Origin of the sequence: Paenibacillus sp. GYB003 (assembly GCF_036577625.1) — a bacterium.
Classification (GTDB): domain Bacteria; phylum Bacillota; class Bacilli; order Paenibacillales; family NBRC-103111; genus Paenibacillus_AB.
In genome coordinates this window covers 57672-115342 of sequence record NZ_JARBDC010000013.1, presented here as the reverse complement: position 1 = coordinate 115342, position 57671 = coordinate 57672, and the positions used below count along the sequence as shown (strand labels likewise).

At 58.8% G+C, this 57671-nt stretch carries 54 protein-coding genes and 2 pseudogenes (2 of these 56 cut by a window edge); 45 read left to right on the top strand and 11 right to left on the bottom strand.

Going from position 1 to position 57671, the window contains the following annotated elements; genetic code table 11:
• The 8 genes from PV407_RS08060 to PV407_RS08025 form a co-directional block, all read left to right on the top strand.
• Positions 1–423, top strand: partial view of an SDR family oxidoreductase gene (locus PV407_RS08060; protein ID WP_332089397.1) — the 3' portion only. It extends 348 nt beyond the left edge of the window; the window shows 423 of its 771 coding nt (coding positions 349–771); the start codon falls outside the window, past its left edge; its stop codon occupies positions 421–423.
• Between the two features lie 13 nt (positions 424–436).
• A complete protein-coding gene (locus tag PV407_RS08055; RefSeq protein ID WP_332089396.1) occupies positions 437–1384 on the top strand; it encodes an aldo/keto reductase in 948 nt (315 codons plus the stop codon).
• A 79-nt stretch (positions 1385–1463) separates the two neighbouring features.
• Positions 1464–3773 (top strand): helix-turn-helix domain-containing protein, encoded by a 2310-nt coding sequence (locus PV407_RS08050; RefSeq protein ID WP_332089395.1) that lies wholly within the window; start codon positions 1464–1466, stop codon positions 3771–3773.
• Positions 3774–3936: 163 nt separating this feature from the next.
• Positions 3937–4818, top strand: coding sequence for a carbohydrate ABC transporter permease (locus tag PV407_RS08045; protein WP_332089394.1), 882 nt, complete (start codon positions 3937–3939; stop codon positions 4816–4818).
• A 13-nt stretch (positions 4819–4831) separates the two neighbouring features.
• Positions 4832–5659: a carbohydrate ABC transporter permease gene (locus tag PV407_RS08040; protein ID WP_332089393.1), complete on the top strand. Its 828-nt coding sequence runs from the start codon at positions 4832–4834 to the stop codon at positions 5657–5659.
• A 46-nt stretch (positions 5660–5705) separates the two neighbouring features.
• Entirely contained in the window at positions 5706–6860 is a 1155-nt protein-coding gene (locus tag PV407_RS08035; RefSeq protein WP_332089392.1) for an N-acetylglucosamine-6-phosphate deacetylase, read from the top strand.
• Between the two features lie 195 nt (positions 6861–7055).
• The gene (locus tag PV407_RS08030) at positions 7056–8498 is read left to right on the top strand and encodes an ABC transporter substrate-binding protein (RefSeq protein ID WP_332089391.1); all 1443 of its coding nucleotides are present in this window, start codon (positions 7056–7058) and stop codon (positions 8496–8498) included.
• Between the two features lie 192 nt (positions 8499–8690).
• Entirely contained in the window at positions 8691–9482 is a 792-nt protein-coding gene (locus PV407_RS08025; RefSeq protein WP_332089390.1) for an IclR family transcriptional regulator, read from the top strand.
• Between the two features lie 105 nt (positions 9483–9587).
• On the opposite strand, the gene mnmA is transcribed toward PV407_RS08025, so the two are convergent.
• Positions 9588–10679, bottom strand: coding sequence for a tRNA 2-thiouridine(34) synthase MnmA (gene mnmA, locus PV407_RS08020; protein ID WP_332089389.1), 1092 nt, complete (start codon positions 10677–10679; stop codon positions 9588–9590).
• A 420-nt stretch (positions 10680–11099) separates the two neighbouring features.
• On the opposite strand from mnmA, the gene cymR reads away from it, so the two are divergent.
• The 5 genes from cymR (at position 11100) to PV407_RS07995 (ending at position 14861) form a co-directional block, all read left to right on the top strand.
• Positions 11100–11519, top strand: coding sequence for a cysteine metabolism transcriptional regulator CymR (gene cymR, locus PV407_RS08015; RefSeq protein WP_332089388.1), 420 nt, complete (start codon positions 11100–11102; stop codon positions 11517–11519).
• Between the two features lie 12 nt (positions 11520–11531).
• Complete coding sequence (locus tag PV407_RS08010) at positions 11532–12683, top strand: cysteine desulfurase family protein (protein ID WP_332089387.1); 1152 nt, start codon at positions 11532–11534, stop codon at positions 12681–12683.
• Positions 12684–12905: 222 nt separating this feature from the next.
• Complete coding sequence (locus PV407_RS08005) at positions 12906–13427, top strand: PRC-barrel domain-containing protein (RefSeq protein ID WP_332089386.1); 522 nt, start codon at positions 12906–12908, stop codon at positions 13425–13427.
• A gap of 5 nt (positions 13428–13432) precedes the next feature.
• Positions 13433–13630, top strand: a complete 198-nt coding sequence (locus PV407_RS08000; protein WP_332089385.1) for a hypothetical protein — start codon at positions 13433–13435, stop codon at positions 13628–13630.
• 160 nt (positions 13631–13790) lie between these two features.
• Entirely contained in the window at positions 13791–14861 is a 1071-nt protein-coding gene (locus PV407_RS07995; protein WP_332089384.1) for an AI-2E family transporter, read from the top strand.
• A 20-nt stretch (positions 14862–14881) separates the two neighbouring features.
• Here the strand turns inward: PV407_RS07995 and PV407_RS07990 are convergent, their stop codons facing one another.
• From PV407_RS07990 to PV407_RS07980, 3 genes are all read right to left on the bottom strand, one after another.
• Positions 14882–15778, bottom strand: a complete 897-nt coding sequence (locus PV407_RS07990) for a carbon-nitrogen hydrolase family protein (protein ID WP_332089383.1) — start codon at positions 15776–15778, stop codon at positions 14882–14884.
• 30 nt (positions 15779–15808) lie between these two features.
• Complete coding sequence (locus PV407_RS07985; protein WP_332089382.1) at positions 15809–16423, bottom strand: GNAT family N-acetyltransferase; 615 nt, start codon at positions 16421–16423, stop codon at positions 15809–15811.
• A gap of 66 nt (positions 16424–16489) precedes the next feature.
• Positions 16490–17110 carry a YdcF family protein gene (locus tag PV407_RS07980; protein WP_332089381.1) on the bottom strand — a complete coding sequence of 207 codons (621 nt, stop codon included), beginning with the start codon at positions 17108–17110 and terminating at the stop codon, positions 16490–16492.
• A gap of 251 nt (positions 17111–17361) precedes the next feature.
• Between PV407_RS07980 and PV407_RS07975 the strand changes: the two genes are divergently transcribed.
• The 4 genes from PV407_RS07975 (at position 17362) to PV407_RS07960 (ending at position 21414) form a co-directional block, all read left to right on the top strand.
• Positions 17362–17916: an NfeD family protein gene (locus PV407_RS07975; RefSeq protein ID WP_332089380.1), complete on the top strand. Its 555-nt coding sequence runs from the start codon at positions 17362–17364 to the stop codon at positions 17914–17916.
• A gap of 14 nt (positions 17917–17930) precedes the next feature.
• On the top strand, positions 17931–19499 hold the full coding sequence (locus PV407_RS07970; RefSeq protein ID WP_332089379.1) for a flotillin family protein: 1569 nt from the start codon (positions 17931–17933) through the stop codon (positions 19497–19499).
• 75 nt (positions 19500–19574) lie between these two features.
• The gene (locus PV407_RS07965; RefSeq protein WP_332089378.1) at positions 19575–19946 is read left to right on the top strand and encodes a hypothetical protein; all 372 of its coding nucleotides are present in this window, start codon (positions 19575–19577) and stop codon (positions 19944–19946) included.
• Positions 19947–20280: 334 nt separating this feature from the next.
• Positions 20281–21414 carry a cytochrome P450 gene (locus PV407_RS07960; protein ID WP_332089376.1) on the top strand — a complete coding sequence of 378 codons (1134 nt, stop codon included), beginning with the start codon at positions 20281–20283 and terminating at the stop codon, positions 21412–21414.
• 4 nt (positions 21415–21418) lie between these two features.
• Here the strand turns inward: PV407_RS07960 and PV407_RS07955 are convergent, their stop codons facing one another.
• Complete coding sequence (locus tag PV407_RS07955) at positions 21419–22306, bottom strand: helix-turn-helix transcriptional regulator (RefSeq protein WP_332089375.1); 888 nt, start codon at positions 22304–22306, stop codon at positions 21419–21421.
• 137 nt (positions 22307–22443) lie between these two features.
• Here PV407_RS07955 and PV407_RS07950 point away from each other — a divergent pair, with 137 nt between their 5' ends.
• The 3 genes from PV407_RS07950 to PV407_RS07940 all read left to right on the top strand — a co-directional run bounded on the left by PV407_RS07950 (position 22444) and on the right by PV407_RS07940 (position 25539).
• The gene (locus tag PV407_RS07950; protein ID WP_332089374.1) at positions 22444–23448 is read left to right on the top strand and encodes a Gfo/Idh/MocA family protein; all 1005 of its coding nucleotides are present in this window, start codon (positions 22444–22446) and stop codon (positions 23446–23448) included.
• Complete coding sequence (locus tag PV407_RS07945) at positions 23445–24440, top strand: Gfo/Idh/MocA family protein (RefSeq protein ID WP_332089373.1); 996 nt, start codon at positions 23445–23447, stop codon at positions 24438–24440. Before PV407_RS07950 ends, PV407_RS07945 begins: the two co-directional genes overlap by 4 nt.
• A gap of 154 nt (positions 24441–24594) precedes the next feature.
• On the top strand, positions 24595–25539 hold the full coding sequence (locus PV407_RS07940; RefSeq protein ID WP_332089372.1) for an ROK family protein: 945 nt from the start codon (positions 24595–24597) through the stop codon (positions 25537–25539).
• A gap of 106 nt (positions 25540–25645) precedes the next feature.
• Here PV407_RS07940 and PV407_RS07935 read toward each other — a convergent pair whose 3' ends face one another.
• Complete coding sequence (locus PV407_RS07935) at positions 25646–25909, bottom strand: YiaA/YiaB family inner membrane protein (RefSeq protein ID WP_332089440.1); 264 nt, start codon at positions 25907–25909, stop codon at positions 25646–25648.
• A pseudogene (locus tag PV407_RS07930) lies at positions 25889–26083 on the bottom strand (YiaA/YiaB family inner membrane protein); the annotation flags it as partial. The gene PV407_RS07935 and the pseudogene PV407_RS07930, both read right to left, overlap by 21 nt.
• Positions 26084–26290: 207 nt before the next feature.
• Here PV407_RS07930 and PV407_RS07925 point away from each other — a divergent pair.
• The 8 genes and pseudogenes from PV407_RS07925 (at position 26291) to PV407_RS07890 (ending at position 34995) form a co-directional block, all read left to right on the top strand.
• The gene (locus tag PV407_RS07925; protein WP_332089371.1) at positions 26291–27058 is read left to right on the top strand and encodes a DeoR/GlpR family DNA-binding transcription regulator; all 768 of its coding nucleotides are present in this window, start codon (positions 26291–26293) and stop codon (positions 27056–27058) included.
• Positions 27059–27941: 883 nt separating this feature from the next.
• Positions 27942–29477: pseudogene (locus PV407_RS07920) on the top strand (spore germination protein).
• On the top strand, positions 29474–30565 hold the full coding sequence (locus PV407_RS07915) for a GerAB/ArcD/ProY family transporter (RefSeq protein WP_332089370.1): 1092 nt from the start codon (positions 29474–29476) through the stop codon (positions 30563–30565). The pseudogene PV407_RS07920 and the gene PV407_RS07915 overlap by 4 nt, the downstream one beginning before the upstream one ends.
• Positions 30562–31800, top strand: coding sequence for a Ger(x)C family spore germination protein (locus tag PV407_RS07910; protein WP_332089369.1), 1239 nt, complete (start codon positions 30562–30564; stop codon positions 31798–31800). The genes PV407_RS07915 and PV407_RS07910 overlap by 4 nt, the downstream gene beginning before the upstream one ends.
• The gene (locus PV407_RS07905; protein WP_332089368.1) at positions 31797–31952 is read left to right on the top strand and encodes a hypothetical protein; all 156 of its coding nucleotides are present in this window, start codon (positions 31797–31799) and stop codon (positions 31950–31952) included. The genes PV407_RS07910 and PV407_RS07905 overlap by 4 nt, the downstream gene beginning before the upstream one ends.
• Positions 31953–32185: 233 nt before the next feature.
• Positions 32186–33052 carry a DMT family transporter gene (locus tag PV407_RS07900; protein WP_332089367.1) on the top strand — a complete coding sequence of 289 codons (867 nt, stop codon included), beginning with the start codon at positions 32186–32188 and terminating at the stop codon, positions 33050–33052.
• Positions 33053–33113: 61 nt separating this feature from the next.
• On the top strand, positions 33114–33680 hold the full coding sequence (locus PV407_RS07895; RefSeq protein ID WP_332089366.1) for a hypothetical protein: 567 nt from the start codon (positions 33114–33116) through the stop codon (positions 33678–33680).
• Positions 33681–34095: 415 nt separating this feature from the next.
• The gene (locus PV407_RS07890) at positions 34096–34995 is read left to right on the top strand and encodes a YitT family protein (RefSeq protein WP_332089365.1); all 900 of its coding nucleotides are present in this window, start codon (positions 34096–34098) and stop codon (positions 34993–34995) included.
• Between the two features lie 353 nt (positions 34996–35348).
• Here PV407_RS07890 and PV407_RS07885 read toward each other — a convergent pair whose 3' ends face one another.
• Positions 35349–35864, bottom strand: a complete 516-nt coding sequence (locus PV407_RS07885) for a hypothetical protein (protein ID WP_332089363.1) — start codon at positions 35862–35864, stop codon at positions 35349–35351.
• A gap of 1312 nt (positions 35865–37176) precedes the next feature.
• Between PV407_RS07885 and alaS the strand changes: the two genes are divergently transcribed.
• The 8 genes from alaS to PV407_RS07845 all read left to right on the top strand — a co-directional run bounded on the left by alaS (position 37177) and on the right by PV407_RS07845 (position 44890).
• Complete coding sequence (alaS, locus tag PV407_RS07880) at positions 37177–39813, top strand: alanine--tRNA ligase (RefSeq protein ID WP_332089362.1); 2637 nt, start codon at positions 37177–37179, stop codon at positions 39811–39813.
• A gap of 113 nt (positions 39814–39926) precedes the next feature.
• The gene (locus PV407_RS07875) at positions 39927–40187 is read left to right on the top strand and encodes an IreB family regulatory phosphoprotein (protein WP_120749027.1); all 261 of its coding nucleotides are present in this window, start codon (positions 39927–39929) and stop codon (positions 40185–40187) included.
• Between the two features lie 88 nt (positions 40188–40275).
• A complete protein-coding gene (gene ruvX / locus PV407_RS07870; RefSeq protein ID WP_332089361.1) occupies positions 40276–40695 on the top strand; it encodes a Holliday junction resolvase RuvX in 420 nt (139 codons plus the stop codon).
• An 8-nt stretch (positions 40696–40703) separates the two neighbouring features.
• The gene (locus PV407_RS07865) at positions 40704–41033 is read left to right on the top strand and encodes a DUF1292 domain-containing protein (protein WP_332089360.1); all 330 of its coding nucleotides are present in this window, start codon (positions 40704–40706) and stop codon (positions 41031–41033) included.
• Complete coding sequence (locus PV407_RS07860) at positions 41030–41347, top strand: DUF1292 domain-containing protein (protein WP_332089359.1); 318 nt, start codon at positions 41030–41032, stop codon at positions 41345–41347. The genes PV407_RS07865 and PV407_RS07860 overlap by 4 nt, the downstream gene beginning before the upstream one ends.
• A 109-nt stretch (positions 41348–41456) precedes the next feature.
• Positions 41457–42509 (top strand): endolytic transglycosylase MltG, encoded by a 1053-nt coding sequence (gene mltG, locus PV407_RS07855; RefSeq protein WP_332089358.1) that lies wholly within the window; start codon positions 41457–41459, stop codon positions 42507–42509.
• 7 nt (positions 42510–42516) lie between these two features.
• Positions 42517–43482 (top strand): peptidase U32 family protein, encoded by a 966-nt coding sequence (locus PV407_RS07850; protein WP_332089357.1) that lies wholly within the window; start codon positions 42517–42519, stop codon positions 43480–43482.
• Positions 43483–43552: 70 nt separating this feature from the next.
• A complete protein-coding gene (locus PV407_RS07845; RefSeq protein WP_332089356.1) occupies positions 43553–44890 on the top strand; it encodes a peptidase U32 family protein in 1338 nt (445 codons plus the stop codon).
• A 72-nt stretch (positions 44891–44962) separates the two neighbouring features.
• On the opposite strand, the gene PV407_RS07840 is transcribed toward PV407_RS07845, so the two are convergent.
• Positions 44963–46129 carry a metallophosphoesterase family protein gene (locus PV407_RS07840; protein WP_332089354.1) on the bottom strand — a complete coding sequence of 389 codons (1167 nt, stop codon included), beginning with the start codon at positions 46127–46129 and terminating at the stop codon, positions 44963–44965.
• A 393-nt stretch (positions 46130–46522) separates the two neighbouring features.
• Here PV407_RS07840 and PV407_RS07835 point away from each other — a divergent pair, with 393 nt between their 5' ends.
• Both PV407_RS07835 and PV407_RS07830 read left to right on the top strand, forming a co-directional pair.
• Positions 46523–48328: a peptidoglycan D,D-transpeptidase FtsI family protein gene (locus PV407_RS07835; protein WP_332089353.1), complete on the top strand. Its 1806-nt coding sequence runs from the start codon at positions 46523–46525 to the stop codon at positions 48326–48328.
• 174 nt (positions 48329–48502) lie between these two features.
• On the top strand, positions 48503–49306 hold the full coding sequence (locus tag PV407_RS07830; protein WP_332089352.1) for a YheC/YheD family protein: 804 nt from the start codon (positions 48503–48505) through the stop codon (positions 49304–49306).
• A 254-nt stretch (positions 49307–49560) separates the two neighbouring features.
• On the opposite strand, the gene PV407_RS07825 is transcribed toward PV407_RS07830, so the two are convergent.
• The gene (locus PV407_RS07825; protein WP_332089351.1) at positions 49561–50622 is read right to left on the bottom strand and encodes a YheC/YheD family endospore coat-associated protein; all 1062 of its coding nucleotides are present in this window, start codon (positions 50620–50622) and stop codon (positions 49561–49563) included.
• Between the two features lie 168 nt (positions 50623–50790).
• Between PV407_RS07825 and PV407_RS07820 the strand changes: the two genes are divergently transcribed.
• Together PV407_RS07820 and PV407_RS07815 are read left to right on the top strand one after the other, a co-directional pair.
• Positions 50791–51345 carry a superoxide dismutase family protein gene (locus tag PV407_RS07820; RefSeq protein ID WP_332089350.1) on the top strand — a complete coding sequence of 185 codons (555 nt, stop codon included), beginning with the start codon at positions 50791–50793 and terminating at the stop codon, positions 51343–51345.
• 337 nt (positions 51346–51682) lie between these two features.
• Complete coding sequence (locus tag PV407_RS07815) at positions 51683–52714, top strand: LacI family DNA-binding transcriptional regulator (protein WP_332089349.1); 1032 nt, start codon at positions 51683–51685, stop codon at positions 52712–52714.
• Between the two features lie 681 nt (positions 52715–53395).
• On the opposite strand, the gene PV407_RS07810 is transcribed toward PV407_RS07815, so the two are convergent.
• The gene (locus PV407_RS07810) at positions 53396–53704 is read right to left on the bottom strand and encodes a substrate-binding domain-containing protein (RefSeq protein ID WP_332089348.1); all 309 of its coding nucleotides are present in this window, start codon (positions 53702–53704) and stop codon (positions 53396–53398) included.
• 49 nt (positions 53705–53753) lie between these two features.
• Here PV407_RS07810 and PV407_RS07805 point away from each other — a divergent pair, with 49 nt between their 5' ends.
• The 5 genes from PV407_RS07805 to PV407_RS07785 form a co-directional block, all read left to right on the top strand.
• A complete protein-coding gene (locus PV407_RS07805; protein ID WP_332089439.1) occupies positions 53754–54203 on the top strand; it encodes a carbohydrate ABC transporter permease in 450 nt (149 codons plus the stop codon).
• A 466-nt stretch (positions 54204–54669) separates the two neighbouring features.
• On the top strand, positions 54670–55896 hold the full coding sequence (locus tag PV407_RS07800; protein WP_332089347.1) for a Gfo/Idh/MocA family protein: 1227 nt from the start codon (positions 54670–54672) through the stop codon (positions 55894–55896).
• Positions 55897–55925: 29 nt separating this feature from the next.
• Complete coding sequence (locus PV407_RS07795; protein WP_332089346.1) at positions 55926–56675, top strand: glucosamine-6-phosphate deaminase; 750 nt, start codon at positions 55926–55928, stop codon at positions 56673–56675.
• Positions 56676–56833: 158 nt separating this feature from the next.
• Positions 56834–57496 (top strand): SGNH/GDSL hydrolase family protein, encoded by a 663-nt coding sequence (locus tag PV407_RS07790; protein ID WP_332089345.1) that lies wholly within the window; start codon positions 56834–56836, stop codon positions 57494–57496.
• Between the two features lie 106 nt (positions 57497–57602).
• Positions 57603–57671, top strand: the 5' end (the start) of a protein-coding gene (locus PV407_RS07785; protein WP_332089344.1) for a hypothetical protein. 459 nt of this gene lie beyond the right edge of the window; the window shows 69 of its 528 coding nt (coding positions 1–69); the start codon lies at positions 57603–57605; its stop codon lies off the right edge, out of view.

Below are 57671 nucleotides of genomic sequence, written 5' to 3'. Positions count from 1 at the left end.
GTTTTCCGGTGCACAAGGGAAGCGGTGCCTTATTTGGAGGCGGCGGGCGGCGGCAGCATCGTCAACTTCGCTTCCATGTACGGCATCGTTTCGCCCGATCCGTCCATATACGGAGACAGCGGCGCGAACAACCCGGCCAATTACGGCGCCGGCAAAGCCGCCGTCCTTCAACTGACCCGCTACTGCGCGGCTCATTTGGCGGCGAAGCGGATTCGCGTCAACAGCGTGACGCCGGGGCCGTTTCCGAATCCGCATACGCAGCAAAACGAACCGTTTCTGGAAAAGCTGGGTCGAAAAACGATGCTCGGCAGGCCCGGCAAAGCGGAAGAAATCGCCGGCGCGGTCGTTTTTCTCGCATCCGATGCGTCCAGCTACATGACAGGCTCGAATATCGTCGTCGACGGCGGCTGGACGGCCTGGTAAAAGGAGAATGCATATGCAAACGCATCATCAAGACGGCACCGCCGTTCCGTCCAAACTGACGCTCGGCACGGTCCAGCTCGGCATGCCGTACGGCATCCATAACCGGTCCGGCATGCCGTCGGAGGAGAGCAGCTTCGAGCTGCTGCGGCTCGCCGTGGAAGGCGGGATCGCGTCGTTCGACACGGCGGCCGCATACGGGCAATCCGAATCGATATTGGGGCGTTTTTTTCAGGGCGCCGGTCCCGCAAGCCCGATCATTACGACGAAAGTACATCTGAAGCCGGAGCCGGGCGCAAGCCGCGAACGGATCGAGCGGCAAATGCGGGAATGCGTCGAAGGGTCGCTGGAGCGGCTGCGGATGACGAAAATTCCGATTTTGATGCTGCACAATACGGACGTGATGGAGGCGTTCGGTCCGCACGTCACCGACGCGTTTCGATCGCTGCTGAAGGAAGGGCTGATCGGGCGAGCGGGCATCTCGGTTTCGCATAACGTTCCGGACGAATACCGGATATTGTGGCCGTATTTGCAGGACGACACGTACGAGGCGGTGCAAATTCCGCTGAACGTGCTCGACCACCGGCCGCTGAACAACGGCTGTCTCGACATGCTGGCGAGACGGGGAACGACCGTGTTCGTCCGCAGCGTCTTTTTGCAAGGATTGCTGTACATGAGCGACGAGGAGCTTCCGCCCAAGCTGGCGTCGGCGGCCGGGCTTCTGAACAGGCTGCGCCGCATCGCGGATTCGTACGCGGTTCCGCTCGCCCAGCTCGCCGTCTCGTTCGTCCGCGACCTGGAAGGCGTCGACAGCCTCGTCATCGGCGCGGAGACGAAGGAGCAGGTGCGGGACAACATCGCGCTCGCGGAAGGACCGCCGATTCCGGAGACGATGCGGGAGGAGCTGCGGACCGCGTTCCGCGACGTGCCGGAGACGATCGTGACCCCGAGCAGGTGGAAATAAGGAAGGGCCGATTCCGGCGAATCCGGGCGCTTCCTCCAAGCAGTAGGCTCAGCGAACGAACCGAGAGGGGGAATGCCCGATGAACGCGTCTCGCAACCCGATTCGCCGTTTTCACGATTTGACGCTCGCGAAAAAAATGTGGATTTCCGTCGCCATCGTCTCGCTGCTGACGTTGAGCACGTTCGCCGTCCTGTCGTCGACCCAGATCAAGATGCTCATCGCGGGGCGGGAAGGAAACGTCATGGTGCAGCAGATCGGCTATTATACGAGCAGCATCGACCATTATTTCCAAAACATTCAAAAGTCGGCGCAAGGACTGCTGTACAGCCCGGACATCCAGAAACGATTCGCCGGCGACATATCCCGGCTGACCGGCGAGGAGCGCATTCGCGCGTACAACGAGGTGTACGACCAGCTTCACCGGATGTGGGACAATGTGTACGGCATCGACGCGATCTATTTGATCGACCGGCATCAAAACGTGTTCAACATCAGCGTTCTGGACGCGAACATGCCGTCCTTCCTGACGGGCGAGGAGTTCGCGAAGCAGGGCTGGTACGACCGGCTCGGCATATCGGACGGCTCTACCTATTGGTCGTTCGTCAAGTGGAGCGAGCGGAAAGCGTCGATCATGATGTTCAGCGCCATGTACGACAAGACCGACTTGTCGCTGCTCGGCCATCTCGTCGTCTCGATTTCGCCGGGCGTGTTCGACGGCTTTCTGTCGACCGTCGGCCTCGGAGAAGGGACGAACAGCATCGTCGATTCGGCGGGAATCGCCTACACGTCCGGGGTCGGGATCGGGGCCGGTTCCCCCGTCGACGTATCCGCCTTGACCGGCAGCAAAGGCCACACGCTCGTCCAGCGGAACGGCGAGCCCTATATGGTCGCCTACGTCAAGCAGGAGCTGACCGGCTGGACGTTCGTGCATTCGGTGCCGCGGCGCATCGTGCTCAAAGAGCTGAACGAGGTCAATTCGCTGTGGCTGTTTTTCCTGTTCGTATCCATTTTGCTCATGACGGTCGTCTCCGGCTTCCTGCTGCGGACGATTACGACGCCGCTGCGCCGGATGGTGAAGCTCGTCCGGGAAGTCGAGCGCGGCAAGCTGACCGGCCGGTTCCACGTGCGGCACCAGGATGAGCTCGGCACCCTCGGACATGCGTTCAATTTGATGCTCGACAAGCTGCAGGAAGGGATTCCGCTCATTCGCGAAAAATGGATCCGCCTGCTGCTCGAGGGCGGCGTCGGCGAGGAGGAGCAGCGCGAGTACGAGCGCAAGCTCGGCATTCGTTTCGACGGACCGGCGTTCCAGGTCGTCCTGCTTTACGTGCGGGACGAGACGGATGAAAGCGGGCTGAGGGCGGCCGAAACGGCCGTTCGCGAGCTGGAGCTTGCGGGAGGCGTCATAACGGATACGCTGGCGGCGAACCAGTTTTGCCTGATTTTCAACCGTCCCCAGGAGGAGGCGCTCGCTCTGCTGGAGACGCTGACGGACGGGCTGCGCGACGAGCGGGGCGTCGCCTCGTACGCCTTCGTCGGGAACAGCTACGACGACATCCATTTCGTCAAAAATTCGTTCGAGGAAGCGAAGACGCTGCTCAAATACCGGGTCGGCGAACGGATGGACGACGAGCCGCTCGTCTGTTTCACCGGCGGTTCGTGGGAGCGGCAATATCCGGAATCGTACGAGAAGCGGATGATGTACTATATGGACGAAGCCGATTTCGACATGTGCGCGAACGTGATGGAGGAACTGATCGCCGAAACGCGAACGAAGCCGATCGCCCCGCATGTCATGCATACGTTCCTCGCATCGCTGTACAATCATCTGAACAAGCAGCTCATCCGATTCGGCGAGGACGGCTTGGACGCGGATTGGCTCGGAAAATTGAACAGCAGGCTGTCGCTCGAGCCGTTCGAGAAAAACGGGCGCGATTGGATCGCCCTGCTGCGCAAGCGGCTCGCGCCGCTCGTCCGCAATCGGGTCGTGCTGAGCCCCCATATCGCCAAGGCGGTGCAAACGATCCGGGAGCAGTACGACAACCCGAATCTCGGCGTCGATTACGCGGCGCGGCAGCTCGGCTTGAATACGAACTATTTCAGCCAGCTGTTCAAAAAAGAAGTCGGAATCGGCTTCGCCGAATATGTAAGCGGTTTACGCATGGAGCACGCGCAGCGGCTGCTGATCGAAACGCCGCTCAAAATCAAAGAGGTGGCCGAAAAAACCGGCTTCGGCGATCCCCACTACTTCGGCGTCTGGTTCAAGGACAATACCGGACTGACGCCCTCGCAATTCCGCAAAAGCGGCGGCCGCGGCGACGACCGGACGGTCCGCTCGCCGTTCACGTCCGAACGACTGCCTTTCGGCGCCGGCGAAACGGCCGATTGACGGCGCCGTTTGCGGCGACGGTCCAATCCGCCCTCCCGGCCGCCCGATATGAGGAATCCCACTCATTTCTGACGATTTTCACCTACCGCCCTTCCGGCCGGCATGCTACGTTGATAAGGCGACGGACGTTCGTCGCAAGCGATTGCCAAACGGGAGGGCGAACATGGAAAAACAATGGAGCTTGAAGCTTCGGCGCGAACTGAGCGGCTGGCTGTTCGTTTTGCCGATGCTGCTATTTTTCGTCGCATTTGTCGTATATCCGATTTTGTCGTCGGTCTGGAGCAGCCTGTACGCGTTCGATTACGCCGGCTATACGTTCGCGGGACTGGACAATTACAAGCAGCTGCTGGGCGATTCGCTGTTTTGGAAGGCGGTATGGAACACCCTCGTCTTCGTCCTGTATCTCGTGCCGTCGATTACGGTAATCGCGCTGCTGCTTGCGGCCGTCATACACCGGTATCCGCGCAGCATGCAGTCGTTTTTCAAGGCCGCCTTTTACATTCCGGGCGTCACGTCGATCGTCAGTCTGGCGATGGTATGGGAGTACATGTACAACAACCAGTTCGGGCTCGGCAACTATTTGCTGAAAACGCTCGGGCTGCAGCCCGTCAATTTTCTCGGCACCGGTCTCGCCTATTCGTCGCTGTCGCTCATCCTGGTCACGATCTCGCTCGGCGCTTCGCTCGTCGTCTTCTCCGCGGCGCTCGGCGGCATTCCCCGCGATTTGTACGAATCGGCGTCTTTGGACGGAGCCGCGCCCGTCCGGCAGTTTTGGAGCATCACGCTTCCGATGCTGAAGCCGTCGATATTGTACGTCGTCGTTACTTCGACGATCGGCGCGTTTCAGGTGTTCGCGATCATTTTGCTCATGACCGGGGGAGGACCGGCGTACAAAACGACGACGATTTTGATGCTCATTTACCGGGAAGCGTTCATCAACATGAATTTCGGCATCGCGAACGCCATGGGGATGCTGCTGTGCCTGCTCATTTGCACGATCGCGTTCCTTCAGTTCAAGCTGCTGAAATCCGACGTGGAATATTGAGGGGGACGGGCGCATGCTGAAAAAAATACCGACGATCGTCGGAAACGTCGCGTTATGGGCGGGGACGCTCTTTTTTCTGTGGCCGATTTACTGGATGCTGACCGGATCGTTCAAGCAGCTCAAGGTCGCGCTGCAAATTCCGCCGGAATGGTTTCCGCGGCAGCCGACGCTGGAAAACTTCCGCATTCTCGCCTTCGATTTTCCGCTGTTCCGCTGGCTGTACAACAGCATGTTCATTTCGGTCACGGCGACCGTGCTCGTCATCGCGGTCAGCTCGCTGGCGGCTTACGCGTTCGCCAAAGTGCCGTTCAAAGGGTCGCGGCCGCTGTTCGCGCTGATGATCGCGTCGATGTCGATTCCGCATACGGTGCTGCTTATTCCGCTGTTCCAGATGATGAACAAGCTGGGCTTGAACAATACGCTGTGGGGCGTGCTGCTGCCGCTCGTCGGCTGGCCGTTCGGGGTGTTTTTGCTGAGGCAGTTCATGTCGACGCTGCCGGGGGCGCTCATCGAAGCTGCCAAAATCGACGGCTGCGGCGAATGGCAGACGTTTTTCCGGATCATGCTGCCGCTGGCCAAGCCGGGCATCGCCGTTCTCGGCATATTCACGTTCGTCAATTCGTGGAACGATTACGTCTGGCAGGTCGTCATGCTGAAGGACAAGTTGACGTATACGCTGCCCGTCGGGGTGAAAATCGCCCGGCAGGTGCAGGAGGTCGACATCAATTACGGCGTGGCGATGGCCGGCGCGCTGTGCGCCACGTTGCCCGTGCTTCTCGTCTTTTTGCTGTTTCAGCGCTTTTTCACGCAAGGCATTACGTTCGGGGCGTTGAAAGGTTAAGTCTCCGTATCGTTTCACTGAATTACGAATCGAGGAGGTACGCCGGATGAGCGAAAGCCGGTTTCAAGCGATAGTAAACGCGAAGCTGATTACCCCGCGCGCGATCGTGGACGACGGCATCGTCGTGATCGAGGGCGAACGAATCGCCGACTGCGGGCCGAAGCGGACGGTGGCGATTCCCGAAGGCGCGGCGATCATCGACGCCGGGGGCCGATACGTCGGTCCGGGCTTTATCGACATCCATTGCCACGGCGGCGGCGGCCACTGGTCGTGGGAAGAGCCGAACGCGTTCGCGCTCGCCCATCTCCGGCACGGAACGACGGGCATTTTGCCGACGCTCGTCTACAATCAGAGCCGCGAGGAGATGCTGGCCGGGGTGCGGACCGTTTTGGAGGCGCGAGACGGACCGTACGGCCCGGCGATGCTCGGCATCCATATGGAAGGTCCCTTCATCAACGGAAAATACGGCGCGGTCACATCGCCCATCCGGCCGGTCGACCCCGACGAATACGGGGAGCTGCTCGCGCTCGCCGGCGATTTTATCAAAGTATGGACGTTCGCCCCGGAGCTGCCGGGACAAGCCGAATTCGCCGAAGCCGTCTCCAAGTACGGCATCGCCTTGTCCGTCGGCCATTCCGAAGCCGACGCGGAGACGATTTTTTCGTTCGTCCGACAGGGTCTGCGGATCGGCTGCCACTGCACGAACGCCTCGGGAACGACGCCGTCGCCTTCGCGATACGGCGGAACGAGGGAGGTCGGCGTCGACGAAGCGGTGCTCGTCCACGACGACATTTACGCGGAAGTGATTCCGGACGCGCTCGGCATCCACGTTCGGCCGCTGATGTGCAGGCTGATCCACAAGACGAAAGGGACGGACAAAGTCATTATTATAACCGACGCGATCGACGAAGCCGGGCTGCCCGCCGTTCCCGGCGACCCGTACGAAGACGTGCGGTTTATCGAAGGAGTCGGCTTGTCCGGCAGCAAGCTGACGATGGATCGGGCCGTCCGCAACATGATGCGGCACGCCGGCGTCGGCATCGTCGACGCCTTCGCGATGGCTTCGCTGAACCCGGCCAAAGCGCTGAACCTGGACCGCGAAATGGGAAGCCTCGAAAAAGGCAAGCTGGCCAACCTCGTCGTCGTGAACGAGTCGATCGAGGTCGAACGCGTGCTGCTGCGAGGCGAGCCGGTCGACTGAACCGCCGGTCGATATGCACGGCTTTCGGTTCATTTCGTCGGATCGGGGACCGTTCCGACCGATTCAACCGAAACCTTACGAATTTCACCTACCTGGCCGCAGCCATGTCGTGGTACTTTGGCATCAGTTCCCGAAGCACCTTGCAGCGAAACGGCGCAATAGGGAAACGACGAATACACAGGAAGGGGTTTGCGGATGACAATCAGGATGAAAAGCGGCATGCGGAACGGGTTTCATTGGAAGCGCTCGCTCGTCCTGCCGCTCGCGCTCGCGATGTCCGTATTCGCGTACGGATGCGGCTCCGGTTCGGGAAGCGGCTCGGCGACGGACGGCAAGGAGCCGGCACCCAGCGGACAAGGGCAGACGGTGAGCGAGAAGGACGAGAAGGCGGAGCTGACGCTGTGGATGACGCAAACCGGCACGCTCAAAGCGGGGCAAAAGCCGGGAGAATGGGTCAAGGAAGATTTGGTGCCCGAATGGAACAAGCTGTATCCGAACATCAAGATTAACGTCGAAATCATTCCGTTCGACGGCATCAACGAAAAAATTACGACGGCGATCGCTTCCGGCACGGCGCCGAACCTGCTGTTCGATACGCCGGTCCGTACGCTCGCCTACGCGCAGATGGGAGCGCTCGCAACGCTGAACGACGTCATCCCGGCCCCGGATTTGGAGCAGATCAAAAAAAATCCGGACGTCATGAAAATGGTATCCGTAGGCGGCAATATCGTCACGATGCCGTACTCGGCTACCGTCTCGGCGCTTATTTTGAACAAATCGCTGTGGAAGGAAGCCGGCGCAGAACATTTGCTGCCGAAGGACGAGTACCGTACGTGGACGCCGGACGAATTCAAGGCCGCGCTGAAGGCGGTTGCAAACAAAGACAAGGGCGTCTACGGCATGACCTTGTTCGCGCTGAACGAACAGGGCGACCAGCTGTACAACAATACGATGGTCGCTTTCGGGGCGAAACTGTTCAACGACGATTATTCCAAATATACGGCGGGCGACAGCCCGGCCGCCGAGCAAGCGCTGGCATTCTACAATTCGCTCGCCGCCGAAGGGCTCGTCCATCCGCATCCGGAGACGATCTCCGCCGTCAACGCGCTCGATTACTGGAAGCAGCGCAAAAACGGCATGATCGTGGCGGGAACGTCGCATGCGGATTTGGTCAAAAACGGGCTGAAGGACGGCTCCGTCACAGGACCGCACGAGTATATGTACGTCAACTATCCGTCTCCGACGAAAGGCCGGTCGGCGCTCAAAATGGAATTCGGCTTCGGCGTCGTATTCAAAAACAAAGACGCCTTGAAAGAAAAATGGGCGAAAAAGTTTTTGTACTGGTCGCAAACGCAAAACCAAATCTATTCGGAGGCGACGAAGGCGTTCAACCCGTTCGGCAACGCGCCGGGCTGGACGAAGGACGACCCGGAGCTGCAATTTTTGTTCAAGCTGACGACAAAAGCGAAAGATTGGCCGGTCGTCGATCCGGGCTGGGGCATTAAAGGCTATCCGGAAATGCGCGCCGCCATGTTCCCGGAAATGCAGCGCATGTTCATCAAGGAAGCGACTCCGAAGCAAACGATCGACAACATCTCGAAAAAGTTCAACGACATTATCAAGAAGTACAACAAGTAAACGTTGTCCTTAGCGGAAGCGAAGCGGATCGACCGCCTGTCTGAACGGACTCGCGGATCGGTCCGTTTTACGCGATAAAGCGCTTTTCGATTGCACTGTTCTTTTGCGGCTTTTGTTTGTATAATAAAACGTAACACGATAAGAGACCGCGGATTTGATAGACGACCGTTAAGCCGAGGAGATTCGATTCCGATGGAACAAACGAAAAAAACGAAAGATTCGCCTTACTTCATGATTCAGTCCGTGGACCGGACGCTGATGATTTTGCAATGCTTTATCGACGAGCGCCGGCCGCTCGGCGTCAGCGAGGTGGCCCGCAAGCTGAAGCTGAACAAAAGCGTCGTGCACCGGCTGATGCTGACGCTGCTTTCCCACGGCTACCTCGAGCAGATGAAAAATACCGACAAATATATGGTCGGCCCGAAGGCGTTCGAGCTCGGCTCCGTCTTCACCAATTCGACCAACCTGGTGGACGAAGGCAAAAAAATATTGATCGAGCTCGTCGACCGGATCGGCTTTACGGCGCATCTGGCCATTTTGGAGAAAGACTCGGTGCTGTACCTCGTCAACATCGAGCCCGATCACCTGAAATATTTGTTCGGCGCCGTCGGACAGCGGCGACCGGTGTACAACACGGCGCTCGGCAAATGCCTCACCGCCTGGCTGCCGGAAGACGAAGTGCGAACCGTTATGGCGAACTGTACGTTCGAGAAAATGACGGACAATACGATCGCGTCGCTCGAGGCGTTTCTCGAGGAGCTGGCGCAAGTGCGCCAGGTCGGCTTCGCCGTCGACAACGAAGAGAGCAGCTTCGGCGTCCGCTGCTTCGCCGCGCCGATTCGCAACAAGGACGGCGACGTCGTCGCCGCGATCAGCGTCAGCGGGTACGGCGTCGCGGCGGAGAAGATGAACGAATTGGGCATTACGGTCAAAAGCCTCGCTTCGCAATTGTCGCGCCGAATCGGCTACTTCGCCAATCCTTGAACCCGCGACCGTCCGCTTCCGGCTTTACGGAAGCCCGTTTACGCGAAAAAAACGCGAACGATCCTTGGTGTCCAGGCGCCGTCAGGAGGCGTTCGCGTTTTCGGTTCAAAACGTCTTGTCGATGATCGCTCCGCCGAGGCATGTTTCCCCGTTATAGAACACGACCGCTTGACCCGGCGTCACCGCTTTTTGCGGCTTGTCGAAGACGACCTCGCAGCGGCCTTCGCCCATGAATCGGACCGTAACTCCTTGATCGGGCTGACGGTAGCGGAATTTGGCCGTGCAGACGAGCGGCTCCTCCGGCAGCGCAGGGGCGATCCAGTTCAGATCGGTCGCCAGCAAGCCGGAAGAATAAAGGCGCGGATCGGTTTCGCCCTGTACGACGTACAGGATGTTGCGATCCAAATCTTTGCCGGCGACGAACCACGGCTCCCCGGTGCCCGAGCCTCCGATGCCGAGCCCTTGGCGCTGCCCGAGCGTGTAGTACATAAGGCCGTCGTGACGCCCCTTCAGCTCGCCCTCGTACGTCCGTATGTCCCCGGGCTTCGCCGGCAAATATTGGCCGAGAAATTCCTTGAAATTCCGTTCGCCGATAAAGCAGACGCCGGTGCTGTCTTTTTTGGTCGCCGTGGCGAGTCCGGCTTCGAGGGCGATTTTGCGCACCTCCGACTTCGGCAGGTGGCCGATCGGGAACATCGCCTTGGACAGCTGCTCCTGATTCAGCGCATTCAGGAAATACGTCTGATCCTTATTCGGATCGACGCCGCGCAGCAGCTCGAAAGCGCCGTTTCGGCGTTCGACTCTCGCGTAATGGCCCGTGGCCAAGTAGTCGGCGCCGAGCGCGAGCGCCTTTTGCAGAAATTCCCCGAACTTGATTTCCCGGTTGCACATGACGTCCGGATTCGGCGTCCGGCCTTTCCGGTACTCGTCCAAAAAATATTGAAACACCTTCTCGGAATATTCCTTCTCGAAATTGACGGTATAAAACGGAATATCGAGCTGGGCGCAAACCCGGCGCACGTCTTCGGCGTCCTCTTCGGCGGTGCAATGGCCGAATTCGTCGGTGTCGTCCCAGTTTTTCATGAAGATGCCGATCACGTCGAACCCTTGCCGCTTGAGCAGCAGCGCGGTGACGGACGAATCTACGCCGCCGGACATGCCGACGACGACTCGCGTATTGGCGTTGTTCGCAGCCATGATGCTGACCTCTTTCGTCTATATAATGGATTTGCATATCGTCGCAAACGGATCGGCGGCGGTCAAACGTTACATGGGGCCGAAAATCGGATATAACGGCGACCCTTGTCCACTTATTTTACCATAAACGGAACAAAACCGCTTTTTCCAGCGAATTGTATACAAAAACGATCGAAATTCAAAACTTTTCATGAAGATGCCACGGTTTACGGATACCATAACCGGACTTTATATGTTAACATATAAATGATATTTGCAACAATATTCAATATTTTTCCAAATATCCGCCTGCGGGCACGTAAACATAGCCGGTCAACTGGCAAAGATAGTAACGAACGAATCAAAAATGGAATTCAGTTTCAACGATCGGCCGATCCGGTCCGGGCCGACGTTTTTCGAAGCTGCGAATGAGGTGTAACGTTGAAAATATCGACCAAAGGCCGTTACGGGCTTACGATCATGATGGAACTGGCCTCGAAGTTCGGTGAAGGGCCTACGTCTTTGAAAAGCATCGCCGAGAAGCATCAGCTTTCCGAGCATTACTTGGAGCAATTGATCGCGCCGCTGCGCAACGCCGGCCTCGTCAAAAGCATCCGGGGCGCTTACGGCGGCTACGTGCTGTCGCGCCAGCCCGAAGACATTACGTCCGGCGACATCATCCGCGTTCTCGAAGGGCCGATCAGTCCGGTCGACTTCACGGACGAGGACGATCCCGCCAAGAGAGACCTGTGGATTCGCATCAAGAACAGTATTGCCGAAGTTCTCGATTCGACTACGCTGGCGGACCTGATTACGTATCAGGACGAAGGCAAAAATGAAAATTACATGTTTTACATTTAACGGGTGCTTCCGATGACCGCGATTTATTTCGATCACGCGGCGACGACGCCGCTGCGGCCGGAAGTGCTGGAAGCGATGCTTCCTTATTTTACGGAACGTTTCGGCAATCCGTCCAGTCTGCACGCCTTCGGCAGAGAAACGCGCATCGCCCTGAGCGGCGCTCGCGACCGGCTGGCCTCGCTGCTCGACTGCACGCCCGGTGAGCTGCTGTTCACGGGCGGCGGTACGGAGAGCGACAATGCGGCTCTGTTCGGGGCGGCGGCGAAGTACGGAGGTTCCAAGAAACATCTCATCACGACGCAGATCGAGCATCATGCCGTGCTGCACGCATGCGAACGGCTCGAACGCGAAGGCTGCGACGTTACGTATTTGCCGGTGGACGAAACGGGCCTCGTCCGGATCGAGGACGTAGAGGCGGCGATACGCGACGACACGTTTCTGATCAGCGTCATGTACGGCAACAACGAGGTCGGCACGATTCAGCCGATCGAGCGGATCGGCGAACTGGCGAGAGAGAGAGGCATCGTCTTTCACGTCGACGCGGTTCAGGCGCTCGGCTTGGAGCCGCTGAGCCTGCGTTCGCTTCCCGTCGATTTGATGAGCTTTTCCGCCCACAAAATATACGGCCCGAAAGGCGTCGGAGCTTTGTACGTTTCGAAGCGAATCGCGATCGATCCCCTTCTCGTCGGCGGCAACCAGGAGCGTAAGCGCCGGGCGGGCACCGAAAACGTGCCGGGCATCGTCGGCTTCGCGAAAGCGGCCGAGCTGGCGATCGAAGCGATGGGCGATAACCGGCGTCACGTCCGGATGCTGCGCGATCTAATGATTCAAGCTTTGACCCGGGAAATCGGGACCGCCGCTTTTACGGTGAATGGTCATCCCTCCGACGTCTTGCCGCACATCTTAAACGTCAGCTTCCCCGGCATCGATACCGAGACTATGCTTATGAGCCTCGATTTGGAAGGAATCGCCGCCGCAAGCGGATCGGCGTGCACGTCCGGCTCCCTGGAATTGTCCCACGTGCTTCAGGCGATGCGTCTGCCCGAAGACCGGATGCGTTCCGCAGTCCGGTTCAGCTTCGGCTTTTCGCAGCCCGTCGAACAAATTCAAGCCGCAGCCGAAAAAATTGCAACCATTTCGCGGCGAATTCGTAATAGAACATAATAGGCATCCGGCTCCAAGTTAGCCGGCTGGGAGGTGGGCTTATCGTAAAAGCGACGAACTTGTTTCCTTAGAGAAGAAATAGCACCTACGATCGAAACGAACGAACGCACTATGCCAAGGATATCCGTCGCCGGAGCGCGAAACAGGAATAATATTCCGTCCGGCGAGCAATCATATAGATGAACGCTTACGATTACGAAGCAACCGTTTAGGAGGAAACCCTTGCGCAAGGCACAACACATCATCGGACTTCCCGTCATCGCCATCGAGACGGGCAAGCAGGCGGGAACGGCGAAAGACGTTGTGATCGGCCGCGATTGGAACGTACTGGGCGTACTGATCGACTCGAAGCATTGGTTTTCGTCCTCCCGTTACATCGCATGGGACGACATCGTCTCCATCGGCGCGGACGCCGTTACGATATCGGACGAGCAGGTCGTCCGGCCGTGGAACGACGATCATGCCGACTTCGTCTATTTGCTGGACGGCGGCTTCAAATTGAAGGGGCTGCCGGTCATTACCGCGAACGGCGATCAGCTCGGCTTCGTGGAAGACGTTTATTTCGGAACGCAAATGGATAAAAAGATACTAGGATACGAGTTGTCCGGAGGATTGATATCCGACCTTACGGAAGGCCGCAAATGGCTCCCGTCGCCGAACGAAGCGACGCTCGGAGAGGACGCCGTCGTCGTCCCGGTCCATTGCGCCTTGCAAGACGCACCATCATACGAAGAAATAGGGTGATTATCATGCTCAGATGTCCGAACTGCAATTCGAAGGATATCGGAAAAATCGGCTCCCACCAATTTTATTGCTGGAGCTGTTTCATCGAATTGACCGTGAACGGCGACAAAATGTCCGTTTACCAAGTGGAAGAAGACGGCACGCTCAGCTCGCTCGACGATCTGTTTTTCGAGGACGAAATGCCGGAAGTGCACGCGAACTGAAAATTGGAAAAAAGAGACCCGGCGCCGGCTATGGCGCCGGTCTTTTTGCGTTTCCGGAACCGACCGCGAGCGGGCGCATACGCCGCCCGAACCGTTTTTCGGTTGAATGAACCGGACCGGGTTGTACATATACTGTAAGGGGAAGGAGGGAGGCGGAGAAATGGACAAATTTTTGAAAAGCAAGCTGTTCGTTACGCTCGTATACGTGCTGCTCGGTCTCGCCGTCCTGTACATGCTGCTGCAGATCAAACCGATTATTGCCGCCGCCTACGGATTTTTGAAGGCGGTGCTCGCTCCGTTTCTGATCGCCCTCATCATCTCCTACGTCCTCAACCCGATCGTCCGCCTGCTGAACGAACGCAAAGTGCCGCGGACGGCGGCGGTGCTGCTCATATACGCGGTATTCGTCACTTCGTTCACCGTCATCGTCATGAACTTGACGCCGATATTCATCAAGCAGATCGGGGAATTGAACGAGCATATGCCGGAGCTGACGATGCGCGCGCAAAGCTTGTTCGACGGCTTGAACGACAACCGGCTTCCGCTCAGCGTGCGCAGCGGCATTAACGACGCCCTTCAAAAGGCGGAAGACGGACTGTCGAAATTCATCTCCAATTTCGTGGACGGCATCGGCAGCACGCTCAATATGCTGATGGTCGCGTTCATTATCCCGTTTCTCGCTTTCTATATTTTGAAAGATTACCAGCTGATCGAGAAAACGGTGCTCGCCACGGTACCCCGCGCCCATCGGCACAGCGCGATCAAGCTCGTCATCGACATCGACACCGCGCTCGGCAACTACATTCGCGGCCAGTTTATCGTCTGTCTGCTCGTCGGCCTGCTCGCCTATGTCGGCTATTGGCTGATCGGCATGCCGTACGCGCTGCTTCTGGCCAGCATCGTGGCGATTTTTAACATTATCCCTTATTTGGGGCCGTTTTTCGGAGCCGCGCCGGCGATCGTCATGGCTTCGACCGTATCGCTCAAAATGGTGCTGCTCGTCGTCTTCGTCAATTTTACCGTACAAATATTGGAAGGAAACGTCATTTCCCCGCAAGTCGTCGGCAGGACGCTGCACATGCATCCGCTGCTGATCATATTCGCGCTGCTCGTCGGAGGCGAGCTTGCCGGCATCATCGGCCTTATATTGGCGGTGCCGCTGTTCGCCGTGCTGAAAGTGATCGTTCAGCATATTTACATCTACTACGTACATCGCCGGCCGACAACGTAGGAACCGAGGTTCGCGCGAGTTTAACGTTTCGGGATGTCCGAATGCGACTGGGCCGCATACAGCTCCGGACGGCGGTCGTAAAAAGGAGCGACGCCGCCATGCTCGCGATTGTACGCCAGCATGTCCAAGTCCGCCGACGCGCAAACGATCGCATTCCGGTTTACCGGGCCGACCGCGACGATGCCGTTGTCGGGAAACGGCTTGTCGCACGGCGCGAATATGCCGGCCTGGCAGTAACCGGCGTCGACCTGCTCGACGTCCGGCATTTGCCCGACGAGGCCGCTGAGCGCGACGTACAGCTGGTTTTCGATCGCCCGCGCCTGGCTGCAGTGACGGACGCGCCAATAACCGGCCGCGGTATCGGTATACGAAGGGCACAGGATGATGTCCGCGCCCATGTCGGCGACGATGCGCGAGCTTTCCGGAAATTCGATGTCGTAGCAAATTTGGACGGCGATCCGGCCGACCTCCGTATCGTGCACTTTATAGCGGTCCCCGGCCAGCAGCGGCCAGGCTCGCCGCTCCTCGGGCGTCAAATGGATCTTTTTGTACCCTTCGATGCGCCCGTCGGGGAAAAACAGAAACGACTCGTTATAATAGCCCTCGGCTTCGGCCGGAACGTCTTCGCGGTGAATGTGCGTGCCGGCGAGCAGGATCATGCCCGTTTCGCGGCTCATTTTCGTAAAGCGCGACTTGTATTCGTCGGTAAAACGGTGCAAATATTCGCACGCCTCGGCATTGTTCATCGGAGATGCGAGCGAAAGCAGATGTCCGGTCAAATATTCGGGAAACACGATCAGTTTGGCCCCTTCGGATTGCGCCTTGGCGATATGGCGGCGGATCCGGTTCCAGAACTCGTTTTCGGAGCGCAAGGGTCCGATTCCGTATTGGACGGCGGCGATAGCATTCGTTTTCATGTCAGTTCTCTCCCTCCCGGAAATGAATCGTTAGTTGTCAGGCTCCCATTCGACCAATACCGCTTTGTTCAGCGACTCCTCGTCTTCCAAATAGCCGTCCAGCACCTGGATCGGCTTCATCCCTTGCTTCAGCATAAACGACAGCACCAAGTCTTTGAATTCGCCTTTGACGACGCCTTCCACGTACCGCTCGGCGCTCATCCGGTCCGCGTACCGGCAATACCCCGGAATTCGGCAGCCGGCCAAAAAACGCTTCAAGCCGGAGCGGACGACGAGCCGTTTGCGGGCTTCGTACAGCGCCGCGGCGACGCCCCGGGACCGGTACGCCGGCCGGACGCACAGATCGATGCCGTACAAGCTGTCTCCGTCCGGGTCGTGGGAGCCGCGGATGTATCCGTTATCCGCCGCTTCGGCCCACGTATGGGGCTTGCCCGTGAACGTGACGAGCAGCGAAGTCGCGGAGCCGACGATAACGCCGTCCGCTACGGCGACCATGGCGCCTTGCGGGTACACTTCGGCGTGCGCTTCGATTTGCTCCTTTTTCCACCAAAGCTCTTCGGGAAACGGAGGCGGGAACGCCTCGCGCTGCACGTTCAGCAACTCCTCGTAATCGTCGGCCGTGTAAGAACGGATTTGGATGGACATGGCGCATCGCTCCTTTGCGTTTCCGGTTTAAAACTGATTCGAAAGAAGGACCCGTATATAGGTCGGTTACCATAAAGCCCGAACGAAAAGCAGCGGATTCGAGGCGAACAAGTAAGCGATGCCCCCGCATTCCCGCAGCGTGTAATACGCGAGCCGCAGCGGCTTCAGCTGTACCGGCTCGACCGTGGCGTCGATCCCGAGCATGTTCGCCATCAGGCGGGCACGGAGGGCGTGATAGCCGTGCGTGACGAGGACGGCGCTCTTCATTCCGTATTGCTCCATCAAGGCGCGGCTGTTTTGCAAGTTTTCGTACGTGGATCGGGACTTGTCCTCCACGATGATGCGATCGGGCGGCACTCCGCCTTCGACGAGCGCTTTTTTGATCACGGCCGCTTCCGACGGCTCCCCCGGCAGGCCGATGCCGCCCGTGGCGATGATGCGGGGGGCGAGCTTCCGGTCCCACGCCCGGAGGGCGATGTCGATCCGCTCCCGGAGCGCCGGACTCGGCTTGCCGTTCCAGACGGCCGCTCCGAGGACGATGATGCCGTCGCTCGGCTTGCCGCTCGACGTTTTCCACGTGTGCATAATATACGAGCTCATCCCTCCGACATAGACGCATGCCGCGATGACGAGATAGGAAAAAATGCGAAAAAAAAGTCGGATCGGATGACGTTTTCGTTTGTTCATGTGCGAATCTCCGGAGGTGGCTGTAAGTATGTTTCATTATACATGGATTCGCCGCCGAGCTAAAGCGATTATCGGTTTATGTCGCGAAAGCGGTGCTCCTTGTCGGCTGCAAGTCGAACGGCGGAAAAGGCCGCCTGCAAATTTGTCGAAATTGTGAAACGTAACATCGATTCGTGCGTATTACATAATGAATAGCAAGGTTGAACAAATATTGGAAAAGAAATGGGCGAAGGAAGCGGGGTGATTCGGGCATGGAGCAGCTGTTTTGGGCTTGCTTGATCGGAGGCGTTCTGTTTGCCGTCGTCACGGTCATATTCGGCGATTTGCTCAGCAACGCGCTGGACGGCGTCCTCGATTTTTTGTCCGTCGATGCGCTGCGCAAGCTGCGGCCGATGGTCATCGTCAGCGGCATAACGGCTTTCGGGGGAGCGGGGCTGCTTCTGCTGCATTACACGCCGCTCGGCCCGCTGCCGGCCGCCGTCGTCGCGCTGCTCGGCGCGATCGCGATCGGGGCGCTCGTGTACGTCGTTTACGTCAGGCCGATGGAAAACAGCGAAAATTCCACGGGCTTTTCGATCCGCGAGCTGACCGGCCGCATCGGCGAAGTAACCGTTCCGGTTCCGCCGAGAGGCTACGGCGAAGTGATGGTCAAAATCGGGCACGGGCACACGAACCAGATCGCCGCGAGCTTCGACGGCGAGACGCTGGCGGCGGGCGAACGCGTCGTCGTCGTGGACGTACGCGACGACACGCTGTTCGTCAGCCGTCTGGACGACGAAGCGTCGCCCGGACGGCCTAAAGACTAGGGAGGAGAGATCGGATGAATGTTTCGGAGGCACTCGTAATTCCGGGTATCGTTATCGGGGTCATCGTCGTACTGGGATTGGCGTTTTGGGCGAGGTACAAAACGGTCAGCCCGGACGAAGCGATGATCGTGACGGGATCGTTTTTGGGCAATAAAAATACGCTGGTCGACGATTCGGGAAGGCGGATCAAAATCGTCCGCGGCGGCGGCGCGTTCATTTTGCCGATATTCCAGAAGGCCGAATTTTTGTCGCTGCTGTCCCACAAGCTGGACGTATCGACGCCAGAAGTGTATACCGAGCAGGGCGTGCCGGTCATGACGGACGCCGTGGCGATCATCAAAATCGGAGGCTCCGTGGAAGACGTCGCGACGGCGGCGGAGCAGTTCATGGGCAAGCCGACGGAGGCGCTGAAGAGCGAGGCGCAGGAGGTGCTCGAAGGGCATCTGCGCTCGATTCTCGGCTCGATGACGGTCGAGGAAGTGTACCGCAATCGCGACAAGTTCGCGCAGGAAGTGCAGGGTGTCGCCGCGAAAGATTTGAAGAAGATGGGGCTGCAAATCGTCTCGTTCACGATCAAGGACGTGCGCGACAAGCACGGCTATCTCGATTCGCTCGGCAAGCCGCGTATCGCGGCCGTCAAGCGCGACGCCGATATCGCCGAAGCCGAGGCGCTCCGCGACTCGCGTATTCAGAAGGCGAAGGCGGAGGAGGAAGGGATGAAAGCCGAGCTGCTGCGCGATACGAACATCGCCGAGGCGGCTAAAGAGAAAGAGCTGAAGACGGCGGCGTTCAAGAAGGAGCAGGATATGGCCAAGGCGGAAGCCGATCAGGCGTATCATATTCAGGAAGCGCGCTCGAAGCAAAGCGTCGTCGAGGAGCAGATGAAGGTCGAGCTCGTTCGGCGGGAGCGCGAAATCGACCTCGAGGCGAAAGAAATTTTGCGCCGCGAGAAGCAGTACGACGCGGAAGTGAAGAAGAAGGCGGACGCCGAACGGTACGCGGTCGTCCAGGCGGCGGAAGCGGAGAAGGCGCGGCGGCTGCTCGAAGCCGAGGCGATGCAGTATAAAATCGAGGCCGAAGCGAAGGCGAACGCCGAGCAGAAGCGGCTCGAAGGTCTCGCGATCGCCGAAGCGGAGCGGGCGAAAGGGGCGGCCGACGCCGAAGTCATCCGGCTGCGCGGTCTCGCCGAGGCGGAAGCGAAGCAGAAGCTGGCGGAGGCGTTCGAGAAATTCGGCGAAGCGGCCATCCTCGACATTATCGTAAAAATGCTGCCGGAGCTTGCCGGCAAAGTGGCGGCGCCGATCGGCTCGATCGACAAGCTGACCGTCGTCGACACCGGCCATGGCGAAGGAGCGGCACGCGTGAGCAATTACGTGACGTCGCTTATGGCGACGGCGCCGGAAATGCTCAAAAGCGTATCGGGCATCGACGTCGACCGTCTCGTCAAAGGGTTGACCGCGAAGCTCGGCGGAATCGCTCCTTCCGCCGCACCGGGGCCAGTTTCGGCCGGCGTCGCGGCGAACAAGCCGGATGCGGCGCCTGCGCAGCTTGCCGAGCCGGGAACGGCGGCCGATAAAGGCTGACGCGACGGCTTTCGGCCGAATAGCCCCCTCCTTGTCAGGGAACCCTAATCCCAAACAAGGAGGGGGTTTGTTGTTATGTACCGTCAAATCGGAATCGGCTGCTTGGCCGCGGCGCTTGCCTGGTCGACGGCGGGCTGCGGCGGACAATCGAAGGCGGATGCGGAAAAAGCGAAGGCGCAGCAGCAACAGCAGCAGCAGCAAAATAAATCCGTTATCGACCAGGAGCTGAAGCGGCAGTACCAGATGTACCGGGAAATGAGGCAGTATCAGCTGCAGCAGCAAAACGAGGCGGAGCAGGAAGCGAAAAAGAAGGAGCAGGAAGCGAAGAAGAAGGAGCAGCAGGCCGCCAAAGAAACCCAAAAAGAAAACGAGAAAAAAAGCGGCGGTCAAAACAAAAAAGGCGAAGAGAAAAAGAACGGCGGCGAAGGCAAAGACGAGGGGCAATAGCCGCATCCGGTTCGGGTGCGGCTGCTCCTTTTGTCGTTTAACGGGATCATATCAGAGTCCGTAAAGACCGTTATCCTCGTTTCGTTGCGACTAAAGATCGATTAGCGAACCTCAAAGTCTCTTCATTTTTTCCAATATCATGTAAGCGTTATCCAAATCGCTGACATGCAGGCGACTATGCGGTCACCGCCGCCGGCACGCAGCTCGGCGGAAGCCTTTACAAAAATAGACATGGAATCCTATAATTGATTCACATGTACAAAGCGAGCCGCCGCGCGGCAATCGAACCGCGCCGGTCAAGCCGCCGGTCCGATAGGAAAGCGAGGAATCGACCATGAATGCGATCATCCCCGAGCATTTGATCCCGCTGCAAAAATTCCGCCATTTGAGAACGGTTTCACCGGTTCGTTTCGACAAGGACAGCAACCAATGGAGTGTCTATAAATACGAAGACGTCAAGACGGTATTCGCCGATTACGAACGGTTCTCTTCGAAAATGCGCGAGCCGACGCCCGAGGAGCCGATCGACGCGAGCATACTCCGGAAAGATCCGCCCGATCACCGGAAGCTTCGCGCGCTCGTATCGCAAGCGTTTACTCCGAAAGCCGTAGAAGCGCTGGCTCCGCTTGTCCGATCGGTTACGGACCGACTGCTGGACGAGGCGGAGGCGAAAGGCGAAATCGACGCGCTTCGCGATTTCGCGGGTCCGCTGCCGGTTCTCATCATCGCCGAAATGCTCGGAATTCCGAAGCCGCATATCGAAACGTTCAAACGGTGGTCCGACGAGCTCGTCTCCCCACATGCGGACTCTTATTTTCGCAGCCAAAAAGAGATGAGCGCTTATTTCGCCGATATCGCGGAAACCCGGCGCAAAGCGCCCCAAGACGATCTGATCAGCCGTCTTGTCGCGGCGTCGGTCGAAAACGAACGGTTGAGCGGGCTGGAGCTGATCGGGTTTTGCATATTGCTGCTGGTCGCCGGGAACGAGACGACGACCAACTTGATTTCGTCGGCGATTTTATGTCTGGACGGCTCCGAGGACGCCCGCGGGAAATTGATCGGCAATCCGGCGGCGGTCGCCGGCGCGGTCGAAGAAACGCTTCGCTATTGCTCGCCGGTGCAGCATATGATCCGCAGGGTCGTCCGGGATACGGAATTGCGCGGACAGCATCTGAGCGCGGGACAAATCGTCCAGCTGTGGATCGGCTCGGCGAATCACGACGAGGAAGCGTTCGACGGTCCGGAGACGTTCGACATCGACCGCGGCCCGAACCCTCATTTGGCTTTCGGCCACGGCATCCATTTTTGCCTCGGCTCGCAGCTGGCCCGACTGGAAGCGGACATCGCGATTCGCGCGCTGCTGGAGCGGTTCCCGAACTTCGCCCGCGACCGTTCGCACGAGCTGGAGCGGATGGACAGCACGATCGTGTTCGGCGTCAAACGGCTGCCGGTAAAGCTGCGCCCGTAACGGCTCAATGCGCCGCGGCGTCGATTTTGCTCAAATATTGCTTCGGCGTGCAGCCGTTGAACCGTTTGAACAGCTCGTAAAAATGAGCCATATTTTCAATGCCGACCGATCTGGCGATGTCGCCGACGTTTTGTCCGCTCGTCACGAGAAGCCGCTCCGCCTTGGCGATCCGCTTCCGGTTGACGTAGTCGGTAAACGAGGCGCCCATCGCTTTTTTGAAATATTTCGAGAAATAAAAATAGCTCATGCCCGCGATCTGACTCACCTGCTCCATCTCGATCTTCTCCGCCAAATGGCTGTCCACGTATTCCAATATCGGCTTCATCACGCCGGGATCGACGGAATCGTGCGCCTGCAGCAGCCCCCGGGTGTCTCCGCGGAGCAGCGTCAGCAGCAAATGCTTGATGTGCATGCTTGCGGCGATTTCGTAGCCGGCCTGCTTGCCCATAATTTCGTCGTGAATCCGCTCGATGATGCGGCCGACTTCGGCGCGGACGCCCGCATTTTCCCGAAACATGTAGTTCAGCTCCTCGAGCGGCTGGTGCACCTCCGAGAAATGGCGGTAATACCGCATCATCGCCGGATCGAAGTACGGCTCCAGGTCGACGTGGAGCACGATATAAACCAGCTTGTCGCCGCCGACGACGCGCGCGCGGTGCAGCTGCGACGAGCCGATGACGACGACGTCACCGGCGTGCAGCATGTACGCATGGCCCGGGGTGTGCACCTCGTGGGAGCCGTGGCGCACGAGAATGAATTCGACTTCCTTGTGATAATGCCAGCGGACGTTTTGGATCGGCCCGGACTGGACCGCTTTCTGCGCCTCGAACTGCCATACTTTGATGCACAGCACGGGGTTCTGGTAATGGATCGGTTCTTTGTAGATTTCCACGGCCTGTGACACCTGCGCTTTCGATCATGACAAAATTGGATACAAAACCGACAAATGACGGCATATACGCGGCAAGGGCAAAGGTTGTATCGTTGGCCTTGAGGATATTATACAACGAAACGAAGAGAGGGACAGCCATGAAAGTAGCCATCGTCGGTTGCGGCGGCCTCGGCAACGTACACGCGGGCAGCTATGCCAAAATTCCCGGCGTGACGATCGTCGGCGTGTGCGACATCGATCCGAACCATTTGCGGAAAATGGCCGAGCGCACGGGCGCGACGCCGTACGAGTCGTTCGACGACATGCTGGAGCAATCGGGCTGCGACGTCGTCAGCGTGACGCTGCCGAGCCATCTGCACAAGCCTTTTTCGATCAAAGCGGCCGAGGCGGGCAAGCATGTCATTTGCGAGAAGCCGATCGCCTTGAATTTGCAGGACGCCGCGGAAATGATCCGCGTCTGCGAGCAAAACGGCGTTCGCCTGTTTATCGGACACGTCGTTCGCTTCTTCCCCGAATACGTGCAAATGAAAAATAAAATCGCGCAAGGCGCGCTCGGACGCATCGGCGTCGCTCACTTGAAGCGGATCGGCGGCCATCCGGGCGATCGTCGTCCGTGGTTCAAGGACGAAGACAAAAGCGGCGGCGTCGTGCTCGACTTGATGGTGCACGATCTCGACTTCCTGCGCTGGTCGCTCGGCGAAGTCCGTTCGGTGTACGGCCTGCGCAAGCTGGAAGGCAACGTGGACTATGCATCGGCCACGCTGATTTTCGAAAGCGGCGCGGTCGCCAACGTCGAGGCGCACTGGGGGTACCCGGGGCCGTTTACGACGGCGGCGGAAATCGCCGGCAGCGGCGGACTCATTCGCAGCGACAGCTCGAAATCGGTTTCGCTGCAGGTGCGCAAAGCGGCGGCCGACAAAGCGGCCGGTCCTTTCGTCGAAGTGCCGCAAAGCCCGGGCTATCATAGTCCGTTCGAGCTGGAAATCAAACATTTCATCGACTGCATCCGGGAAAACCGGCAGCCGATCGTGACGGCCCAGGACGCTTACAAGGCGCTCGAAATCGGCCTCGCGGTCGTCGAATCGTCGCGCACCGGCCAAGCCGTTTTGTTCGATAACAGCGTACGGGAGGGATCGCGATGAACAAGCTGAAAGTCGGCATGATCAGCTTCGCCCACGGCCATGCCCATTCTTATTTGCATGCGCTGCTGTCGCTTCCGCAGGTCGAGGTCGTCGGCATCGCCGACGAGGTGAAGAGCCGCGTCGAGAAAGTCATCGAGAAAAACGGTCTCGCCTATTACGAAGACTACCGCGATTTGCTCGCGCGCCCGGACGTCGACGCCGTCGTCATTTGTTCCGAGAATGCGTTCCACGCCCAGCATACGATCGATTCGGCGAAGGCGAAAAAGCACGTCATTTGCGAAAAGCCGCTCGGCATTTCCGTCGCCGAGATGGAGCGGATGATCGCGGTCTGCGAAGAAAACGGGGTTCAGCTGTTCACCGCGTTCCCGTGCCGCTATTTGGCGGCCGTCGTCAGCGCGAAAGCGGCGGTCGACCGCGGCGATATCGGCGACATTTTGGCGATCAAAGGAACGAACCGCGGCACGATGCCGGGCAACTGGTTCGTCGAGCCGGAGCTGTCCGGCGGCGGCGCGCTGCTCGATCATACGGTACACGTCATGGACTTGATGAACTGGTTCACCGGCTCGAAGGTGACGGAAGTGTACGCGTATGCGGCGACGCTGTTCCACGAGGACCTGAAAGTCGACGACGCCGGCATGATTCACGTGAAGTTCGAGAACGGCACCGTCGGCGTGCTCGACACGAGCTGGTCGCGGCCGAAGGCGTTCCCGACGTGGGGCGACGTCACGATGGAAATCGTCGGCACGAAAGGGACGATCTCGGTCGACAGCTTCGCCCAGAAGACGGAATTGTTCAGCAACGAAGCCGGCAAAGGCCAATATTTGTCGTGGGCCGACTCGATGGACCATTACATGGTCGAATCGTTCGTGAACGCGCTGCTCGAAGGCAAGCCGGCCCCGGTTTCGGGCGTCGACGGCCTCCGCTCGGCGGAAGTCGCTTTGGCCGGCTACGAGTCGGTGAAGACGGGGCAGCCCGTCAAGCTGCAAAGGTAAATCGGGGATAAAAAAAGGAGCGCACCGGCGAAAGAAGGTGCGCTCCTTTTTTTGCAGTTTCACGGATTTCCTCGGCCGTCGTTTTTTTGGACAACATGGCGCAATCCAACTATACTTGGGGATGACGCATTGCGAAAGGGGAATTTGCTGCATCATGGATCGTTATGCCATCGTATTCGACGTCGGCGGAACGTCGATCAAAGCGGCCGTCGTTCGGGAGAACGGGAATATCGTGGAAGGGCTGACCGAAACGTTTCCTTCCCGCGGGAAAGAAAGCAAAGAGACGCTGCTGGACCATTTTTACGGGCTGATCGCCGGTCGCGCGGCGGCGCTGGAACGGTTGTCCGGCGGCCGTCCGTACGAGCTGATCGGCATCGGCTACGCGTTTCCGTCGCCGTTCGATTACGAAAACGGAATATGCTACATTCGCGGACAGCAAAAATACGACGCGCTGTACGGGACGAACCTGCGCGCGGCGATGGAGGAGCGCATCGCGGCCGATCCGGCCGTTCGCGGCGCGATGGCGGCGGACGCGCCGATCGTGTTCGACAACGACGCGGCGCTGTTCGCGGCCGGGCAGCTGCATTACGGCCATGCGAAACGGTACCGCCGCAGCATCTGCATCACGATCGGCACGGGGACCGGATCGTCGTTCATCGGCGAAAACGGCATCGTGAAAGGCCGGGAGCTGTGGAACGATCCGTTCCGGGACAGCAACGTGGACGATTACATTTCCCAGCGGGGCGTACTGAGGCTGGCCGAAGCATTCGGGCTCGGGGGCGGCGGCGAGGTGAAGCCGATCGCGGACGCCGCGCGCGCCGGCAGTGCGAATGCACGGGCGATCTTCGCGGAGTTCGGACGGTTGTTCGGCGAAATGCTCGCCCCGTACGTCGCCGAGTTTAAGCCGGAGGCGATTATCGTAGGGGGCAACATCGCCAGGAGCGCCGATCTGTTTCTCGGAGAGACAAAGGCGGCGCTGGCCGAAAGCGGAACCGCCGGAACGTCCGTACCCGCCTTCGAAACGGCGGAGGATACGTCGGCCAGCGCCTTTGCCGGGGCGCTCGCCCTGGTGCAGGAGCACCGTCGCCGACGGAAGTAGCCGGCAGCATGGCAAAACGCCCGGGCAGCGGGCAGCGAGAGTCGGCATCCGCCTTTTCTCCGCCGCCGCGACGCTCCGGGCGTTACGTTTATTTCGATGCGAACGGTCATTCCTGCGCTTCGCCGCGCGGTCCGTACAGCTCGTCGTCCTCCTTGTTGTCCCGCACCGTCTTCTGCAGGACGAACGACGACATCGTCAGAAACAAGGCGCATACGGCGTAGTAGCCTTGCACGGACAGCGGCTGGTTCAAGTTGTAGATGCCGATGAACACGGCGATCAGCGCGGTGGCGAACGCCGCCCAGGAGAGAAACGTGAAGGCGCCGGTGTTCCGTTTTTTGCCGGTATGCGCGTCATCCTGGTTGTCGCGAATCGTTTTTTGCAGCACGAATGCGGACATCGTCAAGTACAGCGCGGCCACGGCGTAATAGCCTTTGACCGATAGAGGTTCCTGAAGCGTGTAAATGCCGATGAACATCGCAGCGAACGCGCAGGCGAACGAAGCCCATGCCATAAACGAAAATGCCGTCGTATTTCTTCTTCTCATCATGACCGATCCACCTCATCGTATAAGTTTGATGCCGATCGGAAGCGGAGCGAACGGTCCGTTCCGCGCCGATTAGCGCTTTGTCTTAGTACCTGATCCTATAATAAGCTCGCATGGCGATGCCGAACAGTACTAACTTTTCGTAGTACCGGCCGTATGGTACACTTTGAACGTGAGACAAGCCGCGTTTCGGAAGGAGGAAGCCGTTTGTTCGCACAGCAAAGGCATGAAGCGATCGTACGGAAGCTGGAGCGGGACAAATCGATCAAAGCATCGGAGCTGATGGAGCTGTTCGGCGTCTCGTTCGAGACGATCCGGCGCGATCTGGAATATTTGGAAGGCGAAGGGCTGCTGAAGCGCGTCCACGGCGGCGCGATCTCGAACCGGCTCGATTACAGCCGGGAAATCCCGCTTACCGTCAGGGAGTCGGCCTACCGCAAGCAAAAAGCCGAGCTGGCGGAAATCGCCTGCCGGTACGTGACCGAAGGGCAGTCGATCGCGCTCGACGTCAGCACGACGAACACCGAATTCGCCCATGCGCTCAAAGCGAAATTCGAGAGGCTGACGATCATTACGAATTCGCTGCCGATTGCGAATGCGCTGGTCACGATGCCCCACTATACGATCGTGCTGATCGGGGGCGTGATCCATAATGCCGAGCAGAGCGTGATCGGCGATTTGGCCGAGCAGTTCGCGCAGCGGTTTCATCCCGACCTGTTTTTCATGAGCATGAGCGGCGTTACGCTGGCCGAAGGGATAACCGATTACGGCATCGGCGAAATTCAAGTGAAGAAGACGATGCTTCGGTGCGCGAAACGAACGATCGCGCTGGCCGACAGCAGCAAGTTCGACTGCGTCTCGCTGACGAAAATTTGCGGCTGCGGCGACGTGGAGCGGTTCGTGACCGATTCGGGCATCGATCGCGGGCTGGTGGAGCGGTATGCTCGCAGCGGCATCGAAATCGTCTACGAATAAGCGGCTGTCGGCAGCATGGCGCGACCTGCGCTGAAGTCCAAGCCTCAAACGTATAGGTTTTGTATGCCAGTGGACCGTCCGGACGTTTTTTCCCGGACGGTTTTTCATTAATTTTCGGGTTCTTCTCCTTCTCCTGCCGGGCCGCTGGATTCGAACGAACGGGAAAACCTCCTGTTCACTCGCTCTCGAATAGGCATCGTTTCGAAATACCGGGAGAAGCTCCCGATAAAATGGCGCCGAATCGGCGAAAAGCGCGGTTTGGACGAATGTAGCGGGATGTTTTCCCGTTGTCTTGCCCGGAAACGGGAAACGACCGAAAATAACGGGAGCATTTCCATCTCGCTTCCCGCTCCGCTGCCGGTTCGGCATAACCAAACAGGGGCAGTTTGCACGGAAAAGACCGTCCTGTCCCGACCTTCGCTTAAGCGTCAAAGCTGCAGCGGGTGTTTCCTGCTGCCGGCGGCGGGACACGGCGATACCGGCTCGGATGACCTGCGTTGCGTCGTCGGGAGTTGGAGCGGGGGGCGAGCATGGGGGCGGCGGGACGGGCCCCAAGTTCCAAGTGTGTAACGGACATAGCGGCCGCTATGAGCCTCCTTTCGGCTTTTTATTTTTCCAACGGACACAGGCGCGGCTATTTGGCGAAAAACCCCCTTTTGGACGGCGGTTCGGAGCAAATAAGCGCAGTGGTGTCCGTTACGATTGGAAAACGGCCGATTTTCGCGAAATAAGCGCCGTGGCGTCCGTTACGTTTCGGAAGCCAAATATTTTCGCTCAACCCGGACGTTTTTCATTATCAACCGGTTAAGCATGGCTAGCCGTATTGCGATCTCCGCATTTGGTTAAAATAGGGCATAACGTTTCGAGCAAGATGGAGTGAACGATGACAGCCATGGAAACGACGGAGAATGCATTGGACGGGCTTGGCCCATTGTTCCGGGAATTGGATGCGAACATCGGTCAAATCAAGACCGTATTCGCCTACCCCGAAAATATCGCCTTACTGCTGCGGGACGTACATATTCCGTATTTGAACAAGGACGGAATCGTCCTATTTCTGGAAGGCGCAACCGATATCCAGGCGGTGGAGGAGCATATCCTCAAACCGCTGCTGTCGATGACCGGCGGAACGCCGGAGCCCGATTGCGCGGACATGCTGTCGGCATTGGCCAAAAACGTGCTGTCCGCCGCCGGGGTTAACAAAGTGGATCATTTCCGAAACGTCGTGCATGAACTGCTGTACGGCAGTACGATCCTGCTCGTCGATGGCGAAGCCGTAGCGCTGTCGATCCAAACGCCCGGTTTCGAGGCTCGGAATATTTCCGAGCCCGATAACGAAAATGTGCTGAAAGGCCCGAAGGAAGCGTTTATCGAATCGGCGGCGTCCAATCGGTCCCTGATCCGCAAACAACTGAAGGATCACCGACTGATGACCGAGTCCGTCTTGATCGGGGATCAGAGCCAAAAAGAAGTGTACGTGCTGTACCTCAAGCAAGTTGCCGATCCGGAGCTGGTCAACCGGGTCAAGCGTAAAATCGAGAGCGTCAACAGCGATTTGGTTCAGAGCTTGTCGATATTGGAGCAATTTATCGAGGAGCGCTCCTATTCGCTCATTCCCAGCGCTCTATTGACCGAGCGTCCGGACCGGGCATGCTCGTTTTTGCACGAAGGACATGTCGTATTGCTGATGGACAACTCGCCCATAGCTCTTATTACGCCCGTCACGTTCTGGTCCTTGTTTCACACGTCCGAGGATACCCACCTTCGATGGGCTTACGGCAACTTCATTCGGATCATTCGAATGCTGGCCGTATTCGTCGCTCTGATGACCCCGTCGATCTATTTGGCCATCAGCACCTACCACGAAGAGATGCTGCCGACCGACCTGCTGCTGGCCATTGCCGCGACAAGAGAGCGGGTCCCGTTTCCCGCCTTCGTCGAGGTTTTGATCATGGAAGCTACCTTTGAATTGGTCAGGGAGGCCGGAATCCGCATACCGAAGGCGATCGGTCCGACGATCGGCATCGTCGGTGCGCTTATTCTCGGGCAAGCGGCCGTCGAAGCGAATATTATCAGTCCGATTTTGGTCATTATCGTGGCGTTGACCGGCTTGTCCTCGTTCGCGGTTCCGGAGATCAGCATGAACTTCGCGGTGTGAATTTTGCGTTTTTTTATGCTGCTCAGCGCCAATATAATGGGGTTTTTCGGTGTCGCCCTCGTTCTGACGTGCGTGCTGGCTTATATGGTTTCGTTCGAATCGTTCGGCGTCCCCTTCATGTCGCCGCTGTCGCCCCATTACCGCTCTTCCAAAGATTTGATCGTCCGCCCCCCCGTGTGGAAGCAATGGCTTCGCCCTACGAATATACGTCCGAAGGACCGGGTCAGGAGTCGAAGAAAGGGGGGACAGGCCAAGCGATGATCAAACTGTCGGACGGGAAGATCGGCTTTCGGGAGTTCTTTTCCCTGATTGTTTTTACGATTGGGCTGAAATTGACCGATACGACGCCCACCTTTCTGTTTTTGTCGGGAGGCAACGCCGGTTGGCTGATGCCGGTTATTTCCTGCCTGTTCCTGTCGATCGTCCTGGTGGTCATGTTTTCCATCCTCAAAAATAATCCGGGCAAAGGGCTGCTGGATTTGACCTTTGAGTTGACGGGCTCGGCTGGCGGTTTCTTGATCGGTTTTTTGTTCTTTGTCATTCTATTGACGGCCACCGTGCTGAACAGCCGCAGCTATGTGAGCATCGTCAACACGATGGTGTACCAGAGAACGCCGGTCCCCGTTTTGCTCCTGCTCCTGCTGGCGGCGGCATGTTTTATAGCCAGTCGCGGCCTGGAAACGATCGGTCGCGTCGCATGGCTTATTTTTCCGTATGCGTACGCGATCTTTTTCGTTTTGTTTTTCCTCGTGTGGGATTTTATCGACTGGCTGCATCTGTTTCCGATCGCCGGACCCGGGATCATTCCGCTCGTGAAGGAAAGCGTGTTCCACACCTCCGTATACGGAGAAGTGATTTATTTGTTGGCATTGGTACCGTACGTACGGACGTTCGCCGATTTCCGGAAAGCATCGTTCATCGGATTCGGCCTGTCCATCTTCAACATCGTGCTGGCGATGGCAGTATTTATAGCGGTTTTCGATTACCCGGCCGTGCGCGATATGGAATATCCGTTCCAGCAATTGACCCGTACCGCTCAGGTGGGGCAAGTCATCTCCCACGTCGAATCGATTTTTTTGTTTTTTTGGCTCATGTGCTCGGTCGTTCACTTCGCCGTCTATTTGCACCTGATCGCCTTTTTGTTCGCCCGGACTTTGCGAATCAAAGCGTTCAAGCCGTTCGTGCTGCCGTTCTCGGGGCTCGTTCTTTTATTGGGCTTGCTGCCGGAAAATGAGATTGTCGCAAGCCTGTACCGCGACGACTTGATTGAATCCACTTCGATTTTTTATATCGTGCTGCCTTTCATACTGTGGGCGCTGGATAAACGGAAACGGGGGCGCGTCCGGTGAAACGTCTCAAGCTGCTGCTGCCGTTGCTGCTTGCATTTGCGCTATCCGGCTGCTGGGACAAACTCGAGCTGGAGGAGCAGGCGTATACGGTCGTTTTGGGCGTCGACAAAGGAGAGGGCGATCTGATACAGGCGACGTTTCAAATATCCAACCCCCAAGTCGGCTCGAGCGATACGGGAAGCGCGGAAAACGAGCCGCCGAGCGACACGATTACGATTAGCGCGCCGGACATCTTATCGGCCAAAGAGCTTGCGAACAGCGTGATCACCAGAAAGATCAGCTTTTCCCATCTAAGAACGATGATCGTCAGCGAGGAATTTGCGAAAAGCAAGTTTTTTCTGAGAATCATCAGCTCCTCGATGAGGGACCCGGAAATGCGCCGGGAAGTGAATCTGATCGTTTCCAAAGAAAAGGCAAGCGAGTTCATCGACCGAAATAAGCCTAATCTGGAGACGCGTCCGCATAAATATTTCGCCTTTATGCAGGAACGGTGGAGAGATACGGGCAACGTTCCGTACTCTACCCTGAACCGCTATTTCACGCGTCTTACGGAAGATTCGGTATTTTTGGCGATCTATGCGACTACGGAACGAACTCCGGCAGCACCGCGAAAAAACGAAGACAGCTACAAGGCCGGTCAAATTCCGCAAAAAAACGGCGACCCCGTGCAGCTGATGGGCTCCGCCATATTCAAGGAAGGAAAGATGATCGGCACGCTGACGGGCGAGGAAACGAGATATGTGCTGCTCCTCCGGCGCAAATCGTTGGCGCATTCCTTTATCTCGACGTTTCCCGACCCGTATGACGAGCGCTACCAAGTCACGCTGCGGATGATCAAGGTCGGCAATACGGATATTTCCGTGCGCGTCCGAAATCACGGTACGACGATCCATGTCAAGGTTCCGCTCAAATTACAGCTGCTGTCCATTCCGAGTTTCACCGATTACGCTCTCGATACGAAAAAACAGGAGGTGCTCAAGAAAACGATCCAATCCATCCTTGCCCGGGATTCGAAACGGCTGGTGGAAAAGATGCAGCAGGACGTGAAGGGCGATCCTTTCCTGTGGAATTTATCCGCGAGAACCCAATTTATCTCGAGGGAGACATTCGAAACGTTTAATTGGGCGAACCGGTTTCCGCAAGCCGATGTCCGGATCGATTTCGACCTGACGCTCGAAAGTTTCGGCAAGCAGTTGAATCCGCCCGTACCGCAAAAGGGAGATGAATCGGATTGAACGTCTTGTTAATCGGAATATCGCTGTATTTGACGTATTACACGTTCCTGTTGGCGCTGCGAACTTGGCGGGGCGGTCAAAAATGGGCCGGACTATTCGTATTCGGTTTGGCCGGCTGCTTCATTCCGCTGTCGATGCTGATCCTGCAATGAGAGCGGATCGCGCGATCCGCTAAACGATTGCCGGGCACGTTAGCCGTATAAGTTTGTATACAAAGGACCGTTCGGGTTTTTCCCGGACGGTTTTTCGTATATTGACGGGATATGCGGGCAGCGTCCCGCATATTTGTGATGTGTATTTGTGTTTATTATATTGCAAATATATGTGTTTTCGTGTTACTTTGTGGATGAGAGAGGTTGGAAGTTTGGCATAGGGGGGAGTCCGGTTGGATTTGCCTGTCGTTTCGCTCGCGCTCGTCATGTGCTCGGGACTGGCGCACGCGGTTTGGAACTTGTTTGCGAAGAAGAGCGAAAATAAGGCCGTTTTTTTGTGGGCGATGTATATCCCGTCGACGATCGCGCTCCTGCCGGTCCTGGCGATCGAAGCGGCGAACGTGCCGCCGAAGCCCGAAGCCTGGCTCAGCATCGCGCTGTCGCTTGCGCTTAACAGCGTATATGCGCTGCTGCTCGCCATGACGTACAAGCGAAGCGATTTGTCCCAAGCGTATCCGGTTATGCGGGGAACGCCCACGCTGCTCGTGCCGGTGCTCGGCGTCGCGTTTTTGCACGAGTCGCTCCCGCCGGGGGGCTGGGTCGGCATCGGCTGCCTTGTCGCGGGCTTCGCCGTCATGAGCGGATGGCTGCCGGGACGCGGCGGGACGGGAGCGTCGCTATCCGCAGGGCCGTTCCTGCTGGCGCTGTCCGTCGGCCTGTGCTCGACGGCCTATACGTTCGTCGACAAGCTGAACCTGGCCTACTTGTCCCCGATCGCGCTGCTCGTCGTCACGAATCTCGGGTTCATTCTCGGCCTTACGCCGTCGGCGCTCGCATCGGGCTCGATCCGCGCCGTCATCGGACGCCGGTGGAAATCGTTTCTCGTCGGCGCGCTGCTGTCGCCCGGGTCGTATTTGCTGTTTTTGTTCGCCATGTCGCGGGCTCCGATGGCGTACATCGCGCCTCTGCGCGAAATCGGCATCGTATTCGGGGTGCTGCTCGGACTGCTCGTGCTGAAGGAGAAGCACGGCGCAAGCCGTTTGGCCGCCTCCGCCGCGGTCGTGGCGGGCATTTTTATGATCGCCGTTTCCGGAAATTGACCGGAGCGTCTTAGCAATGGCCGGGCCGTTGCGCCGTCGGCCGTACGAAAGGGGTAATCGTATGAACCATGCCGGCGAACAAACGCCGCGGAATCCGGGGAAGCCGTTTCCCGACTATTTGGCGGCCGAAACGGAGCGGGTGCTGAACCGGTGCCGAACGGTGCAAAGCGAGGGGACGGCCAGCTTTGTTTTCATCACCGCCGTATTGTTTTCCCACGTCTCCGTCGGACAGGAGGGCGTATTCGGCGCCGATCACCCGGTCGAAAACGAGGGGGCGATGTGGGGCATTATCGCCGCATACCGCCACGGACGGGCGTTTCGGGCCGAAGCGACGGACGGACCGTTCGGGCAAGCGGCGTCCGCGGACTTTGCGGCAAGAGGTCCGGGGCGGATCGCCGGCTGCTTTTTCGGACACGTCCATTTCGATCAGACGTTGGAAAAGGACGGGATTCCGCTCGTTTCCACGCTGAACGCGACGACAAACCGCGATTTCGAAGGGGCGCCGGAACGAATCGCCGGGTCGCGGACGGAAACGGCGTTCGACGTCGTGACGATCGATCCGCGGCGGCGAACGATCCATTTGACGCGTTTCGGAGCGGGGGAAGACCGCATCGTGCGGTACGGCTGAGCGCGGATGGCTGCGGGGGGCAGGCGTGACGGCGAAGACGATGACAAGGCGTAAGGCGTCAGGCGGGCGGAGGCTGGGCGGCAGGCGGGAGGTGGAAGGCGGGAGGCGGGAGGCGAGAGGCGGGAGGTGGAAGGCGAGAGGCGAGAGGCGTCAGGCGGGAGACGAGAGGCGGGAGGCGAGAGGCGGGAGACGAGAGGCGGGAGGCGAGAGGCGGGAGGCGAGAGGCGGGAGACGAGAGGCGGGAGGTGGAAGGCGGGAGAACGAAGGCCGGAGGGAACGCTTGTAGCGAGCAGGAAAAGGCGAGCGGGTAAACGGACAGCAGGCGGCGGGGGCGTCATTTTCTTTCGGACCGGATCGGGGGTATAATGGACCATGTTACGTTTCGCGACTCGGGGTCCGACGAAAGGGGTTGCTCATGACTACGTTCCAACAGCCTTTGCCCGCCGAAGCGGCCCGGCAGCACAAACGCAGCTCGAAGCTGCAAATCTTGCGCAAGGCGCTGTTCATTTTTTTGGGCGCCGCGCTCGTATCCGTCGCTTTGGAAATTTTTCTCGTACCGAACCAAATTATCGACGGCGGCGTCACCGGAGTTTCGATTATCGCGCAGCATTTGTCCGGCTTGCCGCTCGGCGTGTTTTTGACGCTGATCAATTTGCCCTTCCTGTTTCTCGGCTATAAGCAAATCGGCAAAACGTTCGCCGTCTCCACGCTGTACGGGGTCATCATCATGTCCGTCGGCACGGCGCTGCTTCACCCTGTCGAGCCGCTCACGCTGGATCCGCTGCTCGCCGCCGTATTCGGTGGCATCATTCTCGGCGTCGGCGTCGGCATCGTCATCCGGGCGGGCGGCTCGCTCGACGGCACGGAAATCGTGGCGATTTTGGTGAACAAAAAGTCGCCGTTTTCCGTCGGGGAAATCGTCCTGTTCATCAACGTGTTCATTCTCGGCAGCGCCGGCTTCGTCTTCGGCTGGGATCACGCGATGTACTCGCTGATCGCCTACTATATCGCCTTTAAAATGATCGACGTCACGATCGAAGGGTTCGACGAATCGAAGTCGGTATGGATCATCAGCGAAAATTCCAAAACGATCGGCGACGCCCTTTTGCAGCGGCTCGGCCGGGGCGTCACGTATTTGAACGGCGAGGGCGGCTATTCCGGCGACGACAAACAGGTTATTTTTTGCGTCGTGACGCGGCTGGAGCAGGCGAAGCTGAAGTCGATCGTGGAGGAGCTCGATCCGGGGGCGTTTCTGGCGATCGGCAACATTCATGACGTCAAGGGCGGCCGCTTCAAGAAAAAGGACATTCACTAGTTCGGAAACGGCGGAACAAACCGGAAAACCTCACGTTAATTTTGTCCGCTGCCCCGCCGCAGTAGCATCTAACGGGAATTCCTCCCGGTAAACCTTGCTCGGACCGCATTTTTTGCGATGCAGAGCCGATTTAGCGGGGCTTTTTCCAGTTATTTCGAACCGTTACCCGGCTAGAGACGGATGAACGGGAGGAATTCCAGCAGCATTCGGGCGGAACGGCCTTGGTTTGGATTATACCGAACACGGGAATGAATGATGATTTTTCCGAAATAGCTAATAGCGGTTGCTCCAGAGTCGCTCAGGACGGCGTTAGACAAACGAGGCGTTCGACAACCGTTCGAGGACGCAAGCGATCAAGCGAGCAAGCATGGCGTTCGACGCCAGCATTTGACCAAACGTGCGTACGACCGAAATATGCGGTACGAATCAACAAATGTACGACCAACAAATGTACGACCAACAAATGCGGTTCGACCAACAAATGCAGTACGACCAACAAATGCAGTACGACCAACATATGCAGTACGACCAACAAATGCAGTACGACCAACAAATGCAGTACGACCAACAAATGCAGTACGACCAACAAATGCAGTACGACCAACAAATGCAGTACGACCAACAAATGCAGTACGACCAACAAATGCAGTACGACCGACAAAAGCAACACGACCAACAAAAGCAGCACGACCAACAAATGCAGTACGACCGACAAAAGCAACACGACCAACAAATGCAGCACGACCAACAAATGCAGTACGACCGACAAATGCGGTACGACCAACAAATGCGGTTTGACCAACAAATGCAGTATGACCAACAAATGCAGTATGACCAACAAATGCGGCTCGACACAAATGGTCGGCCACAAACCGTTATCTGCAGACTTTCGACCGGCAATGACCAAACATTGACAAACCGATGGCGCGGATATAAAATAATGGGATGAATAAGCTTTGCATCAGCATATCCCTAACGCCTTGACGAAACGAGTAAGTCGCAGCCCTCCGTCCAGAGAGAAGGCTCCGGCGCCTGCGAAGCGGGCTTGATGCCGTGCTGGAAGAGCCTTTATGAAGAAGTGCGACCGAAGCTGCTTCGGAGCGTGGACGAAACTCCACCGGTACGGAACCGTTATTTTCCGGCAAAGGCGATTGCGGGCATTAGCCCACGCATGCCGCACGGATTGCGGCGTTCCCGACCGGGGGCGCTACATAAGGCGGGCATACGCGGGAAAGGCGCGCAGTAACCAGGGTGGTACCGCGAGAACAACGTCTCGTCCCTGAATATTCAGGGACTTTTTTGTTTTTACAGCGGTTATCCCGAAGCCTGCGCCGATCGTTCGCCGAAAGGTCGGACCGTTTAGCCGCCATAATCCGGGTGGAGCGCAATAGCGAACCGAATTCGCTTAATAGTGAACTTCGCTATTCTAATTATGCCGGAACGGCTGAATTTTCGGCTATAGCGAACCACGGTTCGTAATTAGCGGTCGCAAGTTCACAAATAGGAGAACAAGGTTCACTATTGCTTCGAACGTGCGAATAAAGCAGCGAAATAGCGAAATAAAGTTCGTAATTTGTGTAATACGGTTCACTGATGCCACGAACCTACCGAAGACGGCGTTAGAGCGAATTACAGCTTGGAATTAGTGTAACACGGTTCGCTATAAGCGAATCGGCATTATCCGAACCGTTTGTAACCGACGGTATATGTATCAACAATATGCGATCAGCAATTTCCGTATCTGCAATATGCCAATCAGCAAGATCCGAAACAGCAAAATCCGAAACAGCAAGATCCGAAACAACAAGTTCGAAACAGCAAGATCCGAAACTGCAAGATCCGAAACAACAAGATCCGAAACAGCAAGATCCGAAACAGCAAAATCCGAAACAGCAAGATCCGAAACAGTAAGATCCGAAACAACAGTATCCGTATCAGCAGTATCCGTATCAGCAATATCCGAAACAACAGTATCCGTATCTACAATATCCGAATCGGCACGATCCGCTACGTCCTAAACGGCCGCGGCCAAAGCCGCTACAGTCCGGCCGCAAGCCGGGGCCGATCGGGCGGCGCCTAAAACGGCAAAGCCTTGCCGGCTCGCGCCGCATCAGCACCCATATTCGCGCGGCATCATGGCTGCATCCATAACCCAATCACCTTATCGACGGAGGAGTTACTATGAAGGCAAGTGAAATTCGCCGGAAATGGCTGGAATTTTTCGCGGAGAAAGGACACAAAATCGAGCCGAGCGCATCGCTCGTGCCGCATAACGATCCGTCCCTCCTTTGGATCAACGCCGGCATGGCCCCGCTCAAGCCGTATTTCGACGGCCGCGTCGTGCCGGAAAATCCGCGCATCGCCAACTCGCAAAAGTGCATCCGCACGAACGACATCGAAAACGTCGGCAAAACCCGCCGTCACCATACGATGTTCGAGATGCTCGGCAACTTTTCGATCGGCGACTATTTCAAGGAAGAGACGATTACATGGGCATGGGAGTTTTTGACGAGCCCGAAATGGATCGGCTTCGATCCCGACCGGCTGTCCGTCACCGTTTATCCGGAGGACGAAGAAGCGTTCGAGCTTTGGAACAAGAAGATCGGCATTCCGGAAAACCGGATTTACAAGCTGCAGGACAATTTCTGGGACATCGGCGAAGGCCCTTGCGGCCCGTGTACGGAAATTTTTTACGACCGCGGCGACAAATACGGCGACCTGAACGATCCGGAATGCTGGCCGGGCGGCGAAAACGAGCGGTTCCTCGAAGTGTGGAACCTCGTCTTCTCGCAGTTCAACCATAACAAGGACGGCAGCTACACGCCGCTGCCGAACAAAAATATCGATACGGGCGCGGGTCTCGAACGGTTCGCCTCCATTTTGCAGGACGTCGATTCCAACTTCGACACCGACCTGTTCCAGCCGATCATCCAGGAAACGTGCAAAATCGCCGGCGTGACGTACCATGCGAACGCGGATCACGACGTGGCGCTCAAAGTGGTCGCCGACCATATCCGCACGGTCGTCTTCGCCGTCGGCGACGGCGTTCTTCCTTCGAACGAAGGCCGCGGCTACATCATTCGCCGCCTGCTGCGCCGCGCCGTGCGCTACGGCAAATCGCTCGGCATCGAGAAGCCGTTCATGTACAAGCTGACCGGAATCGTCGGCGAGATTATGGGCTCGTATTACCCGGAAGTGGTCGAGAAGCGCGAGTTTATCGAGAAGGTGATCCGGACCGAGGAGGAGCGGTTCCACGAGACGCTGTCGGACGGGCTCGACATGCTCGCCTCGATCATCGCCGGCCTGAAAAAGGAAGGGAGCTCCGTCGTCAGCGGACAGGACGCGTTCCGCCTGTACGATACGTACGGCTTCCCGCTCGATCTGACCGAGGATTACGCCGCGGAGAACGGCTTTACGGTCGACAGCGCCGGCTTCGAGCAGGAAATGGAAGCGCAGCGCAGCCGCGCCCGCTCGGCCCGTCAAGAGACGGACAGCATGAAGGTGCAGGGCGGCCCGTTCGCCGATTTCACGGTTAAAACCGAATTTGTTGGATATACTGAACTGGTAACAAGTGCTAAAATCGTCGCCATCGTGCACGGCGACGCGTTCGTCGATTTGATCGGCGCGGGCGAAACGTGTCAGGTCGTGCTCGACCGGACGCCGTTTTACGCCGAGAGCGGCGGGCAAGTGAGCGACGGCGGGACGATTGCGGGCGGCTCGGCGCAAGCGACCGTCGAGAGCGTATGGAAGGCGCCGCACGGCCAAACGGTCCAAACCGTCCGCATCGAGCGGGGCACGCTGCGCGTCGGCGACGTCGTGCAGGCAGCAGTGAACGCGGCGAGCCGCGACGATATCGTCAAAAACCATACGGCGACGCATTTGCTCCACAAGGCGCTGAAGCAAACGCTCGGCGAACACGTCAACCAGGCCGGTTCGCTCGTCGAGCCGGACCGGCTGCGCTTCGACTTCTCGCATTTCGGCTCGGTCAGCGCGGACGAGCTTGCGCAAATCGAGCGGCGGGTCAACGAGCAAATTTGGAAGCGGACGGGCGTGACGATCGAGCAGAAGCCGATCGCGGAAGCGAAGGCGATGGGCGCGATGGCGCTGTTCGGCGAAAAGTACGGCGACATCGTGCGCGTCGTGCAGGTCGGCGATTACAGCATCGAGCTGTGCGGCGGCTGCCACGTAAGCAACACGGCGGAAATCGGTTTGTTTAAAATCGTCAGCGAGAGCGGCATCGGCTCCGGCGTCCGCCGCATCGAAGCGGTCACCGGTCGGAACGCTTACCTGTATATGGACGGCCAGCTTCAACTGCTGCGCGAGGCGGCGGCGATGCTGAAGGCGAACGTCTCCGACATGCCGAAACGGCTCGAGGCGACGCTGGCCCAGCTGCGGGAGCTCGGCCGCGAGAACGAATCGCTGCGCGGCAAGCTGAGCGCGGTCGAAGCGGGCTCGCTGACGGATCGGGCGAAGACGGTCGGCGGCGTCACGCTGCTGGCGGAGAAGGTGAGCGCGGGCGACATGGACTCGCTGCGCAGCATCGTCGACCAGATGAAGGCGAAGCTCGGCTCCGCCGTCATCGTCCTAGGAGCCGCCGCGGGCGACAAAGTGAACCTCGTCGCGGCGGTTACGCCGGACCTGGTGCAGCGGGGCTTCCACGCCGGCAAGCTGGTGAAGGAAGCGGCCGCGCGCTGCGGCGGCGGAGGCGGCGGCCGGCCCGATATGGCGCAAGCCGGAGGGAAAGAGCCAGCGAAGCTCGCCGAGGCGCTGCAGGCGGTCGAAGCGCTCGTCGCCGGCCAGGCGAATGAACGGTCCTAAGCGGTTTCGATCCGATTTGTGAATTTTTACAAGCTCCGACAGGAATTTTACGGAGACTCGCGAATAAATAATGGTAAACAATGGCGTTTCAGCATTCGGGGGGTGTTCAGGTAATGAATCCGATGGACAAAACGATGAAATTCGACGTCAAGGCCGACGGCGTGGAAACTTCGCCGAAGGAGGTTTTGCTGGCGGTATACGACGCGTTGCAGGAGAAAGGGTACAATCCGATCAACCAAATCGTCGGCTATTTGTTATCCGGCGACCCTGCGTTCATACCCCGCCATAACAATGCCAGAAGCCTGATCCGCAAAAGGGAACGGGACGAATTGATCGAAGAACTGGTCCGTTTCTATTTGCAGCATCATAAATGACCGACGGCCGGTGGATCGTTCCATCGGCTTCCGTGCTTAACCGCCTGGAAGCGCGAACGGTAACGGCCGGCCGCGAAAAGGAGAAGCGATGGGCCGAACGATGGGATTGGACTACGGGGACAAGACGATCGGCGTCGCGATCAGCGACGAGCTCGGCTGGACGGCGCAAGGCGTCGAAGTCATCAGACGGCGCAAGCCCGAGGACGACATGGAACGGCTGCGTCAATTGTCCGCCGAATACGGCGTCACGAATATCGTGGTCGGATTGCCGAAAAATATGAACAATACGGTCGGGCCTCGCGGCGAGCTGTGCATCGCCTTTTCCGAATCGCTCCGGGAGTCGCTCCGATTGCCGGTGTCGATGTGGGACGAACGGCTGTCGACCGTATCGGCGCAGCGGACGCTGCTGGAAGCGGACGTCAGCCGTAAAAAAAGGAAGCAGGTCGTCGACAAGATGGCGGCCGCCATCATTTTGCAAAACTATTTGGATTCCAATTCGAAAAGGTGAGGTGTGTTATGTCTAACGAAGAGATGAATGCGGACGAACCGGAAATCATTTATATTCCGGACGAGGAAGGCAACGAAGAGGAATTTGAGGTCATCATGAAGTTCGAGGTCGAATCCGGCCAATTCCAGGGCAACAAGTACATGATGGTCGTGCCGGTCGAGGCCGGCGAGGAAGACGAAGAAACGGACGAAGTGTACGCTTTCCGGTACGAGGAAGACGGAGACGACCTGCAGCTGTACACGATCGACAACGAGGACGAGTGGAACGAAGTGGAAGAGACGTTCAACACGCTCGTCGCCGAGTTCGAAGAAGAAGAAGAGGAAGAGGAAACCAAGTGAGCGCGCAATCGGAATGGGGCGTTGCGGAACCGGTCCGGACGCTCCGCGACCGGTACGGAGACGAGATCGAACTGACGGACGAGCAGGACGAGTCGATCGTTCACCGCATTTTGGCCGAATTCCGCCACGGCGGAAACGTCTATGCGGTGCTTCAGTCGAAGGAGCTTGCGAAGGAGAAGGAGGTCGCCATTTTTAAAGTGTCCGCGTCCGCGGACGGCGAACCGATGCTCGAGACGATCGATGACGACGACGAATGGGAAACCGTATCGGAGCTGTACGACGAGATGTCGTTTCCCGGTCCGGATCGCCCCTGATTCCGGGCGCTCCGGAGACGCCGTCTCGCATGCTTGACGGTGGGCGGCCGACAAACCGCCCTTTTTTTTCGTACGGAAAGCGCGAACGATATATTGGGAGAGGACTAGGTTGAAACGAATCGCATTCATTACGCTTTGGTGCGTGCTGCTCGCTCTGGTGCTCGCCGGGGTCGGGACCGCGGCCTACGTGGCGTACGCGCTTAAACCGACCGACGCCGGGGGCGGCGAAGTGACCGTTCAAATTCCGGCCGGTTACGGCTCGGGGCAAATCTCCAAGCTGCTGGAGCAAAACGGGCTTATCCGCGACGCCAAAGTATTCCGCTATTATTTGGTTTACAAAAAAGAAGGCGGCCGTTTTCAGGCCGGGCAATACGTGTTCAAGCCGGGCATGGAGCTGGACGACATTATCGCGAAGCTGAACGACGGCGACACGGTGCGGGAGGAGACGCTCCGCTTTACGATTCCCGAAGGGTACACGGTGCTGCAGGTGGCGGACAAGCTGGAAGGGCAGCCGGGCTTCGACCGGCAAACGTATCTCGGATTGGCGAACGCCAAAGCCGAATTCGCCTCGGTCCGCTGGGTGTCGGACATTCCCGACGATCCGAAGATAAAATTCCGGCTGGAAGGCTACTTGTTCCCGGAAACGTACGAGTTGAAAAAAGACAGCACGACGAAGGACATGGTGCTGCGCATGGCGTCCGAGCTGGACAAAAAGCTGGCCGGCTTGCCGACCGATTGGCCGGAGAAGCTGAAGCAGCGCGGCCTGACGTTTCATCAGCTGATGACCGTCGCCTCGATGATCGAGCGCGAAGTCGTCGACGACGAAGAGCGGCCGCTCGTCGCCGGCGTCATTTATAACCGGATGAAGATCGGCATGAAGCTGCAAATCGACGCGACGGTGCAGTACGCGCTGGACAAGCCGAAGGACCGGCTGTTCGAGAAAGATTTGCTGATCGACAGCCCGTACAACACGTACAAAATCGCCGGCCTGCCGCCCGGGCCGATCGCGAGTCCGAGTCTCAAGTCGATCGAAGCCGCGCTGTACCCGGCGGAGTCGAACTATTTGTTTTACGTGACGAAAGGCGACGGAACGCAGAAGCACGTCTTTGCGGAGACGTACGACCAGCATTTGAAAAATATCGCGGACAGCAAGAAGAGGTGACGAACGGATGACGAGCGATAACGCGAGCCGGAGCGAAACCGGCTTTCGCAAGCCGGAGCTGCTGATCGGCGCCGGCTCGATCGAGCAGATCGAAGCGTTTGCGGACGCGGGGGCCGACGCGTTTACGATCGGCGACGGACGCTTCGGCATGAGGCTGATGGGGAGCATCCCCGAGGACCGGATCGCCGAGGCGATTCGTGCGGCCCATCGGAAAGGGGCGAAGGCGTACGTCGTTTGCAACGGCATTTTGCATAACGACGCATTGCCCGCGCTGCCCGATTATTTGAAGCGGATCGCCGAGGCGGGAGCGGACGCCGTCGTGTTCGGCGACCCGGCGGTGCTCATCTCGATGCGGCAGGCCGGCGTCAAGCTGCCGCTACATTGGAACGCCGAAATGACGTCGACCAATTATATGGCGGCGTCGTACTGGGCGAGCAAGGGCGCGACGCGCGTGTTTCTCGCCCGCGAGCTCAATATGGACGAGGTTCTCGAAGTGAAGCGCAGCGTCGCCGCCGAGGTGCAGGTGCAGGTGCACGGCATGACGAACATTTACCATTCGAAACGGACGCTGCTGACGAACTATTTCGAGCATCAAGGGCGTTCCGCGTCCGGCGAGCGGCTGGATGCGGAGCGGAAGCTGTTTCTCGTCGAGGAGGAGCGGAAGGACGAGAAATATCCCGTGTACGAAGACGAAAGCGGCACGCATATTATGAGCGGCGACGATATGTGCATGCTGGAAAGCTTGCACGAGCTTATGGAGGCCGGCATCGACAGCTTCCGGATCGAAGGGCTGCTCAAATCGGACGAATACAACGAAACGGTCGTCCGCTGCTATCGCCGGGCGATCGACGCCTATGCCGCCGATCCCGCCGGCTATTCGTTCGACGAATCGTGGCTCGAGCCGATTCGCGCCCTGCAGGATCCGGGGCGGGAACTGTCGTTCGGATTTTTTTACAAGGAGCAGGTGTATTGAGGGGTTCCGGCGGACAGGCACTTGACGTCGCGGGCCGCAACCGGCACGATAGAAGCAGAGGTGGAAAACGATGAACAAAGTGCTGGAACGAAACGTTCATACGAAGCTGAAACCGGGGCAAAAGCCGGAGCTGCTCGCCCCCGGAGGCAGCCTGGAAAAATTGAAATTCGCGATCCATTACGGCGCGGACGCCGTTTATATAGGCGGGCAAAAATACGGCCTGCGCTCGAACGCCGACAACTTCACGTTCGACGAAATGCGCGAGGCGGTCGAATTCGCGAACCGGTACGGCGCGAAGGTGTTCGTCGCCGCCAACATATACGCGCATAACGAAGATATCGCCGGCATCGAGGACTATTTGCGCCGGCTGGAGGACGTCGGCATCGCCGCGATCATCGTCGCCGACCCGGCCATTATCGAGACGTGCAAACGGGCGGCGCCGAAGCTGGAAATTCATCTCAGCACCCAGCAGTCGACCGTCAACTGGCAGGCGGTGCAGTTTTGGAAGGAGGAAGGCGTCCACCGCGTCGTGCTCGGTCGGGAAACGACGATGGATGAAATTGCCGAAATCAAACGGAACGTCGACATCGAGATCGAGACGTTCATCCACGGCGCGATGTGCAGCTCGTACTCCGGACGGTGCGTCCTGTCCAACCATTTCACCGACCGCGATTCGAACCGGGGCGGCTGCTGCCAGTCGTGCCGCTGGAAATACGACTTGTTCGAGGAAAGCGACGACGAAATCGGCCGGCTCGTGCCGGAGGACATGCTCTCGACCGGCGCGGGCAAAGCGTACAAGGAAGGGATGACCGGGACGCCGCTGTTTCCCGGCGAAGATCCGTTCATGATGAGCGCCAAAGATTTGTGCATGATCGAGCATATTCCGGAAATGATCAAGTCCGGGGTCGAAAGCTTCAAAATCGAAGGCCGGATGAAAAGCATCCATTACGTGGCGACGGTCGTGAACGCGTATCGCCAGGCGATCGACGCCTATTACGACGATCCGGAAGGCTACGAGCTGAAGCGGGAGTGGCTGGACGAAATTTACAAGGCGGCGAACCGCCCGCTCAATACCGGCTTTTTCCTGGACGTGCCGGGACATGAGGACCATATATTCGGTCCGGAGCCGAAACGGATCGATTACGACTTCGCCGGATTGGTCGCCGCGTACGACGAGACTACGGGGATCGCGACCGTCCAGCAGCGCAATCATTTCAAGCCGGGGCAGGACGTCGAGTTTTTCGGGCCGGGCGGCACGTTTTTCAAGCAGCGCGTCGGCGAGCTGACCGATGCCGAAGGCGTCGCGTTGGATGCGGCGCGCCATCCGCTGCAGCTGGTGAAATTCAAAGTCGAGCGGCCGGTAAAGCCGATGGACATGATGCGCAAAGCGGTCGGCAAACGGAAATAACGGCAGCTATCATCTAGGGGCAGGTCAGGGAGGACGCAGGCGCGTCCTCCTTTTTGTCGTTTCCGCGAAGGGCTACCGAAACGTTTTGCCTCCGTCCGCGGCTTTGCGGATTTGCAGCGTGTCGAACAGCCGTCCTTCGACGTCGATCGCTCTCAGCTCCAACCGGTCGGAGACGACCGAAACCTGCACGAAATGCGGCACGGCGAGCGACTGCGACGTATGCCATTCCCGTTTCGGCAGCAGCCAGTCCGGCATCGCCCCCGCGCCTCCCGCCACGACGTACACGATTCCGTTCTCCATATCGACTCGTCCGTCGCGGAGCGGGTGGCTCCGTTCGTAGACGATCGTATGCGAGTTGAACACCAAATCGACCCCATGGCGCTCCAGGACGGGGCAAAGCTGCCGCAAATCCTCCACCTGGTATCCGCCCGAAACGTACGGCGGGTAATGGAAGTAAACGATGTTCCATTTGGCCGATGCGGCCTGCAGATCGCGCACCAAAAAATCGTACTGCGGATTCCCTTCGCATATCGTGCCGGCGGCGTTCGGATAATGCTCCCGCTTGACGAAATCGGTGCTGTCCAGGCAGACGAAATGAACGTCGCCGTAATCGAACGAGTAGTAGTTTTTCGGGGGATCGTAAGCGAAAAAGTCATAGTACCACGAAGCGTTGCATTCGTGGTTGCCGAGACAGGAGTAAAACGGCGTGTTCCATAACAGCCCCCGGCCCGGATTGAACAAATAGGCGGACCAGTCGTCGTATTGGCGCCCGTCGTTCACCATATCGCCGATAAACAGCGCGAGGTCGGGGCGGTAGTTTTGCATTTGCCCGAACAGGTTTCGGTTTATAATGCCGTTCGTTTGGTCGAAGCCGCTGTACCCGCCCGTTTCGCTCGTGACGGCGAAGCAAAACGGCTCACCCTTGCGCACGGCCGTCTTGAACGGATGGGGGCCCGATTCCGTCTTCCCACGAGCGTTTTCCGAGATTACCGTATAGAAATAAGCCGTAGCGGGTTCGAGGCCGTCCATATCGATTCGATGGATCGTGCGATCATCGTCGCTGCCCGCGGTTCGTACGAGCCGCTCCGGCGTTTTGTAATTCCCCTGGTGTCCGCTATGGATGCGTTCGGCCGCGAACACGTTCACCCTCGAAGAAGCCGGCTCGGACGTTTCCCACATGAACGTCATGCCGGTTTCGGCCGGCCGCTGCAAATAAGGTCCTTTTACGATGGACAGCATTCCGTTTCCCCTTTCCGCGCGTCTCGCCGTTTCCGGCTCGCGTCAATCGGCTATCGCCTTGCGCTTGTCCGGGCAAGCTCCACACTTCGATTACGTTGCCGTCCGGATCGTGAAACGAAAACGACTTCCCTTGGTAATCGGATCGCCATAGGAAACGACCCCTTTCGTAGCAATCATTGGAAAGCCGGTTTCGACGCCGGTACGCATAGAACGTATGTTCTTGTATTATATTCCAATTGGTGCCGGGCGCGCAACATCCCGGTCAAGCGCAGCACCCTTTTCCTCCCATTCGATCGCCCGGCTTCCCGGGGCGTTTGCCGCGCGTGTTGTTTGCCCGCCTCCCGCTTTGTCGATACTGGTCTATAAAAGCGAACGTAAAAAAGGATGGGCATGATGAGACAGCGCAGAATATGGTTCGGTTTGTTGGCTATGGTCGTATCGATCGGACTGCTGCTCGGCCGCTTGGCCTGGATTCAGGTGATCGACACGGGCAGCTTTTCCCGCAGGGAGATCGACCTGGTCGGAAATTCGGTATCGCAGCGGGAGCTCGGAGCGCTGCTCGACAGCGGCAGGGGACATTTTTACGATCGGAACGGGCGGCCGATGACGGGAGAAACGGTGAAGGCGCTCATCGTCTTTCCCGTCCGGCGGGAGGAGGCCGAATTCGCCGGGCCGCTGGCGGAAATCGGGACGATTCTGCGCGCCGACAAGAACGCGTGGACCGCCTTTTACAAAAACGCAAGCGGCCCGGTCATGTGGTCCGACCGTTCGACCGGCCTGCCGATCCCGCTGACGGACGACCAGGCGAGACGTATCGCCAGCCTGGCCGTTCCCGGCGTCGTCGTCATGGATACGGTGCGGAGATATCCCGCGGATGCGGTCGCGAAGCACGCCATCGGTTTTATCGGGCAAAATTCGCAGCGGATCGAAACGCAGTTCGCCAAGCAGCTGCAAAACGGCAGCTTGTCGCTGGATAGCCTGATCGGCGCTTCGGGTCTGGAGAAAACGATGGAGACGTACGTGCGGAGCATCGGCAAAACGTCCGTCAGCCTGTTCACGGACGGGGCGAACCGGCCGCTCGCCGGATTGGACGTCCGGCTCGTTCGGCCGCACAATCCGTACTATCCGCTGCGCGTCGATACGACGCTCGACCTGGACGTGCAGCGGCAGGTCGAGCGCACGATGGACAAAGCGGGCATCGCCCGGGGCGCCGCCGTCGTGCTCGATGCGGACAATGCCGACGTCGTGGCGATGGCGAGCCGTCCGGACTTCGATCCGTATCGGATCGAGCCGCAGGACGGAAAGTGGGGCAACAAGGCGCTCAAGGCGATCGCGCCCGGCTCGGTGTTCAAAACGGTCGTCGCCGCCGCCGCTTTGGAGGAAGGCGTCGTTTCGCCGGGCGAAACGTTCGAGTGCGACGGCGAGCTCGGCAAATACGGATTTACGTGCTGGCTGCACGGCGGTCACGGGACGATTACGTTCGAGCAAGGGTTTGCGCAGTCGTGCAACATCGTGTTCGCCAAAGTGATGGAGCGGCTGAGCGGCGCCAAGCTGCAGGAGACGGCGCGCCAGCTCGGCCTGGACCGCCGGGTCGGATGGACGGCCGAGGAAGCGGGCGGTTCGGCGTGGAGTCAGTTCGACGGCGAGGAGCGCGGGCAAATTTTCGCCGGACGGACCGCGAACGAGGACGAGGGCGTGCGCATTCAAACGGCGATCGGCCAGCGGGACGTCCTCGTCACTCCGCTGCAGGCGGCAAATCTGATCGTCTCGCTGCTGCACGGAGGCGAGGTGGCGAGCCCGCGAATCGTGCAGGACGTCCGCTACCGGACGGGAACCGTCGTCCGCCGGTTTCCCGAGCGGGAGCGAAGCCCGGGAAGCGAAGGCATCTCGGCGAAAACGGCCGAGACGCTTCGCTCGTGGATGCGGCAAGTCGTGACGACGGGGACCGGCAAATCGCTTTCGGGCGCCGAATGGCATCTGGCCGGCAAGTCGGGGACGGCCGAAACGGTCTATCAGGGACGCGACGCCGTCCATCAATGGTTCGTCGGCTTCGGTCCGGTCGAGAAGCCGCGCTATGCGGTGGCCGTCGTGGCCGAGAACGAGCCGGCGAACGGGGCGAATCGCGCCGTCGCGGCGTTTCGCGACATTATGGACATGCTGGCGGAGCGAGAGAAGCGGCGCATGCCCGGGGACAAATGAACAGGAAGATGTCCCTCTGCGGGCATACGATATAGCGTTATCCGTACCGGCTATGCCGTGTCGCCCGCGTTCGGCCCGCGGCAACGTCCGGCACACCGTTCGATCATCGCTTGCGGCAACGCCGGCCGATATCGAAACGGGATGGCCGCAGAAACGTTTTCGAGGAGGGACATAATGGAACAAACGTTGCAAGAGGAGGGAATGGAAGCGAAGATCGCGTCGGCCGAGCCGGAAACGGAAACGGCCGCCGCCCCGCAGCCCGCCGCGGAGGAGCCCGCTCCCGCCCCGGCGTCGGACGACGGCCGGCAGACGGCGACGATCTCGCGCCAGGTCGCCAGCAAATGGGTGAAAACGTCCGTCCTGCAGCAGGACGGACGAGTGGCGCGCTACATTCCCGAAACCCACTTGTTTTCCCCGGCTCATTTGTCGTCCATGCTGGCCCGGTATGGGAAAGTGGTCATGAAGCCGGTCGTCGGAACGGGCGGCAACGGCGTCATTATGATCATCAAGTCGGGGTCTTCCTATACGATTCGGCATCGGCGCAAAATAAGGCGGTTTCGCAGCTTCGCCGCCATGCTTGCCGCGGTAAGGGCGATCCGCCGCAAACGCTCGTATTTGGTGCAGCGCGGCATTACGCTCGCGACGATCGGCGGTCGGCCGATCGACTACCGGGTCAAAATGGTGAAGGATCGGGGCGTCTGGGTGACGCGGTCGATGGTAGGAAGACTGGCGAATCGGGGGATGTTCGTGACGAACCTGTGCCGCGGGGGGACGATGCTGTCCTCCTCGCAAGGCATCCGGCGCTCGTTGTCCGGCAAGCTCGTCCGCCGCAAAAAAAACGAGATGCGCGAAGTGACGCGGCATTGCATACACATTTTGGAGAGGCACTTTCCGGGAATCGGCCAGCTCGGCTTCGACTACGGCTTCGACCGGTCGGGAAAAATGTGGATGTTCGAAGTGAATACGAAACCGCACTGATTGAACGTTCATCCGCATACGGAAGCAAATACAGCGACAAGCGCGAAAAAGGGCGCCGCCTCGACAGCGGCGCCCTTTTTCGAACGAATCGGAATGTCAAGCTCGCCAAAGCATTCAAGCGAACAGCGAAATTCCAGACCAAAGAGCTTCCTCCAAGTCGCGGTCTACGGGCTCCGTTCGCTCGCGCACCTTCGCCCCGGGGGGCTTGTCCCGCGAGCCGGATCGCCGCTTGCCCTTCAGGAGAGCGGCGGCGGCTACCGTTTATCGGACTGGGCGGCCAGATGGCGGGCGAACTGAAAATGGAGGTGAAAGCACCGTTTGGCGGCCTCGTCCCCGTATACTTTGCGAATGACCGATTTGCCGGGCTTGATGTTCGCTTCGAGCAGCCACAGCGCCCCCGTGCGGTCGACGGCGAAATCGAGGCCGAACTCGGCGAACCGTTTGCCGTAGTCGGCTTCGAGATGGGCGGGAATATGTTCGGACAAGCCGTATATTTGCTTCATCAGCTCCTCGACTTTGTCCGGCTCGAACAAGCGCTCCAAATACGATTTCGTCTCATAGGCGTGCCCGCCGCCCGATATGTTCGACGTAATGCTGTTGCGCGGGCCTTCCCGAACGGCCGTGCCGGTCGTCACCCAACGGCCATGACCGTCCTTCTGGACGAGCGAGCGGATGTCGAACACGTTGCCGTCCGGATTGCGGATATCGATCCACCGCTGCAGCAAATAGGCGCCTTTGCCCGTCGCCTGCCGCAGCTTCGCCCGCACGGCCGGCTCGCCGCCCGATACGACGCCTTTGCCGTTCCGGTGCAGCGTCCAGCGGTCGCCGGCGCAGCCGAGCTTGACGATGCCTTTGCCGCCTTTGCCGTTGATCGGCTTGATCATGATCGTGCCGTGCTCGCGCGCGAAGGCGAAGGCGTCGTCCGTCGACACCATCGGCTTCGTCGGAAGCAGATGCGGCCCGAGCTCGGCGGAAGCGAGCAAATGCTGCTGAATCGTCCATTTGTTGCCGGAAGCGAAGCCGGTGAAGCGGATCGGCGTCGCGTGCTTGACGCGGATCGATTGCCGCACCGTTTCGGGTTTCGTATAGTAGCCGATATCGATGGCGACGCGGGGATATTCGCGCGACGCTTTGCTCCATCGCGTACCGGGCGTATACACATAACCGTCGATCCGCCTTCCTTTCAGCCGGACGCCTGACGGCATGAACAGCAGAACGCCGGCGAAGCCTGCGGAAACGGCCGCTTGCGCGTGCCGCATAAAACGTCTCGGGCTGCCGATGCGGTTCGTCATGATGCCTAGCAAGTTCGAAGTCATAGCTGATCACCCGATTTGTCGTTATCTTCCATATCCTAAGCATATGCCGCTTCATCGGCTTGGTGCGGCGGCGGACGCGAAACGGGCAGCGGCTGTTTAAGCGGCGGCCGAAACGTAAACAATGAGGTAATGCAGGACCAACCTAAGCAAATGATGGAGGAAACGAGCATGAATCGGAAACAAGGCGGCTTACTGTCGCTCGGTCTGCTGCTGCTCGCCGCCGCCGGCTGCGAATCGAAGCCGGTGGCCGGCCAAGCGGCGGCGGACGCGGCGGGCTCCGTCGTCCGGACGACGATCGTAAATACGGAAGGCAAACCGGTCGGGGGGGCGACGTTTACGCAGGAGCCCGGCGGCGTGCGCGTCAAGCTGGAAGTGAAGGGGATCCCGCAGGGCGTGCACGGATTTCACTTTCACGAAATAGGCAAATGCGAAGGGCCGGACTTCAAGAGCGCCGGCGAGCATTTCAATCCGCACGCCAAAAAGCACGGCTTGCTGAGCATGGAAGGCCCGCATGCCGGCGATATGCCGAATCTCGTGACGGGAGCGGACGGAACGGCCCAAGTCGAATGGCTGGAGACGAAGGTGACGCTGGCGAAAGGGAAGCCGGATTCGCTGCTGAAGGAAGGCGGCACCGCCCTCGTCATTCACGAGAAAGCGGATGACGGAATGACGGACCCCGCCGGAAACGCCGGTGCGCGCATCGCCTGCGGTCCGATTCGCTGACGGATTGCGCCGAAGCGCCAGGACGAAGATATACGATTGCCGATGTTCGGCAGCGACGAAAAGCCGCTCTTTGGCCTATAGGCGAGAGCGGCTTTCGGTTTCTGTTCGCGATGGGGGAGCCGCGGCGGAATCGCTGAACGAGTCCGCGGAAGCTTGGCGCATCGTACAGGCGGGCTGATCCGTCGGGCTCGAGCCGTTGGCGGCATGACGGGGGGAGCTCTAAAATCGGGGGAGGATCGCATAGCGGCGATATTGCCGCAAGGCCCCCCGACTTGACGCAAGCCGGCATAAACGGTTTAATGGTAGTAAACGATTGCTCGGGAGACTGAACGATTCCATGAAAAAGTCGTTAACGATACACGACATCGCGAAAATCGCCGACGTTTCGTCGGCTACCGTATCGCGCGTGCTCAGCAACAGCAGCTATCCGGTCAGTCCGGAGCTGCGTTCGAAAATATTGCGCATCGCCAAAGAGCACAACTACGTCCCCAACATGCTCGGCAAGCAGCTCAAAACGAAGACGAGCATGACGATCGGGGTCATCATCCCGACGATCACGAACTTGTTTTATTCGTCCATCATACTCGGCGTGGAGGAAATCGCCCGCAAAAACAATTACCAGGTGCTGCTCTGCAACTCGTTCCAGGACCCGGCGCTGGAGGACAAATACATTCAGGCGATGTTCGAGAAGCAGGTGCGCGGACTCGTCATCTCGTCGATCTCGAGCGACAAGCGGCAGCTGAAGCATTTTATCGACATGGGGCTCAACGTGGTCGCGCTCGACCAGAAAATGGACATGGACGACGTGTACGAGGTCGATTTCGACTACCGCAAGGGCGGGTATATGGCCGCCCGGCATTTGATCGGCAAAGGGCATCGCCGCATCGGCTACGTGACCGCTCCGCTCGACCGGCCGAGCCGGATTCATATCCACGAAGGGTACTTGGCGGCGATGAAGGAAGCGGGGCTCGAGCCGATCGTCCAGGTGGGCGGGGGGGAAACGTACAGCGGCACGTACGAGTTCGAGAGCGGCAAAGCGTTGACCCGCGAGCTGCTGAGCCGGGCCGGCGAGCGGCCGACGGCGATATTCGCCTGCAACGACATGACCGCCTTCGGCGTCATCAACGAATTGTCGGCGCAAGGGCTGAACGTCCCGAACGACATGTCGGTCATGGGCTTCGACGGCATCGACTTCGGCGCGATGATGACGCCGCCGCTCACGTCCGTGCTGCAGCCGACGTACGAGATGGGCCGGCTGGCGTGCAACATGCTGCTCGACTTGCTGGGCGACGCGAAAAGGCCCGAGACGGGCGTCGTCCTGCAGCCGAAGCTGCTGGAGCGCGGCTCGGTCGCCGATTTGCGGGGCTGACGCTGTGCGCGTCAAAAAAGCGTTCTTCCTTATGGAGGGAGAACGCTTTTTTGGGTGCGGCCGGGTCGACGGAGGGCGAGACCGTGTCGCAGCGGCAGGGCGGCGGTGCCGCGTCTTGCCGGAAGCGGCGATCCGGGCGCAGGTCGCTTCTCGCGCTGGCCGCTCCGAACGCGGCAGGGCGCAGGCGCGTACGTTTGCCCCTTCGCTTCGGCCCGAATCGAGTCTGTATGTCGTTATCCGGAATCGATGTCTTGGATCGACGAATCGAATATCAGTCGATCGACAAATCCCAGTTCAATCGATTAGGCGACCGGAATAAAGGCGCTAACGGACAGGACGGACGCTATTATGGCGATTTTCGGCATTTCGGATTTTTAACGGACAGGGAAGCCGCTATTTATAGAAAATGACCTTGTCAAACGGGGATTCGGAGCAAATAAGCGCCGTGGTGACCGTTACATTTTGAAAACGGCTATATTTAGCGAAATAAGCTACGTGGCGTCCGTTAGGACTCCAACATCACTCCCTCAAGCGGTCGGAGGCTGTCGCTTCAACCGCTCCTCCGCGCGGTCCGAACTTTTGCCGCGTTGTGCTCCGACCCGGATCAACAAAATGAATCCGCAACCGCGAGTCCGCGTCAGTTTCACCATCAAGAGCCGACGGCGGCGAAGGAAACCGATCTCATGTCGCTTTGCAGGCGGCCAGCGTTCCGCCCGGGAACAGCTCGTATTCGGAAATGCATTCGTACAGCGTGCCCGTCCGCTTTCGCTGGATAAGCTCGATCAGCCGGATGACCGGCAGCTCCTTCTGCGAGCCGCCGATCAGCATCGTCGTCAGCTGCGGAACGCTCAGCTTGACGAGCTCGGAATATTCGTTGCCGATCAGGTTCACGTCTCCGGGCACGTCGACGCCGAGCCGCTTCAGCCGCTGCAGCACCCCGAACTGAATGACCGTATTCGTGCAATAGGCGGCCGTAAAGCCGACATTCATTTCGTACAGCCGATTGCACAGCTCGTCGCCGTATTCGTACTATCCGCTCGTGATTCCGAGCTTTCTCGGGGGAGCGTTCGGCATTTTTTTAATGCATCAATTTATAAAAGGGCTGCCGAAGGAGCTGTACGAGGCGGCCGTCGTCGACGGGTACAGCCCGATGGGCATTTTTTGGACCATATACGTGCCGCTCTGCAAGCCGGCTTTGGCGGCGCTCGGCGTCTTCACGTTCATGGGGGCGTGGAACAATACGCTCGGTCCGCTCATTTATTTGCAGGACAAACAGCTGTATACGCTGCCGGTCGGGCCGCTTTATTTGAAAAACGACGCGGAGGTGAGCACGGCGCTGCTGATGGCGGGGGCCGTCATCGTGACCGTGCCGGCCGTGATCGTCTATTTGATCGCGCAGAAGCAGTTCGTGCAAGGGATCGCTTCCACGGAACCTGAAAGGATAACGGCGGAGCGGAAACGGCGGCCGGCGATGAGACGGGCGATTTGAAACATGGCGCCTGGCGACGAGCCGACGGACCGGGCGTCGCGGCCGATTCGGGAATGCAGCCCTTCCCCGGCTTCCCCGGTTTGTCCGGCTTGTCCTGCTTGTCCGGATCGGCCGGCCCGACGAACGGCGAATCCCGCGGCCGAATCGGATAAATAACCGTTGGCAAACGGCGAGGGGTATGTTAAACTGTTACAGTAATCGATTACTTTGCTTCGATGATGCACCGGCTTCCGTCGGCTGCGAACGCCCGGACGTTAATCGATTTCTGCGATCCGGGCGGCCGTCGGCCGCGAAGATGGAATCGAGCGGCGCGCCGCGGCGAGCGCGGGACGGAACCGGTTCCGCTGAAGGCGGGGAGAGAACGATGGACGCGGACAGCAGAACGGCCCGAAGGGCGGATACCGGCGAGCCGGTGGAGGTCGTCTTTTCTATTGCACAATAAGGTCACGGGAGAGAGTGAAGCGCAATGAAAACATACGTTATCGTAGGGGCCGGAGGTAGGGCGCTCGGCATGTTCGCCAAGCCGATCGCGGCCGAGCTGAAAGATTGCGCCAAGCTGGCCGGCGTGTTCGACGTCAACCCGGTCAGGGCGAACATCTTGAGCGAGCAGGCCGGCGGCGTCCGCGTGTTCGACGACTTCGACGCGATGATCCGCGAGACGAAGCCGGATGCGGTCATCGTCACGACGCCGGACAGCCTGCACCACGACTATATTATTCGCGCGCTGGAGGCGGGCTGCGACGCGATATCGGAGAAGCCGATGACGACCGATGCCGAGAAGTGCCGGGCGATCATCGAGGCCGAGAAGCGGACCGGCAAAAAGGTGATCGTCACGTTCAACTGCCGGTATATGCCTTACGTCGTCCGGATCAAGGAGCTGCTCAAGGAAGGGACGATCGGCGACGTCCTGCACGTCTCGCTGAACTGGTCGCTCGATACGAAGCACGGAGCCGACTATTTCCGGCGCTGGCACCGGCATATGAAAAACAGCGGCGGCCTGCTCATCCACAAGTCGACGCATCATTTCGACATGGTCAACTGGTGGCTGGACGACGAGCCGGAAACGGTGTACGCGAACGGTTCGCGGCTGTTTTACGGGGCGACCCGCGCGGAGCGCGGCAAAACGTGCTCGACCTGCTCCCATACGCAGACGTGCGAATTTTACTACGACGTTTCGGCCAACGCATTTACGAAATCGTTTTACAAGGATGCGGAAAAGCACGACGGCTATCACCGCGACCAGTGCGTGTTCGGCGACGACATCGACATTTACGACACGATGTCGCTCAGCGTCCAATACGCGAAGGGCACGCAAATGTCGTATTCGCTGAACGCCTACAGTCCGTACGAAGGCTGGAAAGCGACGTTCGTCGGCACGAAGGGGCGCATCGAGGCGGAAGAAAGCCACAGCGGCTTCAGTTTGCAGGACCCGAACAACTATATTCGCATCTTCAACGCCAGAGGCGAGCTGATCACCGTCCAAAGCCGCAAAGCTTCCGGCGGCCACGGCGGGGGCGACGAGCGTCTGCGGCGGATGATATTCGCCGGCGACGTCTCCGATCCGCTCGGCCAAATGGCCGGCTCGCGGGCCGGATCGATGTCGCTGCTGATCGGCGCGGCGGCCAACATTTCGATCGGGAGCGGCAAGCAGGTCCGGATCGACGAGCTGCTGCGGGAATCCGTGCCGAACTGACCGTTATCCATTCTTGAGGAGGAACTCGGATGAGCATCGTTATATCGGAAACGCCCGAGCTGCTCGGCGAAGCGGCGGCGCGCCATGCGGGCGACGTCGTGCGCGGGGCGATCGCGGCGAAAGGAAAGGCGCGCATCGTGCTGTCCACGGGCGCATCGCAATTTCAATTCATTCAATCGTTCGTGAACGAACAGCTCGACTGGAGCAAAGTCGAAATGTTCCACCTGGACGAATACGTCGGCTTGCCGGAAAGCCATATCGCCAGCTTCCGCAAATATTTGAAGGAACGGTTCGTCGACCTGGTGCCGCTCGGCCGCGCCCATTTCGTTAACGGCGAAGGCGACGTGAAGGCGAACATCGCGGCTCTGACCGGGGAGCTCCGCAAGGAGCCGGTCGATCTCGCCCTGATCGGTATCGGGGAAAACAGCCATATCGCCTTCAACGACCCGCCGGCCGACTTCGATACGAAGGAGGCGTACATCGTCGTCGATTTGGACGACGCGTGCAAGAGGCAGCAGGTCGGCGAAGGCTGGTTTGCGACAGTCGACGACGTGCCGAAGCAGGCGATCTCGATGACCGTCTACCAAATCATGCAGGCGAAGGCGATCATTTCGTGCGTGCCGCACAAAGTCAAGGCGAACGCGATCAAGATGACGCTGGTAAGCGAGCTGACGAATACGGTGCCGTCGACGATGCTGAAGACGCACGCCGACTGGACGCTTTATTTGGACCGCGAGTCGGCTTCGCTGCTCGACTCCGCGACCGTATCGAACGTTTGACCAATCGAATGCAAAGCCGCGCAACCCCCGCAATCGGACGCCGAATGCGGGGGTTGTTTTTTCGGTCATGCGATTCCGGCGATTGACGGTGCGCGGGCCAAAGCGTATGATGCGGATAAGCAGGTAACGAAACAACGGGCAAAGGATGAGAATCGACGATGAAGGTTGCCGCATTCGGAGACAGCATTACCGCAGGACAATATTTGGGCGAAAGCGATACGTATTTGCACAAGCTGGCGGCCCGGTTCGGGTTCGAAACGGTAAACGCCGGCGTTCCCGGCAATACGACCGGACAAGGGCTGGCGAGGTTCGAGCGCGACGTCGTCGCGCATCGGCCGGACATTTGCATCGTGGCGTTCGGCATGAACGACCACGTAAATACGGCGCCGGACAAGGCGAGGACGCCGATCGACGACTTCCGCGGCAACTTGGCCGAGATCGTCCGGCGGCTTCGCGCCGAAAGGATCGCGCCGCTGCTGTGCACGATCAACCCGATCATCGAAGGCGACGCCGGGCAGTATTATTACAGCCGCCACCCGCGGGAATGGTATCGCCGTCCGGACGGAGCGCAGGCGTGGATCGACGCGTACAGCGAAGCCGTTCGCGGCGTCGCCCGGTCGCTCGAAGTGCCCCTCGCGGACATTGCGCTTCGTTGGCAGCGTCATATCGACGAAGGCGGACGTTTGCACGACCTGCTGCGGACGGTCGAGAACAGCGGCGCGGCCGACGGGGTTCACCCGACCGCGGCAGGGCAGGAGCTGTTCGCCGAATGTATCGGCGACGCGCTCGCCGCCCATTTCCCGGTTCGGGAAGCGCGCTAAAGCGACGTCGTCGCGAAGCCGCCGAACCTTTGGGCCGCGCCGATCGTCCAATTCGTTAAAAGCTCCTTTGGCAACAAATGGAGAGAAAGGCGGGACGATCGGCACCATGGATCGGATCAGGCTAAAGTATCCGTTTTGGACCGTGACCGGGCAAGTCGTCATCGGGTTTCCGTTT

What these genes read in the sequence shown, in the direction of transcription:
- PV407_RS08000 (WP_332089385.1), top strand. Translation starts at nt 13,433, where the DNA reads ATGCTCAGATGTCCGAACTGCAATTCGAAGGATATCGGAAAAATCGGC.
- PV407_RS08045 (WP_332089394.1), top strand. Translation starts at nt 3,937, where the DNA reads ATGGAAAAACAATGGAGCTTGAAGCTTCGGCGCGAACTGAGCGGCTGG.
- PV407_RS08040 (WP_332089393.1), top strand. Translation starts at nt 4,832, where the DNA reads ATGCTGAAAAAAATACCGACGATCGTCGGAAACGTCGCGTTATGGGCG.
- ruvX (WP_332089361.1), top strand. Translation starts at nt 40,276, where the DNA reads ATGGGCCGAACGATGGGATTGGACTACGGGGACAAGACGATCGGCGTC.
- PV407_RS07915 (WP_332089370.1), top strand. Translation starts at nt 29,474, where the DNA reads ATGATCAAACTGTCGGACGGGAAGATCGGCTTTCGGGAGTTCTTTTCC.
- PV407_RS07960 (WP_332089376.1), top strand. Translation starts at nt 20,281, where the DNA reads ATGAATGCGATCATCCCCGAGCATTTGATCCCGCTGCAAAAATTCCGC.
- mnmA (WP_332089389.1), bottom strand. Translation starts at nt 10,679, where the DNA reads ATGGCTGCGAACAACGCCAATACGCGAGTCGTCGTCGGCATGTCCGGC.
- alaS (WP_332089362.1), top strand. Translation starts at nt 37,177, where the DNA reads ATGAAGGCAAGTGAAATTCGCCGGAAATGGCTGGAATTTTTCGCGGAG.
- PV407_RS08025 (WP_332089390.1), top strand. Translation starts at nt 8,691, where the DNA reads ATGGAACAAACGAAAAAAACGAAAGATTCGCCTTACTTCATGATTCAG.
- PV407_RS07815 (WP_332089349.1), top strand. Translation starts at nt 51,683, where the DNA reads ATGAAAAAGTCGTTAACGATACACGACATCGCGAAAATCGCCGACGTT.
- PV407_RS07875 (WP_120749027.1), top strand. Translation starts at nt 39,927, where the DNA reads ATGAATCCGATGGACAAAACGATGAAATTCGACGTCAAGGCCGACGGC.
- PV407_RS07825 (WP_332089351.1), bottom strand. Translation starts at nt 50,622, where the DNA reads ATGACTTCGAACTTGCTAGGCATCATGACGAACCGCATCGGCAGCCCG.
- PV407_RS07890 (WP_332089365.1), top strand. Translation starts at nt 34,096, where the DNA reads ATGACTACGTTCCAACAGCCTTTGCCCGCCGAAGCGGCCCGGCAGCAC.
- PV407_RS07830 (WP_332089352.1), top strand. Translation starts at nt 48,503, where the DNA reads ATGGAACAAACGTTGCAAGAGGAGGGAATGGAAGCGAAGATCGCGTCG.
- PV407_RS07845 (WP_332089356.1), top strand. Translation starts at nt 43,553, where the DNA reads ATGAACAAAGTGCTGGAACGAAACGTTCATACGAAGCTGAAACCGGGG.
- PV407_RS07850 (WP_332089357.1), top strand. Translation starts at nt 42,517, where the DNA reads ATGACGAGCGATAACGCGAGCCGGAGCGAAACCGGCTTTCGCAAGCCG.
- PV407_RS07990 (WP_332089383.1), bottom strand. Translation starts at nt 15,778, where the DNA reads ATGAAAACGAATGCTATCGCCGCCGTCCAATACGGAATCGGACCCTTG.
- PV407_RS07965 (WP_332089378.1), top strand. Translation starts at nt 19,575, where the DNA reads ATGTACCGTCAAATCGGAATCGGCTGCTTGGCCGCGGCGCTTGCCTGG.
- PV407_RS07985 (WP_332089382.1), bottom strand. Translation starts at nt 16,423, where the DNA reads ATGTCCATCCAAATCCGTTCTTACACGGCCGACGATTACGAGGAGTTG.
- PV407_RS07795 (WP_332089346.1), top strand. Translation starts at nt 55,926, where the DNA reads ATGAGCATCGTTATATCGGAAACGCCCGAGCTGCTCGGCGAAGCGGCG.
- PV407_RS07835 (WP_332089353.1), top strand. Translation starts at nt 46,523, where the DNA reads ATGAGACAGCGCAGAATATGGTTCGGTTTGTTGGCTATGGTCGTATCG.
- PV407_RS07810 (WP_332089348.1), bottom strand. Translation starts at nt 53,704, where the DNA reads ATGAATGTCGGCTTTACGGCCGCCTATTGCACGAATACGGTCATTCAG.
- PV407_RS07980 (WP_332089381.1), bottom strand. Translation starts at nt 17,110, where the DNA reads ATGAACAAACGAAAACGTCATCCGATCCGACTTTTTTTTCGCATTTTT.
- PV407_RS08050 (WP_332089395.1), top strand. Translation starts at nt 1,464, where the DNA reads ATGAACGCGTCTCGCAACCCGATTCGCCGTTTTCACGATTTGACGCTC.
- PV407_RS07790 (WP_332089345.1), top strand. Translation starts at nt 56,834, where the DNA reads ATGAAGGTTGCCGCATTCGGAGACAGCATTACCGCAGGACAATATTTG.
- PV407_RS08030 (WP_332089391.1), top strand. Translation starts at nt 7,056, where the DNA reads ATGACAATCAGGATGAAAAGCGGCATGCGGAACGGGTTTCATTGGAAG.
- PV407_RS07840 (WP_332089354.1), bottom strand. Translation starts at nt 46,129, where the DNA reads ATGCTGTCCATCGTAAAAGGACCTTATTTGCAGCGGCCGGCCGAAACC.
- PV407_RS08010 (WP_332089387.1), top strand. Translation starts at nt 11,532, where the DNA reads ATGACCGCGATTTATTTCGATCACGCGGCGACGACGCCGCTGCGGCCG.
- PV407_RS07820 (WP_332089350.1), top strand. Translation starts at nt 50,791, where the DNA reads ATGAATCGGAAACAAGGCGGCTTACTGTCGCTCGGTCTGCTGCTGCTC.
- PV407_RS07975 (WP_332089380.1), top strand. Translation starts at nt 17,362, where the DNA reads ATGGAGCAGCTGTTTTGGGCTTGCTTGATCGGAGGCGTTCTGTTTGCC.
- PV407_RS07950 (WP_332089374.1), top strand. Translation starts at nt 22,444, where the DNA reads ATGAAAGTAGCCATCGTCGGTTGCGGCGGCCTCGGCAACGTACACGCG.
- PV407_RS07995 (WP_332089384.1), top strand. Translation starts at nt 13,791, where the DNA reads ATGGACAAATTTTTGAAAAGCAAGCTGTTCGTTACGCTCGTATACGTG.
- PV407_RS07970 (WP_332089379.1), top strand. Translation starts at nt 17,931, where the DNA reads ATGAATGTTTCGGAGGCACTCGTAATTCCGGGTATCGTTATCGGGGTC.
- PV407_RS08055 (WP_332089396.1), top strand. Translation starts at nt 437, where the DNA reads ATGCAAACGCATCATCAAGACGGCACCGCCGTTCCGTCCAAACTGACG.
- PV407_RS07865 (WP_332089360.1), top strand. Translation starts at nt 40,704, where the DNA reads ATGTCTAACGAAGAGATGAATGCGGACGAACCGGAAATCATTTATATT.
- PV407_RS08035 (WP_332089392.1), top strand. Translation starts at nt 5,706, where the DNA reads ATGAGCGAAAGCCGGTTTCAAGCGATAGTAAACGCGAAGCTGATTACC.
- PV407_RS07800 (WP_332089347.1), top strand. Translation starts at nt 54,670, where the DNA reads ATGAAAACATACGTTATCGTAGGGGCCGGAGGTAGGGCGCTCGGCATG.
- PV407_RS07895 (WP_332089366.1), top strand. Translation starts at nt 33,114, where the DNA reads ATGAACCATGCCGGCGAACAAACGCCGCGGAATCCGGGGAAGCCGTTT.
- PV407_RS07945 (WP_332089373.1), top strand. Translation starts at nt 23,445, where the DNA reads ATGAACAAGCTGAAAGTCGGCATGATCAGCTTCGCCCACGGCCATGCC.
- PV407_RS07940 (WP_332089372.1), top strand. Translation starts at nt 24,595, where the DNA reads ATGGATCGTTATGCCATCGTATTCGACGTCGGCGGAACGTCGATCAAA.